Source organism: Acidimicrobiia bacterium, from assembly GCA_040880805.1.
Lineage (GTDB): Bacteria > Actinomycetota > Acidimicrobiia > IMCC26256 > DASPTH01 > DASPTH01.
The window spans coordinates 24,649-81,950 of sequence record JBBDHW010000048.1; the positions used below are offsets into that span (position 1 = coordinate 24,649).

57 protein-coding genes (1 of these 57 running past the window's edge) are annotated in these 57,302 nt (G+C 67.9%); 30 read left to right on the plus strand and 27 right to left on the minus strand.

The annotated features are described in order from the left end of the window. Positions 1-1,416: MFS transporter (locus tag WD271_12995; protein MEX1008746.1), on the minus strand; the 1,416-nt coding region annotated here is incomplete at its 3' end. 147 nt (positions 1,417-1,563) lie between these two features. Between WD271_12995 and WD271_13000 the strand changes: the two genes are divergently transcribed. Next, positions 1,564-2,988 (plus strand): hypothetical protein, encoded by a 1,425-nt coding sequence (locus tag WD271_13000; GenBank protein MEX1008747.1) that lies wholly within the window; start codon positions 1,564-1,566, stop codon positions 2,986-2,988. 12 nt (positions 2,989-3,000) lie between these two features. On the opposite strand, the gene WD271_13005 is transcribed toward WD271_13000, so the two are convergent. The 5 genes from WD271_13005 to WD271_13025 form a co-directional block, all read right to left on the minus strand. Further along, complete coding sequence (locus WD271_13005; protein ID MEX1008748.1) at positions 3,001-3,897, minus strand: patatin-like phospholipase family protein; 897 nt, start codon at positions 3,895-3,897, stop codon at positions 3,001-3,003. 29 nt (positions 3,898-3,926) lie between these two features. Continuing rightward, entirely contained in the window at positions 3,927-5,498 is a 1,572-nt protein-coding gene (locus tag WD271_13010) for an MFS transporter (protein ID MEX1008749.1), read from the minus strand. A 79-nt stretch (positions 5,499-5,577) separates the two neighbouring features. Next, entirely contained in the window at positions 5,578-5,988 is a 411-nt protein-coding gene (locus WD271_13015; protein ID MEX1008750.1) for a PLDc N-terminal domain-containing protein, read from the minus strand. A gap of 31 nt (positions 5,989-6,019) precedes the next feature. Further along, positions 6,020-6,304: an SHOCT domain-containing protein gene (locus WD271_13020; GenBank protein MEX1008751.1), complete on the minus strand. Its 285-nt coding sequence runs from the start codon at positions 6,302-6,304 to the stop codon at positions 6,020-6,022. 32 nt (positions 6,305-6,336) lie between these two features. Beyond that, positions 6,337-6,768 (minus strand): DUF6325 family protein, encoded by a 432-nt coding sequence (locus WD271_13025; protein MEX1008752.1) that lies wholly within the window; start codon positions 6,766-6,768, stop codon positions 6,337-6,339. A gap of 269 nt (positions 6,769-7,037) precedes the next feature. Here WD271_13025 and WD271_13030 point away from each other — a divergent pair, with 269 nt between their 5' ends. Further along, positions 7,038-7,973 (plus strand): TIGR03564 family F420-dependent LLM class oxidoreductase, encoded by a 936-nt coding sequence (locus WD271_13030; GenBank protein MEX1008753.1) that lies wholly within the window; start codon positions 7,038-7,040, stop codon positions 7,971-7,973. A gap of 15 nt (positions 7,974-7,988) precedes the next feature. Here the strand turns inward: WD271_13030 and WD271_13035 are convergent, their stop codons facing one another. Beyond that, positions 7,989-8,795: a TauD/TfdA family dioxygenase gene (locus WD271_13035; GenBank protein MEX1008754.1), complete on the minus strand. Its 807-nt coding sequence runs from the start codon at positions 8,793-8,795 to the stop codon at positions 7,989-7,991. A 49-nt stretch (positions 8,796-8,844) separates the two neighbouring features. On the opposite strand from WD271_13035, the gene WD271_13040 reads away from it, so the two are divergent. Genes WD271_13040 through WD271_13050 form a run of 3 tightly spaced genes read left to right on the plus strand, consistent with a single transcriptional unit; the run spans position 8,845 to position 11,482 of the window. After that, positions 8,845-9,585 carry an NIPSNAP family containing protein gene (locus WD271_13040; GenBank protein MEX1008755.1) on the plus strand — a complete coding sequence of 247 codons (741 nt, stop codon included), beginning with the start codon at positions 8,845-8,847 and terminating at the stop codon, positions 9,583-9,585. Next, the gene (locus tag WD271_13045) at positions 9,582-10,685 is read left to right on the plus strand and encodes an Ldh family oxidoreductase (GenBank protein MEX1008756.1); all 1,104 of its coding nucleotides are present in this window, start codon (positions 9,582-9,584) and stop codon (positions 10,683-10,685) included. Before WD271_13040 ends, WD271_13045 begins: the two co-directional genes overlap by 4 nt. After that, on the plus strand, positions 10,682-11,482 hold the full coding sequence (locus WD271_13050; GenBank protein MEX1008757.1) for an enoyl-CoA hydratase-related protein: 801 nt from the start codon (positions 10,682-10,684) through the stop codon (positions 11,480-11,482). The genes WD271_13045 and WD271_13050 overlap by 4 nt, the downstream gene beginning before the upstream one ends. Before the next feature lie 40 nt (positions 11,483-11,522). Here the strand turns inward: WD271_13050 and WD271_13055 are convergent, their stop codons facing one another. Beyond that, entirely contained in the window at positions 11,523-12,686 is a 1,164-nt protein-coding gene (locus WD271_13055; GenBank protein ID MEX1008758.1) for an acyl-CoA dehydrogenase family protein, read from the minus strand. Then, positions 12,686-13,714, minus strand: coding sequence for an acyl-CoA dehydrogenase (locus WD271_13060; GenBank protein MEX1008759.1), 1,029 nt, complete (start codon positions 13,712-13,714; stop codon positions 12,686-12,688). Before WD271_13060 ends, WD271_13055 begins: the two co-directional genes overlap by 1 nt. A 24-nt stretch (positions 13,715-13,738) precedes the next feature. On the opposite strand from WD271_13060, the gene WD271_13065 reads away from it, so the two are divergent. Further along, positions 13,739-15,277 carry an AMP-binding protein gene (locus WD271_13065; protein MEX1008760.1) on the plus strand — a complete coding sequence of 513 codons (1,539 nt, stop codon included), beginning with the start codon at positions 13,739-13,741 and terminating at the stop codon, positions 15,275-15,277. A 3-nt stretch (positions 15,278-15,280) separates the two neighbouring features. Here the strand turns inward: WD271_13065 and WD271_13070 are convergent, their stop codons facing one another. After that, a complete protein-coding gene (locus WD271_13070) occupies positions 15,281-15,709 on the minus strand; it encodes a nitroreductase family deazaflavin-dependent oxidoreductase (protein MEX1008761.1) in 429 nt (142 codons plus the stop codon). A 19-nt stretch (positions 15,710-15,728) separates the two neighbouring features. On the opposite strand from WD271_13070, the gene WD271_13075 reads away from it, so the two are divergent. Next, positions 15,729-17,330, plus strand: coding sequence for a thiamine pyrophosphate-dependent enzyme (locus tag WD271_13075; GenBank protein MEX1008762.1), 1,602 nt, complete (start codon positions 15,729-15,731; stop codon positions 17,328-17,330). 1 nt (position 17,331) lies between these two features. Here the strand turns inward: WD271_13075 and WD271_13080 are convergent, their stop codons facing one another. Further along, on the minus strand, positions 17,332-18,492 hold the full coding sequence (locus tag WD271_13080) for an acyl-CoA dehydrogenase family protein (GenBank protein ID MEX1008763.1): 1,161 nt from the start codon (positions 18,490-18,492) through the stop codon (positions 17,332-17,334). A 132-nt stretch (positions 18,493-18,624) separates the two neighbouring features. Here WD271_13080 and WD271_13085 point away from each other — a divergent pair, with 132 nt between their 5' ends. Genes WD271_13085 through WD271_13095 form a run of 3 tightly spaced genes read left to right on the plus strand, consistent with a single transcriptional unit; the run spans position 18,625 to position 22,393 of the window. Beyond that, complete coding sequence (locus WD271_13085) at positions 18,625-19,851, plus strand: amidohydrolase family protein (GenBank protein ID MEX1008764.1); 1,227 nt, start codon at positions 18,625-18,627, stop codon at positions 19,849-19,851. Beyond that, positions 19,845-21,119: an amidohydrolase family protein gene (locus tag WD271_13090; protein MEX1008765.1), complete on the plus strand. Its 1,275-nt coding sequence runs from the start codon at positions 19,845-19,847 to the stop codon at positions 21,117-21,119. Before WD271_13085 ends, WD271_13090 begins: the two co-directional genes overlap by 7 nt. Continuing rightward, complete coding sequence (locus WD271_13095) at positions 21,116-22,393, plus strand: cytochrome P450 (GenBank protein ID MEX1008766.1); 1,278 nt, start codon at positions 21,116-21,118, stop codon at positions 22,391-22,393. The genes WD271_13090 and WD271_13095 overlap by 4 nt, the downstream gene beginning before the upstream one ends. On the opposite strand, the gene WD271_13100 is transcribed toward WD271_13095, so the two are convergent. Beyond that, on the minus strand, positions 22,390-23,319 hold the full coding sequence (locus tag WD271_13100) for a helix-turn-helix domain-containing protein (protein ID MEX1008767.1): 930 nt from the start codon (positions 23,317-23,319) through the stop codon (positions 22,390-22,392). The two genes, WD271_13095 and WD271_13100, sit on opposite strands and share 4 nt — an antisense overlap. A 79-nt stretch (positions 23,320-23,398) precedes the next feature. Here WD271_13100 and WD271_13105 point away from each other — a divergent pair, with 79 nt between their 5' ends. The 15 genes from WD271_13105 to WD271_13175 all read left to right on the plus strand — a co-directional run bounded on the left by WD271_13105 (position 23,399) and on the right by WD271_13175 (position 39,516). Then, on the plus strand, positions 23,399-23,608 hold the full coding sequence (locus WD271_13105; protein ID MEX1008768.1) for a hypothetical protein: 210 nt from the start codon (positions 23,399-23,401) through the stop codon (positions 23,606-23,608). A 49-nt stretch (positions 23,609-23,657) separates the two neighbouring features. After that, positions 23,658-25,007 carry a hypothetical protein gene (locus WD271_13110; GenBank protein MEX1008769.1) on the plus strand — a complete coding sequence of 450 codons (1,350 nt, stop codon included), beginning with the start codon at positions 23,658-23,660 and terminating at the stop codon, positions 25,005-25,007. A gap of 4 nt (positions 25,008-25,011) precedes the next feature. Continuing rightward, on the plus strand, positions 25,012-27,237 hold the full coding sequence (locus WD271_13115) for an ATP-binding protein (protein ID MEX1008770.1): 2,226 nt from the start codon (positions 25,012-25,014) through the stop codon (positions 27,235-27,237). Next, complete coding sequence (locus WD271_13120; GenBank protein ID MEX1008771.1) at positions 27,234-30,065, plus strand: ATP-binding cassette domain-containing protein; 2,832 nt, start codon at positions 27,234-27,236, stop codon at positions 30,063-30,065. The genes WD271_13115 and WD271_13120 overlap by 4 nt, the downstream gene beginning before the upstream one ends. A gap of 102 nt (positions 30,066-30,167) precedes the next feature. Beyond that, complete coding sequence (locus WD271_13125) at positions 30,168-30,860, plus strand: response regulator transcription factor (protein MEX1008772.1); 693 nt, start codon at positions 30,168-30,170, stop codon at positions 30,858-30,860. Next, positions 30,857-32,281, plus strand: a complete 1,425-nt coding sequence (locus tag WD271_13130; protein ID MEX1008773.1) for a HAMP domain-containing sensor histidine kinase — start codon at positions 30,857-30,859, stop codon at positions 32,279-32,281. Before WD271_13125 ends, WD271_13130 begins: the two co-directional genes overlap by 4 nt. A 32-nt stretch (positions 32,282-32,313) precedes the next feature. Further along, the gene (locus WD271_13135) at positions 32,314-33,099 is read left to right on the plus strand and encodes a pyridoxamine 5'-phosphate oxidase family protein (protein ID MEX1008774.1); all 786 of its coding nucleotides are present in this window, start codon (positions 32,314-32,316) and stop codon (positions 33,097-33,099) included. Positions 33,100-33,122: 23 nt separating this feature from the next. Further along, positions 33,123-33,524 (plus strand): VOC family protein, encoded by a 402-nt coding sequence (locus WD271_13140; GenBank protein MEX1008775.1) that lies wholly within the window; start codon positions 33,123-33,125, stop codon positions 33,522-33,524. 25 nt (positions 33,525-33,549) lie between these two features. After that, the gene (locus tag WD271_13145; protein MEX1008776.1) at positions 33,550-34,662 is read left to right on the plus strand and encodes an FAD-dependent oxidoreductase; all 1,113 of its coding nucleotides are present in this window, start codon (positions 33,550-33,552) and stop codon (positions 34,660-34,662) included. Positions 34,663-34,768: 106 nt separating this feature from the next. After that, a complete protein-coding gene (locus WD271_13150; GenBank protein ID MEX1008777.1) occupies positions 34,769-36,055 on the plus strand; it encodes an aromatic ring-hydroxylating dioxygenase subunit alpha in 1,287 nt (428 codons plus the stop codon). 5 nt (positions 36,056-36,060) lie between these two features. Next, positions 36,061-36,690 carry a hypothetical protein gene (locus tag WD271_13155; GenBank protein ID MEX1008778.1) on the plus strand — a complete coding sequence of 210 codons (630 nt, stop codon included), beginning with the start codon at positions 36,061-36,063 and terminating at the stop codon, positions 36,688-36,690. A 49-nt stretch (positions 36,691-36,739) separates the two neighbouring features. After that, positions 36,740-37,522 carry a phytanoyl-CoA dioxygenase family protein gene (locus tag WD271_13160; protein MEX1008779.1) on the plus strand — a complete coding sequence of 261 codons (783 nt, stop codon included), beginning with the start codon at positions 36,740-36,742 and terminating at the stop codon, positions 37,520-37,522. Next, positions 37,519-37,944: an HIT family protein gene (locus WD271_13165; protein ID MEX1008780.1), complete on the plus strand. Its 426-nt coding sequence runs from the start codon at positions 37,519-37,521 to the stop codon at positions 37,942-37,944. Before WD271_13160 ends, WD271_13165 begins: the two co-directional genes overlap by 4 nt. Continuing rightward, positions 37,941-38,516: a hypothetical protein gene (locus WD271_13170; GenBank protein ID MEX1008781.1), complete on the plus strand. Its 576-nt coding sequence runs from the start codon at positions 37,941-37,943 to the stop codon at positions 38,514-38,516. The genes WD271_13165 and WD271_13170 overlap by 4 nt, the downstream gene beginning before the upstream one ends. A gap of 43 nt (positions 38,517-38,559) precedes the next feature. Next, complete coding sequence (locus tag WD271_13175) at positions 38,560-39,516, plus strand: GNAT family N-acetyltransferase (GenBank protein ID MEX1008782.1); 957 nt, start codon at positions 38,560-38,562, stop codon at positions 39,514-39,516. A 156-nt stretch (positions 39,517-39,672) separates the two neighbouring features. On the opposite strand, the gene WD271_13180 is transcribed toward WD271_13175, so the two are convergent. The 4 genes from WD271_13180 to WD271_13195 form a co-directional block, all read right to left on the minus strand. Next, positions 39,673-40,839: a thiolase domain-containing protein gene (locus WD271_13180; GenBank protein MEX1008783.1), complete on the minus strand. Its 1,167-nt coding sequence runs from the start codon at positions 40,837-40,839 to the stop codon at positions 39,673-39,675. Further along, entirely contained in the window at positions 40,836-41,900 is a 1,065-nt protein-coding gene (locus WD271_13185; GenBank protein MEX1008784.1) for a lipid-transfer protein, read from the minus strand. Before WD271_13185 ends, WD271_13180 begins: the two co-directional genes overlap by 4 nt. Next, a complete protein-coding gene (locus tag WD271_13190) occupies positions 41,900-42,883 on the minus strand; it encodes a hypothetical protein (GenBank protein ID MEX1008785.1) in 984 nt (327 codons plus the stop codon). Before WD271_13190 ends, WD271_13185 begins: the two co-directional genes overlap by 1 nt. A 108-nt stretch (positions 42,884-42,991) precedes the next feature. Beyond that, positions 42,992-43,360: an alpha/beta fold hydrolase gene (locus WD271_13195; GenBank protein ID MEX1008786.1), complete on the minus strand. Its 369-nt coding sequence runs from the start codon at positions 43,358-43,360 to the stop codon at positions 42,992-42,994. 34 nt (positions 43,361-43,394) lie between these two features. On the opposite strand from WD271_13195, the gene WD271_13200 reads away from it, so the two are divergent. After that, on the plus strand, positions 43,395-44,144 hold the full coding sequence (locus WD271_13200; protein ID MEX1008787.1) for an SDR family oxidoreductase: 750 nt from the start codon (positions 43,395-43,397) through the stop codon (positions 44,142-44,144). A gap of 28 nt (positions 44,145-44,172) precedes the next feature. On the opposite strand, the gene WD271_13205 is transcribed toward WD271_13200, so the two are convergent. Further along, positions 44,173-45,876, minus strand: coding sequence for a hypothetical protein (locus WD271_13205; protein ID MEX1008788.1), 1,704 nt, complete (start codon positions 45,874-45,876; stop codon positions 44,173-44,175). Positions 45,877-45,945: 69 nt separating this feature from the next. Next, positions 45,946-46,407 carry a nuclear transport factor 2 family protein gene (locus tag WD271_13210; protein MEX1008789.1) on the minus strand — a complete coding sequence of 154 codons (462 nt, stop codon included), beginning with the start codon at positions 46,405-46,407 and terminating at the stop codon, positions 45,946-45,948. A gap of 40 nt (positions 46,408-46,447) precedes the next feature. On the opposite strand from WD271_13210, the gene WD271_13215 reads away from it, so the two are divergent. Then, positions 46,448-47,221: an SDR family oxidoreductase gene (locus tag WD271_13215; protein MEX1008790.1), complete on the plus strand. Its 774-nt coding sequence runs from the start codon at positions 46,448-46,450 to the stop codon at positions 47,219-47,221. Here the strand turns inward: WD271_13215 and WD271_13220 are convergent. Together WD271_13220 and WD271_13225 are read right to left on the minus strand one after the other, a co-directional pair. Then, positions 47,218-48,432: a cytochrome P450 gene (locus tag WD271_13220; GenBank protein ID MEX1008791.1), complete on the minus strand. Its 1,215-nt coding sequence runs from the start codon at positions 48,430-48,432 to the stop codon at positions 47,218-47,220. The genes WD271_13215 and WD271_13220 overlap by 4 nt on opposite strands. A gap of 39 nt (positions 48,433-48,471) precedes the next feature. After that, positions 48,472-49,743 (minus strand): amidohydrolase family protein, encoded by a 1,272-nt coding sequence (locus tag WD271_13225; GenBank protein MEX1008792.1) that lies wholly within the window; start codon positions 49,741-49,743, stop codon positions 48,472-48,474. Between the two features lie 148 nt (positions 49,744-49,891). Between WD271_13225 and WD271_13230 the strand changes: the two genes are divergently transcribed. Together WD271_13230 and WD271_13235 are read left to right on the plus strand one after the other, a co-directional pair. Beyond that, positions 49,892-50,905 (plus strand): Rieske 2Fe-2S domain-containing protein, encoded by a 1,014-nt coding sequence (locus WD271_13230; GenBank protein ID MEX1008793.1) that lies wholly within the window; start codon positions 49,892-49,894, stop codon positions 50,903-50,905. A 10-nt stretch (positions 50,906-50,915) separates the two neighbouring features. After that, positions 50,916-51,884 carry an LLM class flavin-dependent oxidoreductase gene (locus tag WD271_13235; protein ID MEX1008794.1) on the plus strand — a complete coding sequence of 323 codons (969 nt, stop codon included), beginning with the start codon at positions 50,916-50,918 and terminating at the stop codon, positions 51,882-51,884. A gap of 3 nt (positions 51,885-51,887) precedes the next feature. On the opposite strand, the gene WD271_13240 is transcribed toward WD271_13235, so the two are convergent. The 6 genes from WD271_13240 to WD271_13265 all read right to left on the minus strand — a co-directional run bounded on the left by WD271_13240 (position 51,888) and on the right by WD271_13265 (position 56,122). Next, positions 51,888-52,328 (minus strand): nuclear transport factor 2 family protein, encoded by a 441-nt coding sequence (locus tag WD271_13240; GenBank protein MEX1008795.1) that lies wholly within the window; start codon positions 52,326-52,328, stop codon positions 51,888-51,890. 68 nt (positions 52,329-52,396) lie between these two features. Then, on the minus strand, positions 52,397-52,843 hold the full coding sequence (locus tag WD271_13245; GenBank protein ID MEX1008796.1) for a hypothetical protein: 447 nt from the start codon (positions 52,841-52,843) through the stop codon (positions 52,397-52,399). A 7-nt stretch (positions 52,844-52,850) separates the two neighbouring features. Then, entirely contained in the window at positions 52,851-53,294 is a 444-nt protein-coding gene (locus WD271_13250) for a hypothetical protein (GenBank protein ID MEX1008797.1), read from the minus strand. A 129-nt stretch (positions 53,295-53,423) separates the two neighbouring features. Next, a complete protein-coding gene (locus WD271_13255; GenBank protein ID MEX1008798.1) occupies positions 53,424-54,014 on the minus strand; it encodes a carboxymuconolactone decarboxylase family protein in 591 nt (196 codons plus the stop codon). 9 nt (positions 54,015-54,023) lie between these two features. Then, entirely contained in the window at positions 54,024-55,337 is a 1,314-nt protein-coding gene (locus tag WD271_13260) for a GNAT family N-acetyltransferase (protein ID MEX1008799.1), read from the minus strand. Beyond that, the gene (locus WD271_13265) at positions 55,334-56,122 is read right to left on the minus strand and encodes a class I SAM-dependent methyltransferase (GenBank protein ID MEX1008800.1); all 789 of its coding nucleotides are present in this window, start codon (positions 56,120-56,122) and stop codon (positions 55,334-55,336) included. Before WD271_13265 ends, WD271_13260 begins: the two co-directional genes overlap by 4 nt. Positions 56,123-56,248: 126 nt before the next feature. Between WD271_13265 and WD271_13270 the strand changes: the two genes are divergently transcribed. Further along, a complete protein-coding gene (locus tag WD271_13270) occupies positions 56,249-57,238 on the plus strand; it encodes an NADPH:quinone oxidoreductase family protein (protein ID MEX1008801.1) in 990 nt (329 codons plus the stop codon). A 30-nt stretch (positions 57,239-57,268) separates the two neighbouring features. On the opposite strand, the gene WD271_13275 is transcribed toward WD271_13270, so the two are convergent. Beyond that, positions 57,269-57,302: the end of an SDR family oxidoreductase gene (locus WD271_13275; GenBank protein MEX1008802.1), read on the minus strand. 797 nt of this gene lie beyond the right edge of the window; 34 of the gene's 831 nt are visible here — the last part of the coding sequence; its start codon lies off the right edge, out of view; the stop codon is at positions 57,269-57,271.

Genomic DNA, 57,302 nt, shown 5'->3' on the forward strand with positions numbered 1-57,302 from the left:
CTCGACGACGAGTGAGATGTCGCGCTTCATGAAGCGGCTCCCCGACATCACGAGCGCGCCACCGATCAGAGCCGCCGGCGGCACGACGACCAAGAGCGCGGTCCGTTCGCCGTAGTCGCTGGCGATCGCGGCGACCGCGAGCCCGCCGAAGAAGCCGCCGAGCAAGAAGATGTAGAAGCCGATGAGCGCAAACGCCTGCGAGCGCATGCGGTACGGGACGACGGCCGAGATGGTCGGCCCTACCTGCGTGAACGCTGCGAGCTGGCATGCGTTCGCGATCGCGACGAGCAGGATGAGCGGCTCGACGGCGCTGAGCTGTGATCCGATGGTGAGGAACACGCCGTACGCGATGACGAGGACGCCAAAGATTCGCACCGCGTTGCGCGGGTCGCGGCGGAACAGCCGGTCGCCCATCCGTCCCGCGAGCGGGATCACGAAGAGGGCCGGGAGATAGGTGAGGGAGAGCACCCAGCCCCGCTTGTACGCGTCGAAGTGGTACGTCTCGTCGAAGAGGAAGCTGAGCCGCACCGGCACGCTGACGAGCGCGAAGCCGAGCACGCCGATCCCGAGGATGAGGTACCGGAAGCTCTTGACCTTGCGCAGGCGCGCGGCCGCGGCGCTGAGGCGTACGGGCGGGTCCTGCGAGCTGTCGAGGAGACGGCCGAGGATCGCTTCCTGCTCGTTGCGACCCCGCTCGGGTTCGCGCGTGAACACCAGCACGATCGCGACGAACAGAGCGGGAATCGCGACCGCGACCATCGCCCAGCGCCAGCCCTCGACACCGCCCGCCCACCCGGCGACCGCGCCGACGAAGAACGGCCCGACCACCAGCCCTGCCGGACGTCCGAGGTTCTCCATCGCGAACATGCGCGTCCGCACACCGATGGGGTACTGGTCGGCGATGAGCGCCGGCGAGATCGGGATCCGCGCCGAGCCGCCGAAACCGGCGCCCGCGCGCGCGACGGCCATCTGCAAGCCGTTCGTGACCGCCCCCGTGAGCGCCATGAACGCGGCCCACACGAACGTTGCCGCAGCCAGGATGCGCGTGCGCACATAGCGGTCGGCGAGCCACGCGAACGGGAGCGTGGCGACGACGAGCACCACGCCGCCGAGCGAGATGAGTCCTTGCAGCGTGGTCTTGTCGACGCCGAGCGTTCGCTGGATGTCGGGGGCCAGCACCTGCAGCGCGACCTGATCGAGGGTCTCGATCATGCTCACGAGCAGGAGGGCGAGGATCATCACGATCCCACCCGTCTCGAGCCCGGCACGGAGCGGCATGACTTCGCCGCCCACGCCCGGCAGGAGATCGTCGGGGAGGACTTCGCCGGCCTCGGCAGTGGCCTGCGCGTCCCGGCGCGCCTCCTCCTCCCGAAGGACGACGGCTGTGAGCGCGGCGGCGTCGTTCGGGTCGGACATCGAGAAGTTCTTCCCCCAAACCGACGCTCGGCCAAATGGGACGGCCGCGCTCGCGCCGTCCCTTCGTGGGGGTTAACTTACCAACGGATATCGGTACTGTTATTGCCGGGCGGGGTGCGAAGCCCCGCAGAGTTGGGGGGAAAACCGATGCTCCGGACGCCGTATCGCTTCGTCGTGCTCGCCTGCACGGCTGCGCTGTGCATGACTCTGCTGGCAGGGCCGGGCGCCGCGTCCGTGCCCCGCGTACAACAGGGAATCAACAAGGACTCGGTCGACGTCGTCGTGCTCGTTGCCGACCTCGACGGCCTGCGAGCGCAAGGCTTCAATCTGCCGGCCAAGCTCACGACCGGGAACCTCGAAAAGCGGTGGGAGGGCTACTTCGACTCGTACGGCAAGATCAACGGCCGTTCGATCAACGTGACCCCGGTTACCTGGAACCCGGTCGACCCGAAGAGCTTCGAGCCGGCGTGCGTCAAGGCCACCCAGGACAACCACCCGTTCGCGGTTCTCAACGCGAACGGGTACCGGGCGTCGAGTGTCGGCTGCATCACGGTCGACAACGGCACGTTCATGTTCTACGGCGAGGCCGTGTACAAGGGCCTGCAGCAGGCGTCCGGGAAGAAGCTCGTGAGCCTCGGCGTGCCTGCGGAGGAAGCAGCGAAAACCGGCATCTCCATCGCGAACAAGCAGAAGTTCTTCCCGAAGACCGCCAAGATCGGCTTGCTGTCGGGGAACGAGCCCGCGATCAAGGCCGCCGGCGACACCGCGGAGAGCGAGCTGAAGAAGGCGGGTTACACGATCGCGCCGGGCGGGAAGGTCGAGATCAACATCGTCGGCCAGGACTCAGCGGCCCAAGCGCGTGACGCGAGCGCGGCAGTGGCCACCATGCAGGCTGCCGGTGTCGACACCGTGATCGTCGTCGTGCCGTTCACAGTGAACTCGTCGTTCTTCGACGAGGCGAACAAGTCGGGTGCGGGCTTCAAGTACATGCTCGTCGACGCGTCGAGCTCGCTGTGCACCCAGTTCGGTGCGAGCCGGGTGCCGGGCCCCGTTGCGGCGGGCAACGTGCCGTGCGTGACCACGTGGGACACGCGAGCCGTAGCTGCGAAGAACGCGGTGAAGAAGGACAACGCCTTCGAGGCGAAGTGCCGCAAGGTCATGGACGCGACGTTCAACGAGACCACCCAGCCGGGCGTGCCCGCGGGTGACACCACCGATGCCAACGGCCAGACGCTCACTGAAGACCTTGCGCCGAACGAATGCGTCATGGCTGACCTCTTCGTGCAGGCTCTGAAGAAGGCCGGGAAGAATCCGACCACCAACAAGCTCTACGACGCGTTCCTCACTCTCAAGAGCAACCCGGCCGCGTACATGTCGAACGGCACGGGCGGCTTCTCGAAGACCAAGCCGTACTTCGCGAACCAGGTGCACCTGGAGATCCTCAACCTGGCGAACACCCAGACACCGAAGGACGCCAACGGGCTCTACGCAGGATGTCCGGCTCCGGTGACCTGCTGGGTGCCGCAGCTCATCGATGGGTCCGAGTGGTTCCGCGTGCAGGCCTCTACGTAATTACCTGCGTACTCACGTCTCGGACCAGAAGGCGCCGAGGCGGTCGGCGTTTTGGCGACCCTGGCGGATACCGGTCTCCGCGGCCGCGAGGGAACGCGTGCTGTCCATGAGGTTCAGCCCGAGCATCGCTGCCGCCTCGTCGTCGGGCACGAGCATCTCGACGGTGGCGCCGGCGTCCGTGAGCACGCCGAGTTCGTCCTCCATGCGCCGCCGGTAGCGCTCCATGCGCGGATCCGGCGTGGTCGCGAGCCGCGACGCGCCCATGAGAGAAACGATCAACACGCGGTCGTGTCCCTCGGCAAGATCGGCGTTGGTCCCGGAACGCATCCCGCCGTCGATGTAGCGATGGCCATCGATCGTGATCGGTGGGAACACGCCCGGGACCGCGCAGCTCGACGCGACCGCGCGCGGCAGCTCCGCCTGGTTCCCGCCGTCCCACACGATGAACGCACCGGTCTCCGCGTCGACCGCGGTGCATGCGTACCGGCGCGGCCATCCGTCGCCATCGAGGTGGCGGAAGTTGTCGACGAACCGCTGTTCGGGGACGGTCTCGGCCTCGAGCGCGAACTTGCCGATGCGGGCGCGTGTCCTCTCGGGATCGGCAGAGTCGGTCATGGCGCTGGCCATGATCGACATCAGCTGTTGCATCTGCGCACCGGGAGCCGCCGCGGCGGCGGCAGTCGCGGTTGTTGATACACGACGCGCATCGGCCTGGCGGTAGCGCTCGACCTGCTCGTTGAGGTTACGCCCGAGCGCGATCTGGGCGCCGACGACCGACCCAGCCGACGTGCCAACAATGAAGTCGGCGCCGGCGAGGTGCACATCTTCTTCCGCGAGTCCGACGGTGAGTCCTGATTGCCATGCGATGCCGACCGGTCCACCACCGCTCAACACGAGAGCGCGTGTCATAGGGGACAGTCTTAGCGCATGTCAGATGATCACGCGGACGCGGGCGCCGAGGCCGGTTCAGTGGGTAACCGTCGGCTGAAGAAGAGCGCGACGAGCGCGAAGCCCGCGAGCAGCGCCAGCGACGACCGCAACCCGGCCAACCGCGCGGTTGCGTTCTCGTCGACGATCGCGGTCGCCGTCTTGGGAGGCACGCCCGCATCGTCGAGCGCGGCCTCGAGATCGGCGTCCGAGATGAACGGGACGCCGCTGGTCAGCTCGGTCTGCGCCTTCGACGTGAGGTCGGCCGGCACCGCCGGGTTTCCCTCGATCCCGGTGAAGAACGAGCTCGTGAGGCTCGCGATGAGCACCGCACCTGCGAGTGCGGTCCCGATTGACGCGCCGAGGTTCGTCATCGTGTTCTGCACGCCCCCGACCTGGCCCGTCTGCTCGTCGGGTACGGACGACACGGTCACACCGCCGAGTTGCGACGCCAGGGCACCGATGCCCAGCCCGGCGAGCAACATCGGCAAGGTCACGATCTCGGGCCCTGCGCCTTCTTCGAGCGCGGCGATCAGCACTGCGAGACCGACGAAGAGCGCGAGGAATCCGAGTTGGACAACTCGACGCGGCGACGCGTTCGGGAAGACCTTCGGGATCCCGGCGGCGGCCAGGAGCAACGTGATCGACAGGGGCATGATCCGTACCCCCGTCTCGATGGCGGAGAGGCCGAGCGCGACCGACAGGTACAGCGGCACGACGAAGAACAACCCCATCATCACGAGGTACTGGAAGAAGAAGGCGGTGAGGCCGCTCCGGAGGCGCGCGATCCGGAGCAAGGCAGGGTCGACGAGCGGCACGCCGCCGCGGTCGATCAGTCGTTGCTCCCAGCTGAGGAAGCACCACAGCACGAGCGCGCCGCCGAAGATCAGCCAGATGGCGGGTGACAGCCCCAACCACTCGGGCGCGTCGGGCTTGGGTTGCACCAGCCCCCACACGCCGGCCCGCAGGATCCCGAACACGACGAGCCCCAGACCCGAGGCCGACAGCACCGCGCCGACGACGTCGAGACGTTCGTGACCCTCGGGTGGTACGTCGGCCATCTTGCGCGAGAGGGCCAGGATGCCGAGCACGACGAGCACCTCGCCGGCGAACACCAGTCGCCACGACAGATACGTGGTGAACAAGCCGCCGATGATCGGCCCCGCGGCGACTGCGATCGCGCCCGCCGAAGCCACCAGCCCGTACGCGCGGGGCCGGCCCTCGCGTGGGAAGTTCGCCGCGACGAGCGCGACGATCGCGGGCATGATCAGTGCGGCGCCGATCCCTTCGAGGAACGACCAGCCGAAGATCAGGACCGTGAGATTCGGCGCGAGCGCAGTGGTGAACGAGCCCGCGCCGTAGATCACGCAGCCGATCGAGAACGCGCGCCGGCGGCCGATCAGCTCACCGATCTTGCCGCCGGTAATCATGAACGACGCCATGACCAGCGTGTAGAGCGTGATGGCGGTCTGGATGCCGGTGACCGTGGTGCCGACGTCCTTGGCGACGGTCGCGATCGACACGTTCATCACCGAACTGTCGAGAGCCATGAGGAACTGGCCCGCGCAGAGCGTCAGCAGCACGACACGGGTCGCGCTGCCCGACGGTGCCCTACCCGGTGATGATGGCGCGCTCACGTCGAGGTGACGAGACGCTCAGTTCTCAGGCGAGCGCCTTCGCCTTGAGCTGCTCGAACTCCGCGTCGCTGATGACGCCCTGGCTCTTGAGGTCGGCGAGGCGCGAGAGCTCGTCGGCGGTGCTGCCGCTCGACGCGGTCGACTGCACGTACTGCTTGAACTGCTCGTCGGCCTTCTGCTGCTGCGCCGCCGCGCGCTCGGCCATCGAGCCGCCGCGGGCGATCAGGTACACGAACACTCCGAGGTACGGAACGACGATCACGAAGATGATCCATGCCGCCTTGCCGAGGCCACCCATGGTGTGGTCGCGGAAGATGTCGGCGAACACCATGATCAGCAACCAGATCCAGATGAAGAAGAGGAAGAACCAGAGCATGGAGAGGAACACCTCTCCGACGTGCCAGCTGTTACCGAGGATCATCGAGATAACTCCCATCTAGGTTTGCGCGGCCATTCGGAGCCGTCGGTCAAATGCCGAGGATCTGTGCCTTCTTCGCCGAGAACTCCTCATCAGTGAGGATGCCTTGTTCGTGCAGCTGCGCGAGTTGCGTGAGCTCGGCATTCATGTCGGGCTCCGCTGCCGCGGGAGCAGGTGGCGGTGCAGCCGCCGCGGCCGCGGCCTGCTGCTGGTCGTACTGCGCTTGGTCCTGCGCGGCGTACTTCTCTTGTTGGTGATGCCGCACGCTTCCGGAAACGACGGTCGCCGTGCCCACCACCGCTGCGGTGCGCAGGAGGGGGCGTCCTCTTCTCATGAGTGGCATTGAAATCTCCTCTTGTCGATGGTTCAGTTTGCCGCGTCGCGGTCGGCCAGGATCTCGTCGAGCGCCGCCGGCGGGATCGGGATCCGCGCGAGCAGTTGCCCTCCGGAGTGCACGACCGCGTCACGGAATCTGGTGGCCCACACGTTCTCGAAGAGGAGGATGGCGGCAGAGGAATTCGGCTCGAGTCCCTCGGCCAGGTCTTCGACGTCCTCGTCGGAGATCAGCCCTGCGAGCTCTTCGACGAGCGGATCGAACGCGCCGCGAGCATCCGGGTGGAGATCCTCGAGCTCGATTCCGGCAGCGTTGCCGTCGGCGTCCTTCGCCACGAAGACGAGGTCGATCACGCGGATCGTCCCCGACTCGACGAGCTCCTGGAGCGCGGGAGCGATCTCGCCGCTGAACTGGTTCCCGGGGAACTCCACGAGCACGACCTCTACCGGCCCGAGTTCGGCCATCGTTCCGCTCCTTCCGGCGCCGCGCCTGGCGGGCACTCGACGGTTGTCGGGCGACAGCATGGCGTAGATCGGAGGTACGGCGCCATCCTGACCATTTCGTTGTCGCCTCGGTCACAAATGGCCCGCATGAGCGACGCGTACGGCGCCGAGGAATCGCCCTTCCAGCACCGTGCGCCGCGTCCGGCGTGGAGGCGCTGGGGAACAGGAGATCGCAAGGACTTTCGCGCGCATCAAGACCGCGTGCGCGGGATCGTGAAAGGCTGCCGATCGTGCGGATCGGAGTGTTCATCGGCGACGTGAGTGGTCGTCGTACCGACGTGGACGAGTTGCTCGACGCGGCGCGGGACGCCGAGGCGCGCGGGTTCACCACGGGGTGGGTGCCCCACATCCCCTGGAGCCTCGACGGCCTCACCGCGCTCGCACTGGCCGGCCAGGTGACGAACACGATCGAGCTCGGCACCGCGGTGATGCCCACGTATCCCCGTCACCCGTTGGCGATGGCGCAACAGGCGATGTCGACGCAGGCAGCGACCGAGGGTCGACTCGCGCTGGGCATCGGGCCGTCGCACCCGGTGGTCATCGAAGGGATGCACGGGCTCGCGTACGCGGCGCCTGCCCGTCACACGCGGGAGTACGTGGAGGTGCTGCGCGCCGCGTTCGCCTGCACGGGAAACGTGGAGCATCACGGGGAGTTCTTCGACTTCGCGTCGATGCTCGAGGTACCCGGCGCGTCGCCCGCTCCCATTCTGGTTGCTGCGCTCGCCCCGCAGATGTTGAAGCTGGCCGGCGAGGTTGCCGACGGCACCATTACCTACTGGGCGAACGAGCGAGCGCTGACGGAGCACATCGTGCCGCGCATCACTCGCGCGGCGGAGGCGGCGGGCAACCCGGCGCCCCGCGTCGTCGTCGGTCTTCCGGTCGCGGTCTGCGCGGATCCCGACGCCGGACGCGAGCGCGCGGCTCGACTCTTCGGGGCATACAACGCGATCCCTACCTACCGGCGCATCATGGCGCGGGGCGGTGACGCGGCGCCCGAGGCAGTCGCGATCATCGGCACCGAATCAGAGGTGCACGCGCGTCTGCGCGCGTACGCCGACACAGGTGCAACCGACCTGTGCGCTGCACCCTTGGGCCTCGACACCGACTCCGACGCGTCCCGCGCCCGCACCGTGGACCTGCTCGCGTCGTTGACCCCCGACTTCTGACCCCTCCAACGCGCGTCAGACGGGGATGTCACCGGCGATCGTGACGCGGTGGAGTACCCGCTCGCCGTTCGCGACGTCGGCAACTACCGCGTGCTGGGTGCAGCGGTTGTCCCAGATGATGAGATCGCCCACCTGCCAGTGGTGTCGCCACGTGTACTCCGGCCGACACCCTTGCGCGTAGAGGTAGTCGAGGAGCGGCTTGCTCTCGGCTTCGGTCCAGCCCTCGAAGTGGCTGGTGTAGTTGCCGTTCACGAACAGCGAGCGCTTGCCGGTTTCGGGATGCGTGCGCACGACCGGATGCACCGCGGTGACCGCCTCGCGGTCGAGCCCAGCTTCCTTGGCAAGCTCGGTGCCCTTGTGTACGGCGCGCAGGCTGTGGACCGTGGCGCGCAGCCCGGGCGAGAGACCCTCGTACGCGAGGTACTGGTTGGCGAACATCGTGTCGCCGCCGTACGGCGGGATCTGGCGCCCGAGCAGCAGCGTGAGCGCAGGAGGCGCGGCGAGGTGCGTGGTGTCGGCGTGCCACGTGGTGGTGACCGGAGTGGGGTCGGACACTCGCATCACGCCGGGATACCCGTCGATCGACGGCACGTAAGGATGGATCGAGATCTCGCCCCACTGCTTCGCGAACTCGAGCTCATCCTCCGGACGAATGTGCTCCTGGCCGCGGATGCAGATGACGAGGTGCTCGCAGAACGCGTCGTGAATGACCTCGAAGATCGCGTCGTCGACGGGTTGTGCGAGATCGACGCCGGTGACGATTGCACCGAGCGCACCTGCTTCGCGACTGACGGAGATGCCGGACCTGACCGTGCTCGTCACCAGATCACCTTGGCCTTTGGCCGAAACCTGCTCCGATACGCTACCGAACGTGAACGAAAAGGTGTACATCCACGAGTTCATCGACATTCTCGGCCACAACCGTGTCAACTACATGCATCACATGACGGCGAACTGGAGCCCGATCGCACAGGAGGAGCGGCGCCAGCTCTGCTTCGGGGTCTGGGCAGTGATCGGCACCACCCGCGGGTGGCCGCAGGTCGTGAACATGTGGGAGGAAGACGGCTTCAACGGGTTGAGCCGATCGCTCGACCGCGAGTGCAACAACCCGTCGGTGCAGGACCCGAAGCTGGCGAAGTGGTGGGCGGAGGCGGCCAACTACCGCCGCCGGGGCGAGGACCGCGTGCTGGTTCCGGCCCAGTGGACCCGCACGATCGAGGAGCTCTGCGCCGACGGCGTGCGCGGCGACGTCTACGCGCACGAGCAGTTCCAGCTCCCGCAGGGAACGTCGGCGTCGTTCCTCGAGGCGGTGCGCGACGAAGCCGTCGAGGCGTTCGCGAAGTTCGGTTGGGAGCTCGCCGGAGCGTGGGAGACGGCAATGGTGAACGAGTCGGAGTGCTTTCTGCTCTGGTCGATCCCCACGTTCGGCCAGTGGGGTGCAGTCGAAGCCGCGCAACGCAGCGATGCAGGCCTGGCGCGCTGGCGCCAACGTACGTACGACCTTTCCACGCACCAACACCGATTCCTGCTCGTCGACGCGCCGCTCTCGCCGATGCGCGCCGGCCGCCAGCCCACGCGTGACGACCGGCATGCGGGCTGGGAAGACCTGTGACCGAAAACCGTGTCATTGGCAACCGCGTGGTCGGCGCGGGCGCGCTGCGCGCGTTCTCCGCTGACGTGCTCCGCGCACTCGGCGCCGACACGAGCACCGCGGCGCTCGTCGCCGAGTCGCTGGTCGACGCCGACCTACGCGGGATCGACTCGCACGGCATCCACCTCCTCGACCTCTACTGCACGCGCATCGGCAAGGGGCAGCTCGACCCTCGCGCCGTGATCCGCGTCGTCGACGACCGTGGTTCGGTGGTGCATCTCGACGGCGGCTTGGGCTTCGGGCAGCCGTGCGGTGTGCGTGCGATCGATCTCGGGATCGAGCGCGCTCGTGAGTACGGAATCGCGTCGGCGCTCGCGCGCGAGACCACGCATCTCGGCGCGCTCGGCTACTACACACGCCGCGCAGCGGAAGCCGGTTGCGTCGCGCTCGCGTTCCAGAACGGGCCCACGATCGTCCCGCCGTTCGGGTCTACCACTCCGTTGTTCTCCACGAACCCGTTCTCCTACGCCTTCCCGGCCGCCGAAGAGCCGCCGATCGTGTTCGACATCGCGACCACGGCCGTTGCCGGCAACAAGCTGCTGCTCGCGAAGAAGCGCGGCGACCCCACGATCCCCGAGGGCTGGGCCAACGACGACGAGGGCAGGCCCACCACCAACACGGAGCGCGCGTCGGTCCACCATCTCCAATGGTTCGGCGGCCACAAAGGCTTCGGCATCGGATTCCTTGTGGAGCTGATGGCGGGCGTCGCTGCGGGCAGCAGCTTCGGACGTACCGAGGACACCGCGTCGCCCGCCCGCGGGGGCGACCGCGTGGCGAAGGGCTTCCAGTTCGTCGTGATCGACGCCGAGCGATTCATGCCCGCGGCCGAGCTCCGGGCGCGCGTCGACACACTGATCCGGGACGTGCACGCGAGCGCGGCAGCTGACGGTGTCGATCACGTGTACGTTCCCGGCGAGATCGAGCACGACACACGGGAGCAACGCCTTGCGGAGGGGATCCCGCTCGCCGACGGCGTGGTCGATGTGTTGAACGCGATCGCCTCCGATGTCGGGGTGCCACGGCTCTTCGACGACACCCGAATGGCAAAGGACCGCGCATGACCGACTACTACGGCTACTCGACGATCGCGACGTCACTCGACGACGGGATCCTCCGCGTCACGCTCAACCGGCCCGACCGGCTCAACGCGCTCGACCGACCGATGCACAAGGAGCTCCGGACGCTGTTCGAGCGCATTGCGCACGACGCCGACGTGAAGGTGGTCGTCGTCACCGGTGCGGGGCGGGCGTTCTGCGTCGGTGCCGATTTCCAGCAGATGCGGGACAACCTCGCCGCCGCCGACTACCCCGACGGCCGGCCCGACATGCTGGCCGACGGCGCCGACATCGCGCGGGGCATCCTGCGTGTCCGGCAACCGATGGTCGCGATGGTCAACGGGCACGCGCTCGGCATCGGTGCGACGCTCGCGTTGTTCTGCGACGTCGTGTACATGTCGTCGGCGGCGAAGATCGGCGACCCGCATGTGCAAGCCGGCATCGTCGCCGGCGACGGCGGCTGTGTGCTCTGGCCGATGCTCCTCGGCATCAACCGCGCCAAGGAATACCTGATGACCGGCGACCTGCTCTCCGCTGAGGACGCCGACCGCATGGGTCTCGTGAACCACGTGGTCGCGCCCGAGGCGTTGGAGGACGCAGGCATGGCGATGGCACGACGCCTCGCCGCCGGGCCGACGCACGCGATCCAGTTCAACAAGCGCGTCGTCAACAAGATGCTCGAGGATCAGGTCTCGCGCCTCTACGATCTCTCGCTCGCGCTCGAGTGCGTCACGTTCGAGACCGCCGACCACCACGAGGCCGTCGAGGCGTTCCTCGAGAAGCGCGAGCCCACGTTCGGTTGACTCGGCACAAGCCGTCGAGGTCGACTACGAGCATCAACGGTCATCGTGGAAGCCCGAGCCCTCTCTGTGCGATGAGGTTTCGCTGGATCTCGCTGGTACCGCCCGCGAGCGTCGTGCCGGGCGCGAACCGGTAGCAGTACTCGAAGAAGCCGTCGATCTGTCCGGCGCGGTCGATGCTGCGCACGAGCCCCTCGGACCCGGCGAGGTCGATGGCCCAGCCCGCGGCGCGCGTGAACGAGTCGCTCGCGAACAACCGCACCGCCGCGCCGTCGGTGCCCGGGAGACGGCCTGATGCCGCGACCCACGCGGCGCGTCCGGCAAGCAGGTCCGACACCTCGTTGTCGATCGCGAGCCGCACCAGGCGCTCGCGCACGACGGGATCGTCGATCAGGGCCGAGCTTCCGTCGTCGGGAACGCGTTGCGCGAACTCCTCGACGACGCGGAGCAGCCGTTCACCGTCGCGCACACCCCCCGCGAGCCCGCGCTCGAACGACAGCGCAACGAGCATCACTTGCCACCCGCCGTCGATCTCGCCGACGCGCCACTCGTCGCTCACGTGCACACCGTCGAGGAACGTGATGTTGACGCGTTTGCCCGGAAGTGTGCGGACTTCCTGCAAGGTGATGCCGGGAGTGTCCATCGGCACGAGGAAGAAGGTGAGCCCGGCATGCTTCGGGCCTTCGGTGTTCGTGCGGGTGAGCAGGAAGATCCAGTCGGCCTCCTCGGCGACGCTGGTGAACATCTTCTGGCCGTCGATCTGCCAGCCGTCGGCATCTCTCACAGCACGGGTGCGCGCGGCTGCGACGTCGGAGCCGGAGTCGGGCTCCGTGTAACCGAGGCAGACCATCGTGTCGCCCGACAGCAGCCGCGGGAGCACGTCGTGGCGGATCATCTCGTTCCCGACGCGCGCGAGCACCGACGACACCATCACCACGTTGCTCAGACCGTCGTACGGCGCGCCGGCTCGCTCGAGCTCGGCGAAGAGCGCCGCAAGCTCCTCGGGATCGCGGCCGCCACCACCCTGGGCCTCGGGGAGCGCCTGCGCGATCCACCCGCGCTCGCCGATTGCCCGGTGCAGCGGCCAGCTGTGGATCGTGCCGGTCTCGTGGACCTGGTCGCGCACCTCATCGGTGAAGTTGGCGGCGATCAGTTGTCGCACCTCTTCCCGGAATCGTTCTGTTGCCTCCGACGCCATGAAGTCCATCAGCGCGCCCCAGTGGGTGATCCGTAGCGGTGCGCGGCGAGTCGTCGGTATTCGCGGACAGGCGCGTCGAGCACGAGCGGCCAGCCCTTGGCGCGCCGGTAATAGAGCTGGATGTCGTATTCCTGCATGTACCCGTAACCGCCATGGAAGTGCAGCGCGCGCTCGGACGCGCGCTGCGCTTGCTCGGAGGCGAACAGGAACGCCATCGCCGCGAGGTCCGGCGCGTCGGCGTGGTCGGAATCGAACGCCCACGCCGCCTTACGGGCGAGCAGCTGCGCACCGTCGAGCGCGACGGTGACGTCGGCGAGCGTGTGCTGGATGGCCTGGAAGGATCCGATCGGCTTGCCGAACTGCTGCCGCTCGGTGACGTACGTGCGTGCCAGCTCCAAGGCACCGCGGCCGAGACCGGCGAGCGCGGCCGCGGTGAGCGCGCGCCACTCCGCCAGCCCGGTCTCGTACAGCTCGTGCGCGACGGCACCCGACGCGACGACGGTGCCTCCCGCGATCGCCCGATGCGCGAGCGGTGCCGACGCGAGGTTCGGCACCGCGACGCCGGGAGGATCGGTGGTGACGAGGAGGAGATCGTCACCCTCGAGCGCGAGCAGGAGGTGCGCGACCGCGCCGGCGGGCACGAGGCGCGCCATGCCGTCGACGGCGGGACGGAGTGCGATGGTCGCGATGGTCGTGCCGTCGACGACGCCGTGAGGGACAACGCCGTCGGGGAGGTCACCCGACACGCGCGCGAGCAGCCGTGCGGCAACGACGTGCTCGACGAGCGGCACCGGCGCGAGGTACTGCCCGAACACCGTCACCGCGAGCGCGAGCTCGAGCAGCCCGGCACCACCACCCCCGTTCGCTTCCGGAATGGCAATTCCCGGCCCGCCGGCGGCAACCACCTGGGACCAGAGCATGGGAGCGAACCCGAGGGTCTCGTGCAGCCGGACAGTCTCCGGTGCGCAGTTGCGTTCGGCGATCGAGGTGAAGAGGTCGACGAGCGCGGTCTGCTCGTCGCTCAGTTCGAGGTCCACGAGGCTCTATATAACATCCCTCTCGTGCTTGATCGAGTCTGCCTGGCTCCGCACGCGGTCGCGCGGTGGGCCGACGAGACTCCCGATGCGATCGCGCTCGAACACGTCGACGGCGAGCGCGTCACCTACACGGAGCTGAATACGCAGAGCCGCGCGTGGGCGTCGGCACTCGAAGCTCTCGGAGTGAGCGCCGGAGACCATGTCGCGACGATGCTCCCGAACACGTTCGATTCGCACCGCGCGGTGATCGGCCTCGGGTGGCTGCGCGCCGTCGAAGTGCCGCTCAACACGGCGTACGTCGGTCGCATGCTCGCCTACGCCCTCGACCACGCCGATGCCACCACTCTCGTGCTGACGTCCGAGTACTCCGATCAGGTGGCGGCGATCCGGAATGAAGTTCCGAAGTTGGAGAGGGTGGTGGTCGTCGACGACGACGAATTCCGCCACGCCGCGGGTGCCGGGCGAGACCGCGAGTGGCCGGGGCCGGAGTATCGCGACATCCATTCGCTCATGTACACGTCGGGAACCACCGGGCCGTCGAAGGCGGTGATCACTCCGTGGGCGGTGATGTACCAGTTCTGGTCGTGGGTGCCCGACGACGCGCTCGGCGCGGGCGAGGGTCTGTATTGCACGATGCCGATGTTCCACAACTCCGGTCGGTCGGCGTTCAACTACGCGATGGTGCGCGGCGCGCGTTTCGTTGTGCGCGATCGGTTCAGCGCTAACAGCTTCTGGGACGATGTGCGTGCCACTGACTGTCGCACCGCCGCGCTCATCGGCCCGATGACCGCGTTGCTCTACTCGGCACCGCCGTCGCCCGACGACGCCGACAACCCGCTGCGCGACGTGATCCTCGGCCCGATGATCCCCGAGATCGACGACTTCGAGCGGCGGTTCGCGGTGCGCACGGCCACCTGTTACGGGCAGACCGAGGTGGGTATCCCGATCTCCACCGGCTGGGATCATGGCCCATGGGCAAACTGTGGTCGCACGCGCACCGACTACCCGTGGCCCGACGCGGTGGTCGTCAACGAGTACGACGAGCCGCTTCCGCCCGGTGAAGTGGGCGAGCTGGTCGTCCGCAGCGCCGAGCCGTGGGCGCTCAACGTCGGGTACTACAAGATGCCCGAGCAGACCGTGGAGGCATGGCGGAACGGGTGGTTCCACACCGGCGACGCGTTCCGCGTCGACGAAGACGGCTGGTACTACTTCGTCGACCGCCTGCGCGATGCGATCCGTCGGCGCGGGGAGAACATCTCGTCGTTCGAGGTAGAGACGAACGTCTGTGAGTACGACGACGTGCTCGAGTGTGCGGCCATCGGCGTGCCCGCAGTGCACGGTGAGGACGACGTGCTCGTCGCCGTGATCGTGCGCGACCCGTCGAGTTTCGATCCCGCCGCGCTCTGCGAGTTCCTGGAGCCGCGGATGCCGCGCTTCATGCTGCCGCGCTACGTGGAGGTGGTCGACGATCTCCCGCGCACCGAGGCGTCGATGCGGGTGCGCAAGCACGAGATCCGTGCCCGCGGCGTCACCGGCCGCACCTACGACCGCGAGAAGAAATAAGAACTAACGCCGCTCGAGTATGACGACGGGGATCTCGCGTTCCGTTCTGGACTGGTAGGTGTCGTAGCTCGGCCAGACCTCGGTCATGGTGGCCCACAGGCGCGCTTTCTCCTCGGGCGTGGCCGTGCGTGCGGTCGCCGGGAACCGGTCGCCGAGCACCTGTACGTGCACCTCGGGGTTGGCCGACAGGTTGCGGTACCACTGCGGGTGCCTCGGCGCACCGCCCACCGACCCCACGATCAGGTACGTGTCACCGTCCTGGCCGTAGATCAACGCGTGCTTGCGCGTCTCACCGGACTTGCTCGCCTTCGTGGTGAGCACGAGGCACGGCGCGCCGTTCCAGATGTGACCCTCGGCGCCGTCGGTCTCTTCGTAGCGGGCCACGTGGGCGTCGCCGAACAGGCTGAGATCGAGCGGTTGTCGTTGGGTCATGCCGCATACGGTATGCGCCGTGCCGGAGACGAGGACGGCCGAATCGATGACAGGTGGAGCCGCGCTCGCGCGCCAACTGCGCGCGCAGGGCGTGGAGGTGATCTTCGGCCTCCCGGGAGATCAGCTCATGGCCGCGCTCGACGCGCTCGTCGACGTGCCCGAGATCCGCTACATCGTCACGCGCCACGAGCAGGCCACCACCTATATGGCCGACGGGTACGCGCGTGCGGGAGGCAAGCCCGGCGTCGCCATGGTGGTGCCGGGTGTCGGCGTGTACAACGCGGCGGCGGGTCTCGCTACCGCGTACGCGTGCTCCTCTCCGGTGTGCCTGATCGCCGGGCAGGTCAACCGCGACGGCATCGGACGCGATCTCGGCCTGCTCCACGACGTCCACGACCAACTCGACCTCGTCCGCCCGATCACCAAGTGGGCCCGCCGGGTACTTGACCCCGCGGAGATCCCTGGCGCAATACGAGACGGGTTCCACGCGATGACGAGCGGTCGCAAGCGGCCCGTCGAGATCGAGATCCCGCCCGAGACGCTCGCCGAGAAGACCGACGTCGAGCTGCTCGAGCCATTGCCGGCGGACGTCCCGGCGTTCGACGCCGACGCCGTCGAACGGGCGGCATCACTCCTGGCGGGCGCGTCCTTCCCGCTCATCGTGGCGGGTGGGGGAGTGGTCCTCGGTGACGCGACCGACCAGCTCCTGGTGGTGGCAGAGCTCCTCCAGGCCCCGGTGATCACGACACGTGAAGGCAAGGGCGCGATCGACGACCGCCACGCGCTGTCCGTCGGCACGATGTGGGTGAACCCGCGCATGCGGCCGGTGATCGACGCCGCCGATGTCGTGCTCGCCGTGGGCACCCGGTTCCAGGGCTTGAACCTTGCGCCGCACCAGCAGTTGGTGCACGTCGACGTCGATCCCGACCAGATCGGGCGCAACCGGGCCGCCGACGTCGCAGTGGCGGGAGACGCGCGCACTGCGCTCGCGGCGCTGGCCGAGCTGCTGGCGCCGTGTCCGTCGCGCGTCAACGAGATCCGAGCGATGCGCGCGACCTCGGACGCGCAGTTGCGGGAGGTCGGTCCGCAGGCGGCGATGGTCGAGGCGTTGCGCGCGGGCGTGCCCGACGACGGCATCCTCGTGTGCGATACCACCACAGTCGCCTACATGTGCCACATGTACTACCCCGTGTACGAACCGCGTACCTACCTCTCCACGTCGTACATGGGCACGCTGGGCTTCGGCTATCCAGCTGCGCTCGGCGCCAAGGTCGCCCGTCCCGAGCGGGCGGTGGTCACCGTCGTCGGCGACGGCGGGTTCCTCTTCGCGTCGAACGAGCTCGCGACCGCGGTGCAGCACGGTATCCACACCGTCACCGTGGTGTTCGACGACGGCGCGTACGGCAACTCGAACCGCGACCAGCGCGAGAAGTACGGCGGTCGTGAGCTCGGCACCCTGTTGCAGAACCCCGACTGGGTGATGCTGGCGCACGCGTTCGGCGCCGAGGGCGTCGTCGTCGACGATGTCGAGAAGCTCCCCGCGGCGATCCGCGACGCGACCGAAGTTGATGCTTCCACCGTCATCGCGGTCCCCATGGACCGCCTCCCCTCGCCCTTCTGACTCAGGGGTTGGGTTCTCTCGGTAATCCCAGACCCAACTGGCCGATAGTGGTCCGTTGGATCTCGTTGGCGCCGACGCTGAGCGTGGGGTGGAGGCGCTCGACGGCCTCGTAGGCGAACCAGCTCGCCAATGGTTCGTCGCCGAACCAGCCCGGCTCGAGCACGGAGCCCGGGCCGAGCAGCGCGTTGCCGACACGCGCGATGCGCTGCAGGAGCTCGGTGGCCCACACCTTGCTCATGGCGGCTTCCACCGCCGGCGCCCGACCGGCGTCCTGCAACGTGAGTACCCGCTCCGCGAACCGCAGTCCGATGAACAGCCGCGTGGCAAGGTCGGCGAGCGCATCACGAGCGAGCCGGTCGGAAGTCCCCCGGAACGCATCGACCAGCGCGTACACGTTCCGGCTCGCCCAACCGAGCCAGGCCATGCCCGACCGCTCGCTGAGGAGCGCCGCGCCCAACTGTCGCCATCCGTTGTCGCGCGCACCCAGGAGCGCGTCGCCCCCGACGCGTGCGCCGTCGAAGCGAATCGTGCCGAGCGTCCAGCCGTTCGCAGTGGGGACGCGCTCGACCGTCACGCCCGGCGTGCTCATGTCGACGAGGAACATCGACAAGCCGCGCGATCCTTCTGACGACGGGTCGGTACGCGCAATCGTGCAGCACCAATCGGCCTTGTGCGCGGCGGTCACGAGTACCTTCTCGCCGTCGAGCACGAACCCGCCCCTGTCGTCGTCGGTCGCGGTCGTGGCGATGTTCGCGAGATCGGACCCGGCACCAGCCTCGGTGTACGCGATGCACGCGATGCACGTCCCCGCGGTTGCCGCGGGCAGGAACCGATCGCGCTGAGCCTCGGAACCGAACGCGAGCACCGTCGGAGCCACGAGCACGGCGACGGTGTCGATCAGTGGGGCGTCGTGGTAGGCGGCCTCGAAGCTCACCACCGCCTGCCAGCTGCGGGGCCGGCCGCCGCCGCCGTACTCGTGAGGCAGGCTCACACCGACGAGGCCGGCCGCGCCCGCGCGTGCGAGCAACGATCGTTCGAAGGATTCGTCCCAACCGGTGAGGTCGAACCGGTCGCGACGACCGGCGATCTGATCCGCACGCATCTCGGCGCGCAGGAACGTGCGAACCTCCTCGCGGAACGTCGCGAGGTCGTCGGGAAGCAACAGATCGGGAAGCGTGCGCGCATGTTACGGACGCCGCGTCCTTGCTCGCGCTGATGCTCGGGCCTACGATCCAAACGCTGTTCCATCGGCGGCGCTGAAATGTCGTCGCCTCGAGAATCGAGGGAAGCTCCGATGACGAAGCTCGCGGGCGATCGCTACATCGTGATCTCGTCGGACGGCCACGCCGGCGCGCAGATGGAGGAGTACCGCGACTACCTCGAGAAGGAGTGGCTCGACGAGTTCGACGACTGGGCGAAGTCGTACGTGAACCCGTTCACCGACCTGCGCGGCGTGACCGCGTACCGCAACTGGGATTCGGCGAAGCGGCTCGAGGAGCTCGAGGACGACGGGGTGGTCGGGGAGGTGCTCTTCCCGAACACCATCCCGCCGTTCTTCCCGTCGGCCAGCCTGGTCACGCGCCAACCCAAGACGCGCGACGACTACGAACGCCGCTGGGCCGGGCTCAAGGCGCACAACCGCTGGCTCGCCGACTTCTCCGCCCGCACCCCAGGTCGCCGCGCGGGCATGGCGCAGATCTTCCTGAACGACATCGACGACGCGGTCGCGGAGATCCGCGCCGCGCGCGAGAACGGGCTCTTCGGCGGCATCCTGTTGCCGGGCGTTCCCCCCGACTCCGGCCTCGCACCGCTCATCGCACCCGACTACGAACCGATCTGGGCCGTGTGCGAGGAGCTCGACATGCCGGTCAACAACCACACCGGCCAGGCCGGGCCCGACTTCGGCGACTACGAGGCGTCGATGGCGCTGTTCATGATCGAGCTCGGGTGGTTCTCGCACCGCGTGTTCTGGCACATGGTCTTCGGTGGTGTCTTCGCCCGGCACCCCCGCCTGAAGCTGGTGCTCACGGAGCAGTCGGCGGGATGGGTACCAAGCGTGCTCGCGATGCTCGACCACCAGTACGAGCGGTTCAAGACGCCGGGTGCGGCCGAAGCGCACTTCGGCGGCGAGCTCGCGAGGAAGATGGACCTGTCGCCCAGCGAGTACTGGGCGCGCAACTGCTATTCGGGCGCGAGCTTCTTCCGCCCGAACGAGGCGGAGCTGCGCTACGAGATCGGCGTCGACAAGATCATGTGGGGCCAGGACTACCCGCACGTCGAAGGCACCTACCCGTACACCACCGAAGCGCTGCGCAACACCTTCGCCGGCATCGACACCGACGAGGTCGCGGCGATGGTCGGCGGCAACGCGGCCGAGGTGTACGACTTCGACCTCGACGCGCTCGCGACGGTCGCGGCACGAGTGGGTCCCACCGTCGAGGAGGTCGCGGTCCCGCTCGACCACATTCCCGAGGACAGCGTGTCGATCGCGTTCGCCGGTGAGGCGGTGAAGCCGTGGTAGATCGCTATCTCGTCATCTCGTCCGACACGCACGCCGGCCTCCCCGATGCGGAGTACGAGCACTACCTCGATCCCGAGTACCGCGACGCGTTCCGCGACGACATGAACCAACGCCATGACATGCGTGCCCGCATGAACGCGATGCGCGAGAGCGAGAACGAGTTCGTGAAGGACTGGTACGAGCAGAACGACGAAGGCCTGCAGGGCGGATGGGACGCGGCGCGCCGCGACAAGGAGCTCGACGCCGACGGTGTCGTCGGCGAGATCATCTTTCCCGACGCCGACGCGGTGCGCGGCGGCGCGTCGGCTCCGTTCGGCGCGGGCTTGGGGTCGAGCGGCGAGTTCGACGGCGACCTGCTGATGGCCGGGGCGCGGGCGCACAACCGCTGGCTCGCGGAGTTGTGCAGCGACAGTCCCGACCGGCGCTGTGGGCTGGCGATCGTGCCGATCCTGCACGACATCGACCATGCCGTCGCAGAGATCCGCCGCGCGCGTGACTCCGGTCTCCGAGGCATTCTGATCCCCGCGATGTGGCGGCCGTTCGAGCCCTACAACCACCCGCGGTACGAGCCGATCTGGGCCGTGTGCGAGGAGCTCGACATGGTCGTGCACACGCACACCGGTCCTGCGCCACGCGACGAGATCGGCGCCGACCTCGGGATCTACACGAACGAGACGATCTTCTGGACGATGCGCCCGATGTGGTTCCTGCTCTGGTCGGGCGTGTTCGAGCGGTATCCGCGGTTGAAGTTCGCGGTGACCGAGGGCGGATGCTGGTGGGCGGCCGATCTCCTCTGGAAGTCCGACACGAGCTATCTCCGGGAGCACGCCACCAAGAAGCTCGGCAACATCGCGCCGAAGCTCACGATGCTGCCGAGCGAGTACTTCGATCGCAACTGCTTCATCGGATCATCGAACACGCGGCGGCGCGAGATCGCGCGGCGTTTCGAGATCGGTGTGGGCAACATCATGTGGGGGAACGACTTCCCGCACCCCGAAGGCACGTGGCCGCACACTCGCACGTGGTTGCGGGAGACCTTCTGGGACTGCCCGGTCGACGACACGCGGCGGATCCTCGGGCTCAACGCGGCCGGGGTCTACAGCTTCGACGTCGAGAAACTCGCGCCGCTCGCCGATCGCGTCGGTCCCACGCCGGACGACCTCGGCCAGACCGCCGACGTCGACCTCAGCAAGTGGGACGATCTCGAGGCCGCCGGGCGCCCGTGGCTCACGGGCAAGGAAGCGCTCCCGGCAACCGACCGCGCGTGAGCCAGGCACCGGAGGTGAAGGTGGGCGCGTCGGAGGCCGACGCGATCCGCAACCGCATGTTCGGCGCCGGGCTCGTCGACGATCCGTATCCCACGTATCACCGCCTCATCACCGAAGGCCCCGTGCTTCCCGGTGGCATCAACGACCAGTTCGCGGAGATGGGCGAGTTCCGTATGCCGGGAGCGCAGGGTACGGCGATCTCGGTGCACAGCCACGAGGCGTGCGTGCACGCGCTGCGACGGGCGGACGTCTACTCGTCGTCCTCGTACGACCAAGGGCTGCGCTTCGTCATCGGCCACAGCATCATCGGCATGGACGAGCCCGAGCATCGGCGCATGCGCTTGCTGCTGCAGCCCGCGTTCACGAAGAGCGAGATGGAGCGCTGGAAGACGGAGATCATCCTGCCGATCGTCGACGAGCACCTCGACCGGATCGTCGGACGCGGACGCGCCGACCTCTACGAGGAGATCGCGCCCGCGGTGCCGATCCACACGATCTCGGCTGCCCTCGGTCTGCCTACCGCGGACCGGCGCCAGTTCTTCGAATGGGCGGTCGGCATGACGTCGATGGGAGCCGGCCCCGAGGCGCGGCTCGACGCGTCGAAGGCCGTCGGCGAATACGTGGCGCCGCTGATCGCGGCGCGGCGCGAGCAGCCCGGCGATGACTTGATCACGATCCTCGTCGAGGCGACGGTCCCGCCTGACGAGGACCTGGGCGACCTCGAGCCGCGCCCGCTCGACGACGACGAGATCACGACGTTCGTGCGCCTCCTCATCATCGCCGGCGCCGGCACCACCTACCGCGCCTACGGCAACCTCATGTTCTTCCTGCTCACCCACCCCGAGCAGTTCGCCGCGGTGCGCGACGACCGGGCATTGGTGCCCGCGGCGATCGAGGAGTCGTTGCGGATCGAGCAGCCGCTCGCGCAGATCCTGCGCGTCGCGACCGAGGAGTCGGATCTGCGCGGCGTGCCGATCCCCGCCGGCTGCTCGGTGCAACTCAACGTGGGCGCGGCCAACCACGACGCCGCCCAGTGGCAGAACCCCGAGGAGTTCGACATCTTCCGCGAGCGGCCCGACCGCCACCTCAGCTTCGGGTTCGGGATCCACCGCTGCCTCGGCATCCACCTCGCGCGCGCCGAGCTCGACGTGCTGCTCAACCGGACCATCGACCGCCTCCCGAACCTCCGCCTCGATCCGCAGGGCGCGGGCGACGTGCACATGACCGGCCTCGGCTTCCGCATGGTCACCGCGCTGCCGGTGCTCTTCGACTAGATCCCGGGAGTGCCTCCGAGACGTGCGCTGATCCGGTGCGAGGCCGCGAGCAGCGGCGCGATGTACGTGTTCGCTTCGTCGAGCGCGAGATCGTGCGCGAAGCCCGTTAGCCCGATGACGAGCGCGACGCTGCCATCGTTGTCGAAGACCGGGACGGTGACCTGTTCGATTCGGTGCGGACCGAGCGCGTCTGCCTCGGGGAGCATGTACTCCTGTTGCAGGAGCTGATTGACGCGGTGGTGCTCCTCGAGGCTTGACCCGGTGGCACGCTCGGACCGCAACGCGGCGAAGGCCTCGCCGAACCGAATCGGATCCTTGATCTCGAGCGTCACCGAATACCCGCGCCGCCGGACGGCGTCCAGCGCCGCGAGGTAATGCTTGCGCTGGTCGTCGGCCAGCGGACCCGCGCGGCTCAGCCATGCGTCGATGGTGGCGTCGTCGGCCCACGCGACGAACGCGGTCGCGAACGGCGGACACAACGGGTACGTGTACCCCACGCGGATCACGCCCCCGAAGCGGTCGGGTGGCCCGGCATTGGCCACGATCACCATCTCGTCGCCGGCGGCCACCGCGGCGACACATTCGACGCCCATCGTCGCGGCGAGGCGCTCCACTTCGGGACGGGCTTCGTCGACGACCTTCATGCTCGACCGCGCGGCCTCACCTACGGCGATCAGCGCCGACCCGAGTGAATATCCCTTGGTGCGATCGTCGCGCCGCACGTAACGGCTCTCTTCCAGAGCCATCAACACGGAGTGACAGGTGGCGCGGTTGAGCGCGAGTGCCCGTGCGATCTCCGAGACCGTGAACGCATGATGCGGGCGGCGAGCGAGGAACGCGAGGATTTGCGTTGCCCGGCGCGCGGACGGCGACGGTCTGATGCCACTCTCGCGTTCAGGCATCACACCGTCGAAGATGCCGGCCATGTTGTTGAGGTCTCCACAGATGCGGGATAGGGTGCGGCCTGTTCTAGCACCCGCGCTGGTATGTCGTCAGGGGCCCGTGATGCTCGACTGGCTGATCGGTCGTCCCCGCGAGTTCCGCGACGCAGCGCCGCGCATCGTCCGCGACGAGCGCGGCGAGGCGTGGCTGTTCGAGGGCGAGTCCACATGGCCGGATTCCATGATCCTGCGCGGCAGCGCGGAGCGTGTGTACCGATTCACACCGGCTCCGCGCCCGAACGGCGAGGGTGCGGGGGTCGACGTCGTCGCGTGACAGGAACATGCTAAAACCGACCGACCGAACCACAACAGGGGGAACGACCATGGTCCATCGACTCCGCGGCCGGCGGGTTCTCGCCGCGCTCCTCGTACTCGCACTCTCGGCAACGCTTGCCGCGACCGTCTCCGGTGGAGCCGCGTTGGCGAGGGTCAAGCAGGCTACGGGGGTCGACACTGCCACGAACACGGTGAAGATTGCCGTGCTCGGCCTCAACCTGCAGGCGCTCGTCGACGCCGGTCTGGTGCCCGACCTCGGGAAGCCCGCCGACCAGTTCATGCAGCTGCAGAACGAGATCAACGCCGGTAGCAAGGCGGGCAAGTACAAGCTCGAGGTCGCCACCAAGCTGCTGCCGTCGCAGCCGAAGCCCGAGGACTACCAGGCGGCGTGCTTGTGGGCCACCGAGGAGCAGAAGGCGTTCGCGGTGGTGCTCGCGTCGGTGAGTGCCGAAAGCCTCGCGCGCTGTATCGCGATCGACCACAAGACGCCCCTGATCGGCAACGTCGGATTCACTGCCCAGCTCTACAAGGACGCCAAGGGGTTCGTCCTGACCGACGGGAACACCGGCATGTCGATCGACCGCCAGATGCGCGCGTGGGCGGAGGTGAGCGCGGCGCGTGGGCTGCTCAAGAAGCAGAAGATCGGCATCGTCGCGGGCGACGGCAACGCGGAGGCGTTGAAGACGATCAACGGCACGCTCGTGCCGACCCTGAAGAAGCTCGGCTACAAGGTCACCGACAACATCGTGCTCCCGTGCGCGACCAGCCCCACGACCTGCTCGCAGCAGGACGTCGCCGTCCAGCGCTTGAAGAACGACGGCGTGACGTTCGTGTTCAACGGCGCCGATGTTCTGGCGGGTGCGACGCTCGTATCCGAGGCGGAGAAGATCGGGTACGCGCCGACGTGGGCGGCCAATCGCAACAACACGACGGACACGGTGGCGAAGTTCTTCAAGTCGGTTGCCGACGCGTGGGAGGGCGCGAACGGCGTGAGCGTCACGTGGCCCGACAGCGACTTCTCGCAGGAGACGAAGGACTGCAACGCCAACGCGACGAAGGGCGGGATCTTCAGCTACCAGCCGGCGCAGAATGCGTACGCCGCGTACGGCCAGTACTGCATCATGATGAACCTGATCGCGCAGGGCATCACGGGTGTCTCCGGCGACCTCACCCAGGCACGGTTCCTCAAGTCGCTGCTCGCGATCGGCACCATCCCGAGCAACTCGGGACCGGCCGGAACCTGGTCCGCGGGCAAGTACGACGCCGGTAACCACGTCTACGCCTCGAAGTACTCGAAGAGCGGGAACGACGGCGATGGGGGATTCCTGCCGGTCGGCGGCGCTGCCAAGTCGGTGAAGGTCGCGGTGGCGACTTCGAAGTCCAGCAGTACAAAGTAAGGGGATGACCGAGGACCTCTCGGACACGCAAGAGAGCGCAGCTCCTGAACCCGCGGATTCGGCGGCTGCGCTCTCGGCGCGCTTGCTCGAAGAAGAGGCGCTCCGCGAGCAGCGGACTGCGGCGATGGTCGCAGAGCTTGCCGACGAGGAGATGCCGGGGGTCGGCCTCGACGCGATGAGCCTGCGCCGGGGGCTCGAGATCGGCGGCCTCTCGATGGTCGTCGTGCTCGGTCTCGGGCAGTTCATGGAGTTCGTCGACCGGTCGGGGTTCAGCGTCCTCGCGCCCGACATCCAGAAGACGCTCGGTGTGAGCGACGCCGTGATCGCGGCGATCGGCGGCGCCTTCGGCATCCTGTTCCTCGCCGGCTCGATCCCGCTGAGCTCGATCGCCGACCGTCGCTCGCGGACGAAGCTGGCCGCGATCTCGCTCGGCGCGTGGTCGATCGTGGTGGCGCTCACCGCGTTCGTCCAGAACGCGTTTCAACTCTTCATCGCGCGGCTCGCGAGTGGTCTCGGCCAGTCGTACCAGCTGCCGACGCACAGCCCGTTGCTCATCGACACGTACCCGATCGAGGCGCGCGGGCGGGTCTTCGCCCTGAGCAACATCATCCAGAACTGCGGGAACGGGCTCGCGCCGATGATCGCCGGTGCGATCGCCGCGATCGCCGGCGGCGACGAAGGCTGGCGGTGGGTGTTCATCGTCACCGCGATCGCCACGATCCCGATCGTCCTCGCCACGCTGCGGCTCGAGGAGCCCCGGCGCGGACGTCACGAGATGCGGGCGGTGCTGGGCGAGGAGGTCGAAGCCGACGCCGACGAGCTGCCGATCTCGCTGAGCGTCGCGTTCGAGCGGCTCAACAAGATCAAGACGTTCCACTTCTTCCTCCTGGGGATGGCGTCGCTCGGCTTCGCGCTGTTCACCGTTCCGCTGTTCCTCAACCTGATCTTCGAGCATCGTTTCGGGCTCGGTGGCTTCGAACGCGGGCTTGCCACGTCGGCGACGATCGTGCCGGGGCTCATCGCGGTGGCGTTCGTCGGGAAGCGCAGCGACTCGCTGTTCCGCCGTAGCCCGCCGAGGTGCTTGGTGTTCATCGGCGCGCTGATCGCGTCGTTCGGCATCTTCATCGCGGTCGGCGTCTTCATGCCGAGCCTCGTGCTACTCCTGATCCTCGTCGGGATCGGCGACGCGATGGCGCAATCGGCGTTCGCGATCGTGATCGCGCCGATCTCGGCGATCATCCCCTACCGATTGCGTTCCCGCGGCGTCGCCATGATCGGCCTCTACGTGTTCCTGTTCGGTGCGTTCTTCGGCGCGGTGATCACCGGCGTCCTGGCCGACGCGATCGGCCGACGCGGCGCCGTCGCGGTGGTCGTGGTCCCGGCGGCGTTGATCGGTGGCGCGCTGATCGCGTACGGCGCGCGCTACGTCCGCCAGGACATGGCACTCGTCGTGGAGGAGCTCGAGGAGGAACGTGACGAGCAGGCTCGTCTGCGAGAGCACGGCGCCGACTCGCCGGTCATTCAGGTGCGGAACCTCGATTTCTCGTACGGCAAGGTGCAGGTGCTGTTCGACGTGTCGCTCGACGTGTACAAGGGCGAGACGCTCGCGCTCCTCGGCACCAACGGCGCGGGAAAGTCCACGCTGCTGCGCGTCGTCAGCGGGTTGGGCGTGCCGCAACGCGGTGTCGTCCGGTTCAACGGGCGCACGGTCACCTACGCGGACGCCGAGCTCCGGGTGAAGATCGGCATCGTCCAGCTCATCGGCGGCACCGCGATCTTCCCGCCGCTCACCGTTGAGGAGAACCTCCGGATGGGCGGGTTCCTGTACTCGGGCAAGGATCTCGAGCAGCGCGTCGACCGAGTGTGCGAGCTCCTCCCGGTGGTCCGGGAGCGGATGCGCTCGACCGCGGGCGACCTGTCGGGTGGCGAGCAACAGATGGTCGCGCTCGCGATGACGCTGCTCCACGAGCCCGAGGTGTTGATCATCGACGAGCTCTCGCTCGGGCTCGCGCCACTCGTGGTGCAGCGGCTCCTCGAAGTGGTCCGCGAGCTTCAAGCTCGCGGCATGACGATGATCATCGTCGAGCAATCGCTCAACGTCGCCCTCTCGATCGCCGACCGCGCCGTCTTCATGGAGAAGGGTGAGGTGAAATTCGAGGGCGCGGCGAGCGAGCTGCTCGAACGCGACGACCTCGTGCGGGCCGTGTTCCTCTCGAAGGGCGAGGCATGATCTCTTCCGTCGTCACGTTGGCGGTCGACTTCCCACGTCAGTCGATCTTCTCCGGGGTGATGCAGGGCCTCACCTACGGTGTGATCGCCATCGGGTTGATCCTGATCTACCGGTCCACGCGGGTCATCAACTTCGCGATCGTCGAGATGGGCGCCTTCGCCGCCGCGTTGCTCGCGCGGCTCGTCATCAACTGGGGCGTGGACTACTGGGTCGCGGTCCCTGCGTGCGTCATCGTCGGCGGACTCCTGGGTGCCGGGATCGAGCTCGTCGTCGTCCGCCGGCTCTTCCGCTCACCGCGCGTGGTGCTGTTCGTCGCCACGATCGGCGTTGCCCAGCTCCTGCTCTTCTTCCAGTTCGTGTTGCCCAAGTTCGACACCTACGCCTCGTTCCCCACCGCGTTCTCCTCTTCGTGGGAGTTCGAGGGTCTCTTCATCCGGAGCGAGCACGTGCTCGTGCTCGTGATCGTGCCAGTCCTCGCGATCGTGTTGACCGTGTTCCTGAACCACACGAAGTACGGGACGGCGATCCGCGCGTCGGCAGCCAACCCGGACGCGGCGCGCCTCTCCTCGATCAGTCCCAAGAAGATGTCGACGCTCGTGTGGACGATAGCGGGGTTGCTCGCGGCGCTCGGCATGATCCTGACGATCCCGCTGACGAGCTCGACGGCCACGGAGACGATCACGTTGGGTCCCGGCGTGTTGCTGCGCGCGATCGTCGCCGCGCTGATCGGCGGTATGCGGTCGATGCCGCGTGCGGTGGTCGGTGGCGTCGCCATCGGCATCACCGAGGCGCTGCTCTTCTACAACTACCCGAGCCAGGTCGGCCTGCTCGACGGGGTGCTGTTCATCGCGGTGCTTGTAATCCTGCTGGTGATGGGGGGGCGCGATCGCGATACCGACCACGTGGACACCTGGTCGTTCTCGCCTCGTGTCCGCCCGGTGCCGGCGAACCTCCAGGGCGTCTGGCTCGTGCGGAACGTTCCCCGACTCGGCACCGCGCTCGCGTTCTTCGCGGCGGTGGTCTTCCCGTTCATCGTGACGCGACCGTCGCAACAGCTGCTGTTCAGCCGGGTGTTGATCTACGCGCTCGTCACGTTGTCGCTCACGGTGCTCACGGGATGGGCGGGTCAGCTCTCGCTCGGCCAGTTCGCGCTCGCGGGTATCGGGGCGTTCGGCACCGCCGCGCTCGTTCGCGAAGGTCTGAGCTTCGGCGTCTCCGTCCTGCTCGTCACCGTCATCGGCATGGTCGTCGCGCTTGTGATCGGAGCGCCCGCGTTGCGGCTCCGAGGCTTGTTCCTCGCCGTCGCCACACTGGCGTTCGCCGTCGCGACGTCGTCATGGCTGTTCCGGCGCCCGTTCTTGTTACCCGACGGTCTGGCGGTCCAAGTGCATCGGGGCGACATCCTGGGCCTCGACCTCACCCCGCAACGCACCTACTACTTCCTCTGCCTACTGGTCTTGGCTGTCGGCGTGTTCTTCGTCGTCCAGATCCGCCGGAGCGGGGTCGGGCGCTCGTTCATCGCAGTGCGCGACAACGAGCAGTCTTCCGCTGCAGTCGCGCTCTCGCCGGTGCGGACGAAGCTCACCGCGTTCGTGATCGCCGGCGGTCTCGCCGCGCTCGCGGGCGGCCTCCTCGCCGGCCTGCTCGTGGACTTCGCCCCGCAACGCTTCCTTGCTGCGGAGTCGTTATCGGTCGTGGCCATGGCGGTGATCGGCGGTCTCTCCTCGATCCCGGGCGCCGTGCTCGGCGCGCTCTGGGTGGTGGGCATCCCGTCGCTCTTCCCCGACAGTCCCGAGGTCGCGCTCTTCACCAGCGGCGCCGGCCTGCTCATCCTGCTGTTGTACTTCCCGGCCGGTCTCGTGCAGATCCTCTACAGCACCCGCGACCTGCTCTTCGGATGGTTGGGGCGAAAGCTGCCGCCGGCCGAGGAAGCGCCGCGCGTGGCGGTCACGACAGGAAAGCGCCTCACTCCGCGGCGCGTCGCCTCCGCCGACACCCCCGTCGCACTCGAAGTGCGGCAGCTCAGCGTGAAGTTCGGCAAGCGAGTGGTCGTGGATCACGTCGGCCTGCAGGTGCGCGCGCAGGAGACCGTCGGCCTCATCGGCGCCAACGGCGCGGGGAAGACGACCCTGATGAACGCGGTGGGAGGGTTCCTGCCGAGCGAGGGCACCGTTGTGCTCGAGGGCCGCGACGTGTCGCGCTCGAGCCCACCGCGGCGCGCCGCGCTCGGACTCGGGCGTTCTTTCCAGCACGCCCGGCTGTTCGCCGACCTCACCGTGCGGGAGACCATCGAGGTCGCGCTCGAGTCCGGCGCGCACGCCGGACCGATCGCCGTGGGGCTCGCGCTGCCGCGGGCGCGCAGGTTCGAACGGGCGAAACGATCGCAGGCCGAGGAGATCATCGCGTTCCTCGGCCTCGGTGGATACGCCGACCGATTCATCAATGAGCTGTCGACCGGGACGCGCCGCATCGTGGAACTCGCGTGTCTGGTGGCAGTGGAGCCGCGTGTGCTCTGCCTCGACGAGCCGACCGCGGGCATCGCCCAGCGCGAGACCGAGGCATTCGCACCGCTGATCATGCGCGTGCGCGAGGAGCTCAACGCGAGCCTGTTGGTCATCGAGCACGACATGCCGCTCGTGATGGGTATCAGCGATCGCATCTACTGCCTCGAAGCCGGTCGCGTGATCAGCGAGGGAACTCCCGAATGGGTGCGCCGGGATCAATTGGTGATCGCGTCGTACCTCGGCACCGACGAACAGGCGATCGCGCGCAGCGGTGTGGCAGCACCGACCTCCGCTAGCGAACTTGCGTCAACAGACGGCGTATAGCGCCCACAGCTGACGCAAGTTGGGGGTCGGGGTCAGCCCTGGGCGGCGTACGGACCGAGTTTCTTACGTGTCCCTTGCACGCACTGCGTACTGTCTCGGGCTATGAGCGAGGACGGCGCTCCACGCGTGCTGGTTGCCGAAGACGACCGCAGCGTCCGCGAGTCGCTGCTCCGCGCGCTCCGCCTCGAAGGGTACGACGTGACCGCGGTCACCGACGGCGAGCAGGCGCTCGCGGCCGTCGAGTCCGACCCGCCTGATCTGCTCGTGCTCGACATCATGATGCCCAACCTCGACGGTCTCACCGTCTGTCGCCGCCTGCGCGCTCGCCAGGTCGCGATGCCGATCCTGATGCTCACCGCGCGGCACGAGGTGTCGGATCGCGTGACCGGGCTCGATGCCGGCGCCGACGACTACCTGGTGAAGCCCTTCGCCCTCGACGAGCTCTCGGCGCGCATGCGCGCGCTGCTCCGTCGCACGAGCGTCTCGGGCAGCGACGACGTGGTACGGGTCGGTGACCTCGTGCTCGATCCGCTCGGCAGAACCGCCGAACGCGCCGGACGCTCGCTCGATCTCACCAAGACCGAGTTCGACGTGCTCGAGCTGCTGATGGTAAATGTCGGCATCGTCCTGACGCGCGAGACGATCTACGAGCGCATCTGGGGCTACGATTTCGAGACGAGCTCGCGCTCGCTCGACGTGTACATCGGGTATCTGCGAACCAAGACGGAGGCCGACGGAGAGCCTCGCCTCGTGCACACGGTACGCGGGGTCGGCTATCTGATCCGGAAGCCATGAGCCTGCGTTGGCGGATCGCGGCCGCGCTCGGCGTCGTCGCCGCGCTGGTGTGCGCGTTCGGCGCGATCGCCGCGTACGTGTCCACGTTGCAACAGCTCGAGAACAGCGTCGACGAATCGCTCCTCGCCCGAGCCACCGACCTCTCGCGCCTCCGCGTACCAGAGGACCGCGGTGGCGAGCCCACGACCACTTCGTCAGGCGACGACGGCGACGACGCGGGGTTCCATCACCCGACCGGTTGTCCGTCGCCGTCTGAGTTCGCGCCTGCCACCTCCGCGCAGTACGTCGACGTCGACGGCCAACGCAATTCGTGTATCGAGGGAAGTCCGAAGCTCCCGGTCGACGCGACCGATCGCGCCATCGCCCAGGGTACGGGCGGTGCATCCCGCCTCCACACTGTGAGTGTGAACGGCGAGCGCTACCGAGTCCTGACGGTCGCACGAATCGACGGCGGCGCGTTCGAGATGGGGCGCAGCCTCGATGAAGTCGACAGCGTGCTGTCCTCGCTGCAGCTCCGCCTCGGCGCGATCGGTGTGGTCGGCGTCGCCGCCGCGGTGCTCGCGGGCTGGCTGATCGCCGGCCGGATCGTGAAGCCCATCGGCCGGTTGCGCGTGACGGCTGAGGACATCGCCCGTACCCAAGACCTCACGACGCCCGTTCCGATCACGGGCGCGGCCGAGATCGGCAGCCTCGGGCGCAGCTTTACCACGATGGTCGACGCGCTCGCGACCTCGCGGCGTGAACAGCAGCGCCTCGTTGGGAATGCGAGTCACGAACTGCGCACGCCGCTGACGAGCCTCCGCACGAACGCGGAGCTGCTCGCGCGAGCCGACGAGCTCGGCCCCGGGGAGTACGACGACGTGGTGGAAGGCGTGCAACTCGAGGTGCAGGAGCTCTCGGACCTCGTGTCGGAGCTCGTCGAGCTTGCGGGCGACAGTTCCGGAAGCGACGAGGCTCCCCAAACGGTGGACCTCGTCGATCTCGCACGCGACGTCGCCACGCGTGCCCGCCGCCGGAGCGGGCGCGAGATCGAGGTCTCCTCCTCCGGTACCACCACCGTGCTCGTGCGGCCCCAGATGATCGAGCGCGCCATCGGCAACATGGTGGACAACGCATTGAAGTACAGCCCGGACGGAGCTGCGGTCGACGTCGCGATCGACGGCACGCGGCTCGAGGTGCGTGACCGCGGCACCGGGTTCGCCGACGTCGATCTTCCGCACGTGTTCGACCGCTTCTACCGTTCGGTCGAGGCTCGCACCGAGTCGGGCTCAGGTCTCGGGCTCGCGATCGTGCAGCAGGCCGTCGAACGGCACGGCGGCACAGTGTGGGCGGCGAACCGTCCCGACGGTGGCGCGATCGTGGGGTTCGAGCTCCCGAAGCCCGCGCCGACACCCGCGGTCACCCCCACGCCGTCGTCCTGACCCGCGTTTCATACCTGCTTTAGTCTGCCGATATGGTCGAGAGGGAAAGGGCAGTGCGTCGCTACCTCGAGGCTTCCAGCACCGGGACCGATAATGCTTTTGCCGCGCTGAGTGCAGTACTCGCCGACGCCGTCGCGCTCACGAGCCCGCTCGGGAACGGTACCGGGCGCGACGTGTTACTCGACGGGCTGCGCATGTTGCAACCGATGCTCGCGCCGGCAACCTGGTCGGATCCAGCGGTGGATGGCGACGTGGTGACGGTGTCGGCAACGCTGCCACCGGGGTCGGTGCTCGGTACCGCCGTGCTCACGTTCCGCTTCGACGGCGACGGGAAGATCGCCGAGTTGCAGCAAGCTCTCACTCCGGGTGCGCCGCCGCCGGCAACCGAGGCGGCGCTCGGCGACGAGATCTCGCAAGCGATCAATGGCGCGCTCGACAACGGCACTCCGGTGATCGCGGCGTACGTCGACCGCGACGGGCAGCCTCAGCTGTCGTTACGCGGCACCACGCAGGTGTACAGCGCCGATCAGCTCGCGCTCTGGATCCGCAATCCCGAAGGCGGGCTGATCGCCGCGCTCCCTGACAACCCGCGACTCACGTTCTTCTACCGCGACCCGGCCACGGGCGCGAACTACCAGATCCAGGGACGCGGGCGCGTGGTAGCCGATCCGCGGGTGCGCGACGTCGTCTTCGACAACAGCCCCGAACGCGAGCAGGCAATCGACCCCGAGCGACGGGGAGTGGCCGTGGTCCTCGACGTCGACCGCGTCACCGGCCGCGGCCCGAGCGGCTCCGTGAACATGCAACGCGGGGCTTGACCCGATCGCGTTACTGTCCCGGGATGACTGCGAAGCAGGGAGTTCAGCGTTTTGGTCCCGTGCTCGTCTATGACGACGCGGACAAGGCGATCCGATTCCTCACACAGGCCTTCGGCTTCACCGAGCAGGCGGTGCATCGGACACCAGACGGCGCCATCGCCCATGCCGAACTTGGCTACGGCGGAAGCTATGTAGGCCTGTCGGACCGGGCCAAAGGCGAGGAGTCGATCTTCGACCTGGGTCCCTGTGCCATTTACGTCGTGGTGGACGATCCGGACGCGCACCACGCTCAGGCCGTTGCGGCGGGCGCCGACGTGGTGTATCCCCTCACCGACCAGGACTACGGATCTCGCGACTACGCGGTCCGCGATTCCGAGGGCTTCGTGTGGTGCTTCGGTACCTACGTGCTCGGCTCGAGCGAGTAAGCGGGTTCGTCGCAGCGAACGACGCATGAGCGACTCGGCCGATGTCGTGGTCGTCGGTGGTGGCCTGGTTGGAGCGGCTTGCGCGTACGAACTCGCACGCGACGGCCACGACGTCACGCTGGTCGACCGCCACGACGTGGGTCGCGCCACCGATGCAGGTGCCGGGATCCTCTCCCCGGAGACACTTGGTGGGACGGCGCCGTCGTTCGTCGATCTCGCCGACCTCGCCGGCGAGCACTACCGCGAGCTCGTCGGCGTCCTTGCCGAGCTCGGAGCCCCTGATCCGCGCTACGACGTGTGCGGTGCACTCCGCGTCGCATTCCGAGAGGGCGACGACGAGTCCTTCGCCGCGAATGCGAAGGCCAGCCTCACCCGCCACCCCAACGTGCTCGAACGCGTCACCGTTGACGAAGCGCGCAGCATGTTCCCGCCATTGGGTCCAATCCGTGATGCACTGTTCAATACCCGCGGTGCACGCGTCGACGGACGCTCCCTGGTTGTCGCGCTCGAGTTCGCCGCCCGCGCCCTCGGGGTGGACTGGCGAGCCGGCGTAGCGGGTCAGCTCGTCGTGGGCCGCGGCCACGTCCGTGCCGTCGAGACTCCAACCGCGACCATCAACTGCGGCGCAGTCGTGATTGCGGGCGGAGCTTGGACGACCGAGCTCGCGAGCTCGTTCGGAATGCGTACCGGCGTGCGTCCAGTGCGCGGTCAGATCGTCCACCTCCACCTCGACGCCGACACCGGTTCGTGGCCCGTGCTTCAGCCAATCCAGAGTCACTACGTGGTGCCATTCCGCGACGGCCGCCTCGCGCTCGGTGCGACCGTCGAGGACGTCGGCTTCGATGCGCGGCCTACCGCGAGCGGCCTCCGCCAGTTGTTCTCGGAAGGACTCCGACTCAGTCCGGGCCTCGCCGACGCGACGTTCCTCGAGGTACGCGTGGGACTGCGTCCAGTCAGCGACGACGATCTGCCGATCATCGGCGCACTCCCCGGGGCGGAGAACGCATACGTGGCGAGCGGCCATGGTGCGAACGGGCTGTTACTCGGGCCGGTCACTGGGCGCGTGGTGGCTGACGTGGTGAACGGACGGGCGCCGTCCATCGATCTGACTTCCTTCTCGCCCGCTCGGTTCGAGTGAAGGGTTGAGCCTGGTATCGAACGTATGCTCGTCATGTCAACCCAGTCATCGTTTGGCGGTAGTTTCGTCGGCTCATCGAAAGGTGCTGCGAGCAGGTGACGACGGCATGGACGCGCTGATCCCCAAGGAGCGGTACCTGTCGCGCGAGTTCCTCGACCTCGAGTACGAGCGGATGTGGTCGCGTGTCTGGCAAGTCGCCTGCCGCGAAGAGGAGATCCCCGACGTCGGCGATTACGTCGAGTACACGATCGGCGACGAATCCGTGATCGTCGTGCGGAGCGAGCTTGACACCATCACTGCTCTCCCGAATGCGTGCCTCCACCGCGGCACTCGCCTCGCCCAGGGTGAAGGCCACGTAGCCGACGGGTCGTTCCGGTGCCCGTTCCACGGCTGGCGGTACACGCTCGACGGTCGGGTCGTTGAAGTCGTCGACGCAGATGATTTCGACGCGATCCCGGATGAGCTCGCGCTGTGCCCGGTCCGGGCCGAGCGTTGGGGCGGTTTCGTCTTCGTCAACCTCGACCCTGACGCCGAGCCGCTGCTCGACTTCTTGGACCCCGTTCCCAAACTCCTCGGCCCGTATCACTTCGACCAGATGAAGTTTCGCTCGTACCTCACCACGGTGATACCGGCGAACTGGAAGGCGGTCGTCGACGCGTTCAACGAGGCGTACCACGTGCAGACCGGACACGAGCAGGTGCTGCCGTGGACCGACGACGTGAGCATCGTCTACGAGTCTCTCGGGAACCACGCGCACTACGGCCGGCTACCGGGCGCGCGCCGCACGCTGCAGCCGAGCCCGCGCCTCGGCCTCACCGAGGACCAGTTCGACGAGGGCGAGATTCTCGAGGGGATGGTCGCCAACCTCGGTGGCGCGTTCCTGCGCGACGAAACCGCGATCGTGGCCGAGCTCCGCGCCGCCGATCTCCCGCCCGGCGCGTTGCTCGGGGTCTTCCAGGGGCGGCGGATGGAGTTGTTGGCGTCGCGCGGCTTCGACGTCTCCGGTCTCGAGCCCGACCAGATGACGAGCGCCGACGACATCTACTTGTTCCCCAACATCGTCGGACCCGTCTACCCGGGGAGCGCGATCCTGTTCCGGGTACGACCCGACGGGCACGACCCCGACCGGGCGATCATGGACACGTGGGTCCTCGCGTGGCCCGACCCCGAGCGTGAGTGGACGATGCCGACGCGGCACTGGTACGCCGACTGGCACGAACGCGACTGGGGCACGATCACTACGCAGGACTACGAGAACCTCGGCCGCGTGCAGCGCGGGATGAAGTCGCGCGGGTTCGAGGGCCTCCGGCTCAACCCGCGCCAAGAGGCCAACCTGTTGCACATGCACCGTGTGCTCGATCGGTACCTCTCCACACCTCTGTTTCACGGGTGACCGCCGTGGGACCCGAACCCGGGCTGCTGGTGCGGTTGGTCTCGGACGTGTTCGGCGAGCCCGTCGCCGTTCGCCAGGTCGATCGCCTCGCGCCGTGGTTCGTCGCGCGAGTCCACTTGGCCGCGTCGGCCGCGGACGTCCTGCCCTTCTCGAACGGCGATGCCGGCGCCAACAACTTCTTCGTCGACGGGAGCGACGGTCGCATCATCGATTGGGAATGCGGCGGGTATCGGCACGCGCTCATCGATGCCGCGTCCTTCTACGTGCCGGGGCCGATGTGGATGACCGTTGCGAACCCGACAGCGAGCGGCGCCGATGACGCTTACCGCACCGCGCTCGCGAGCAGTGTCGGAGCAGCCACGGACGACAACGTCTTCGCACAGGGCATGGCCGGCGCCTGCATCGTCATGGCAATCGAGCGGCTCCAGCGCCTTCCGAAGCTCGACGCGCGCCCCGCAGGGCACGAGAGCAGGGCGCAGATGGTGTCGACCCTCGATGCCGCCGCTCGTGCAGCCGAGCAGTTCCGCTCCTTCCCACATCTCGCCGGCTGGGCCCGCGCCACCGCCGTGACCCTGCGCCGCCGCTGGCCGGATTCCGACCACGACTTTCCCGACGCGTACACGACCCGGGAGTGAGCCGGAATTTGCGCGCTCGCGGGACGACGATTCTGCAAGTCTTGATCCGATGCAGACTGCCGAAGCGCAACGCACGTTCGAGCGGACGGGAATCCTGCGACTACCGGACGCCTTCACTCGCGATCAGGCCGCGGCGATGGTCGACACCGTGTGGCGGTTCATCGAACGCAAGACGGAGTTTCGGAGGAACGATCCGGCCACATGGAGCGAACGGCTGGGGCTCAGCTTCAAGTCCCTCAAGCGGAACCCGGTCTTTGCGCCTCTCGTCGACAACGCGGCGGTACTCCATGCGCTGGATGTGGTGTTCGGCCCAGGGGGCGCGGAGGCTCCCAAGCCGGGTGCGCAGGTGTTGTTGACGTTCCCGAGCCCACCGCCATGGCAGCTGCCGCATCGCTCGTGGCACATGGATTGCGGGTTCGACCGGCCGACGTGGCCGACCTTCGCGGTCAAGCTGTTCGCGTGCATTGGCGAGGTGAGGCCCGAGGGCGGGGCAACACTCGCGCTCGCTGGTTCGCACCGCCTGGTCGAGCGGTACGCCTCCACGCTTGCTCCGACGGAACATGGCGGTAACCAGGTTGCCTGGGGTCGCTTCATGAAGCAGGACCCTTGGCTCCACGAGATCAACAAGCCCGGACCCGAACCCGAGCGCACTCGCCGGCTCCTGGGCACAACGCACGAGGTCGACGGGGTCCCGATCCAGGTCGTCGAGATGGCCGGTCAACCGGGCGACGTGTACATCACCCACATGCACGTGTTTCATTCCGGGGCCCCGAACGTCAACGATCAGCCTCGCCTCATGGTCGGCAAGGGGATCGGAGCCGGTGGCGAGTGACCGATTGTGTGTTCTGTGACTTGGTTGCGGGCGCGGCGCGCGCGAGTGTCGCCTACGAGGACGGTGCGACGTTGGCAGTGCTCGACCCGCGCCAACCACGTGTCGGGCACATGCTCGTGATCCCCAAGAAGCACGTCGAGAACGTCTTCGACCTCGACACGGAAACCGGGGCCGCGATCATGCACACCACGACCGTTGTGGCCCGCGCAGTCCGTCGAGCGTTTGCTCCTGACGGTGTGAGCTTGTGGCAGTCCAACGGCACCGGCGCGGGTCAGGAGGTCCCGCACTTCCACATGCATGTCATGCCCCGCTGGTATGGCGACGCCCTGCTGCGGATCTACCCCGACCGACTGGCACCGGTCGATCGCGCGGAGCTCGATCATCAAGCGGCGAAGATCCGCGAAGCCATCGAGGCGCGATGAGCCCCGGGACGCGGCTGCGCGCGACGTTCCCGAAGACGACGGATGGCCCGAACGTCGCGGAGTACGCATGGTCGGATGGGCTCACCGCGACGTCGCCGTCGAACGGACGGCCGGGACGGCTGCCCCATGACCTCGGCCACTACATCATCGAGTCGCAGGTCGATGTCCCGTACGGGTTCTGGGCACTCACGGCTCGGCAAGCGCCGTTCAAAAGCTTGACCCTGGTGCGCGGTCGATGGCCTCGCCGGAAAGTCGAGTGGTTCGAGCGGGTGAAGCGCAAACACCAGGGCGAGATGCTGCAAGCCGAAGCGATCGGGATCGTGGGCCGGCTTTCACGCGGCGAGCTCGACATCCACCGCGACTGGAAGTCCATCAGGCGCCAACTCACGCGCGCGTATGCGTACGAGTCTGACGGTCCCTTCGCTGCGCTGACCCAACGGGACCTCGCTGCAATGGTGCCGTTCCACGACGAGCTGCATCGGACTTGGGAGGCCGTGCCCGTCGGCGGCGCGCTGCAAGTGTCATGGCCAAAGATGAACGGCCCGCTGGTCTTGGCGTCGTACCCGCGCTGACTGCTCGGTGAAGGCAACGGATGTAGATGCGTACGCTTGCGCGGTGGCGGTTGGCGTCTCGGGAAAAAGGCTCGACCGAGCCGACGATCTTCGGAGGATGCAGCGGCTGTCCGCGAGCGTGTGGCGACGCGATCCGTCCCGACTGAACTTCGAGACCTCGTTTGGCACGTTGGCGTGGGATCGAGGCAGCGAGAGACCTACACGGTTGTTCGAGCGCGGTGACGACCTCTGCGGCTGGGCCCGACTCGTGCCCGGTTACCGACGAATCCGGCGGATGGGCGAGTTCGACGATGCACCGCCCTCACTCGTCTGGCAGGTCGATCTCGATGATCCGGGTCACGACGACGTGCTCGGTTCCATCATCTCCTGGGCTGAGTCGCGGACCGATCAGCCGCTGATCACCTCGCACACCGAAGCCGATCGCGAAGCCGCGACGCTGCTCGCTGATCGTGGATACGTGCCAGACGCGACCGAGCCGTTCAGCCTCTACCTGCAACAGCCGCTCATTGATCACGAGGAACCGACGCTCGAGGGTTACTCGTTCGTGACGATGGCGGACCTCGACGATGTTGACGCTCGCGCTGAGGTCCACCGGCGTGCGTGGGACGGCTCGACGTTTGGCAGCGACGACATGAGGACCGTCATGTCCACCTGGCCGTATCGCCCGGCGCTCGACTTCATCGCAGTGGCTGCTGACGGAACGCTCGCGGCCTCGGCGATCGCGTGGTTCGATCCCGCCTTCGGCTACGGCGAGTTCGAGCCAGTCGGAACCCTGCCCGAACATCGCGGACGCGGCGTCGGGAGTGCGCTCCTCAGGTTCGCGCTCGCTCGTCTCGAGACCGAAGGCGCGTCCCACGCAGTTGTCGGGGCGCGCGGCGACGACGACTACCCGCTCGCACGGCGCCTGTACCAGTCGGTCGGGTTCGAGGTCGTTGCTCGGCAAATGATCGTCGGCCAGCCAGCCGCCATCGCTCCTTCGGTACCGTCTTCTGATGGCTGATCGGCCCGACATCACCCGCAGCACCGACCTGTTGGTTGCGCTGCTCGGGCGACGCACTGGGCGAGGAACGTGTGAATGCGTGTGTTTGGGTGCGGAAACCGCTACCAAACGCGCGCGTTTGGCCGGAGTGCTGTTCGCAGTCGACCGACGCGTGACCTACCCGAAGGGGTCGAGGGAGTTCGCGACGATCCACATGGCGAAGTACTGCATGTTCGCGCCGTAGGCCTGTCCGAGTGCGACGTTCGCCCCGTCCACCTGGTGCTCGCCGGCCATGCCACGCACCTGGAGCGCGGCCTCGGCGAAGCGCAGCAGGCCCGACGCGCCGATCGGGTTGCTCGAGAGCACGCCACCCGAACAGTTCACCGGGAACGCGCCGCCGATCTCGGTCTCGCCGCTGTCGACCATCTTCCAACCCTCGCCGACTTCGGCGATGTCGTGACCTTCCAGCCAGATCGGCTCGAACCAGCTGAACGGAACGTAGAGCTCGGCCATGTCGATCTGTTCACGCGGGTTGGTGATGCCGACCTGGCCGTAGAGGTCCCACGCGCAGTCGATCGCGCCCTGCGGTCGGACCGCGTCCCGTCCGGGGAAGCTCCCGGGCTCGCTGCGCACCGCGGTGCCGAGCACCCACGCGGGCTGACGGCCGTCGCTCGCTGCCGCGTTACCTCCGTCTTCGTCGGTGAAGATCACCGCGCACGCGCCGTCGGACGATGGACACGACTCGAGGTAGCGAATCGGCTCCCACATCATCGGGGACTCGCGCACCTTCTCGATGGAGATGTCCGCGATCTTCAGGTGCGCGTACTCGTTCTTCAGCGCGTTCTGCCGGTCCTTCACCGCGACCTGCCACCCGATGTGCTCGGGCGCGCCACTGCGGTTGATGTACGAGCGGATGAACGGTGCGAACGCTCCACCCGCACCGAGGCTCGCGCCGCGGCCGCTACCGAGCGCGAACTGCGCGTTTCCCTCCGACTGCTTCTCGAACGCGACGGCCATCACGCGCGTGTGCACTCCGGCCTGCACGTGGTGCGAAGCCACGATGCCGGTGGTACCGCCGACACTGCCCGCGGTGTGGACGCGGAACATCGGCTTGCCAGTGGCGCCGAGCGCGTCCGACATGTAGAGCTCGGGCTTCATCACGCCCTCGAACAGGTCGGGCGCCTTGCCGAGGACGACCGCGTCGATGTCGCTCCACGTCATCTGCGCGTCGTCGAGCGCGCGGACGGCAGCTTCCCGGATCAGGCCGGGGAACGACACGTCGCGCCGGCGCGGCGTGTGGTGCGTCTGCCCGATGCCGACGATGGCGGTTGGTTGGAAGCTCACGAGTCGCCCTCCAGGATGCAGACGAGATTCTGTTGCAGGCACGGACCCGATGTGGAGTGGGCGAGGGTGCGCTGCTTGTCGCCTTCGACGATGTGGCGCGCGGCCTCGGAGATGCGCACGAGGCCGGTGGCCATGATGGGGTTGGCTGCGAGCGCGCCACCCGACTGGTTCACCGGGACCGAATCGTCGAGGCCGAGGACCTCGCGCAGGAGGAGCTCCTCGTGGGTGAACGCAGCCTGCAGCTCCGCCAGGTCGATGGGGCCGTCGCCGATGCCGGCGGCCTCCGCGGCGATGCGCGTGGACGGGGAGTCGGTGAGCTCGCGCAGCGCCGGATTGTGGCACTCGGTGCGGTGTTCGAGGCCGGTGATCCACGCGGGACGCTCGCGAAGCTGCTCGGCGCGACGCGCGGTCGCGAGCACCACCGCGCACGCACCATCGGTGATGGGTGGCAGGTCGTGGCGACGGAGTGGTGCGCGCACGTAGTCCTCTTCGAGCAGCTTGTCGACATCGAAGTTCCCGGTGACCTGTGCGTGGGGGTTCGACTTGGCGTCACGACGGCTGCGCACCGCGACCTCCGCCATGTCGCGCTCGGTGATCTTGCCGGCGTCGATCAACGCGCGCGCTTGGAGTGCCGCGAAGGTCAACGGGTCGACGCCGAGCGGCGCGAGGTAGTACGGGTCCATCTCCATCGGGTAGATCAGCGCCGGGTTCGCGGTGGACGAACGGCCCGAACCGGTGACAACTGCGATCTCGATGTCACCGTGGTGCAGGCGGAGCCAGGCCTCGTACATCGCCCACGCGCCGTCCATCTCCACGTGTGAGTCGCGCTTGGGCGGCCACGCGCCGATGGCGTCGAGGTTGCCGACGAACGAGAACGTCGCGCCCGAGATGTAGTCGCAGCTCCCCGCACACGTGAAGTCGACGTCGGCGCGGGTGAGCCCGACCGGCTCGAGCGCGTCGGTGATCGCGTGGAGCAGCAGCTGCGTCTCGGTGTTCCCGGTCTGACGGACCATGGGCGTCGTCGCCCAGGACACGATGGCGATGTCGGTGTCGTTGCGCATCAGAGCACCTTGTTCAGGAGGTCGGGGCTGGTGTCGTCGGGCTCACCGGTGGGGATCCAGCCGACGAGGCCGCTGATCATGCTGCGCCCGCCGTCGTCCTCCCGCTCCGCTTCCGACGCCCACATCGCCGCGACGCGAATGCCGGGGTGGATCTCGGCGACCGGCACGTCGATGAGTCCCTGGTAACCGAGGACGACGTCGACGCCGTCGAGCCGGATCATCACCCGAGCGAACGCTTCGGTCTCGGTCTGGCCCGGGTACTGCACCGGCGTGACGATCGTATAGTTGCTGACGACGCCGCGCTGGGGGAGGTCGACGTCGTGCTCCGGCGTGAGCTCCACCGCGTCGATGGGGCAGTAGCCACGCCCACCGGCGTAGATACGCGCGCAGACCGGGCATTGCTGCCCGAGCAGCCGTTTCTCCTTGCCGGCCGCGCCGGCGCGCTCGGCGTTCTCCGAGACCGGGTTCCGGTAGGTGATGGAGGCGAAGTACTCCATCATGGTCACCGGCTCCTCGGGTGCTTCCCCGGTGTCGCCCTCGGGGATCTCGGGGTCCTCGCCCGGCACGAAGCATTCGATGTCGTTGATCTTGCCGATGCGCTCGGCTCTCCAGCGCGGTGCGACGCGCATGCCGGCGGACATCGCGTCCATCGTCCCCGCGTCGACCGCGTGGATCATCGAGTTGTGGGCGCCGTCGAGCTGGATGCACGCGAACGCGAACGACCGGTCGAGGGGGTGTTGCTCGGTGGGCTCGGGCACCCACGTCCAGTTGGTGACCGTGCCTGCGGGACCCACCTCCACGAAGTCGGGCGCGAGCTCCTCGCCCGTCTGCGGATCCCACTCGAGCGGGGGCGCGAGGACCTTGTTGCCGTTCCGGATGCCCAGGATCTTGCGTTCGACCAGCGCGGTCATGAACGCACCGAACACGGGTCCGAGCGAGCGTTTGTACGGGAACTGGATGCGGTGTTCGACGAGCCGCGGCACGTTCCACCCCCCAATCTGTCGACCTCACCACCGGGCTACCCGGCGGCAGGCGCAAATCTAGAGGCGCGGCCCCGGCTCGGTCACTTCGGCCCAGTCAATTCTCTTGGGTCAGCCCCGAGCCACGCGATGCAGGATCGCGGCCATCTCTTCGGGGTGGGTGACGGCCGGGATGTGGCCGGTGTCGAGCTCCACGACCGTCACGAGCTCGGGGCTCGGCAGGCGGCCGATCATCTCGTCCTGGAGCTCGAGCGGCGTGACCGGATTATGCGCTTGTTCACTGCGGGCCGGGATACCCGGCCCGCAGTCGACGGTGAGCGTCATCGGATCGGCGGGCTTGCCGCCGCGTCCGGGAAGGTCGATCGCGAACACAGGGGAGTCGAGGTACGGAACCAGGCGATCCCAGAACGAGGACGACGACACCCCGCCGTGGATCAGTACGAAGGTGACGTCGGCGTCCGGCTTGTCAGGCGTCGCCATCCTCGGAGTTCACCACAGTTCCTATAGTCCCGGTATGACGGGTCCGCTTGCTCGCAAGGTCGCGCTCGTGACCGGCGCGGGGCAGGGCGCGGGGCGGGGCGTGGCGGACGCCCTTGCGGAGGACGGCGCGAAGGTCGCGGTCGTCGGGCGCACGTTGTCGAAGCTCGAGGCCGTCGCGAAGGAGATCGAAGGGCGCGGGGGTTGTGCAGTCCCGCTGCGCTGCGACGTGGAATCGGCCGACGACATCTCCGCGACCGTCGACGCGGTCGTCGAGCAGCTCGGCACCGTCGACGTGCTGGTGAACGCGGCGCATCACAACACGCGCGACGGGCGTTTGCTCGATGTCGACGAGCGCGACGTCGAACTGCTCTGGCGCACCGGACCGCTCGCGACGTTGCGGTTCATGCGCGCCTGTCATCCGCACCTGAGCGGCGGCGGCAGCATCGTGAACTTCGGCTCGGGCGCGCAGTACGCGCCCGAGGGCTATGGCGTCTACGCGGCAACGAAGGACGCGATCCAGGCGATCACGCGCGCGGCCGCGGTGGAGTGGGGACGCGACGGCATCCGCGCCAACGTCATCGTTCCGCACGTCACCTCGCCGTCGATGGAAGCGGCGCTCGAGAATCCCGAGCGCCGGGCGCGATCACTCGCGAGCATCCCGCTCGGCCGGTTTGGGCAGCCCGCCGACATCGGACGCGTGGCCGCGTTCCTCGCCGGCCCCGACGCGTCCTTCGTGACCGGCCAGGCGATCCTCGTGGACGGCGGCATGAAATATCACCGCTAGGTCGACACGCGGCCACGACCGCGGCGATCTAGAGATTCAGGTCTTGGCTCGCGGCGGGCACGATGTCGCTGGTACCGCTGCTGGGACAGCCGGTGCACACGTATTGCGGGAATTTCGGCTCCGACGCCGGGACCGTGTCGAAGCTCTGGACCGACTTCGACGCGTTGAACCACGCCTGCTTGCCCTTCGGGAAGTGACCGGCGACGTAGCGCTGTCCGTTGTTGAGGTACATGTAGTCGCCCTTGCCAACGCCTCCGATGTTGAAGTTGGCCTGACCGGTGATGTCGGGGTTCCACCACCCGAGCGCGGAGCCTCGTGGTGTGATCTGGCCCTCGGGCACCGTGACCGCTTCGAACGTGGACATGCTCTTGCTGTAGTAGCCGCCGACCGCACTTCCCTGCGGCAGCGGCTTCTCGATTGCCGCCTTGTTCAGCTTCGGGCCTGCATAGTGGATGCGCGTGTAGAGCCCGCCGAGATCGGCGGCGGCGCCCTGCCAGCGCGTGCCCTGGTCGGTGCCCCAGAACCACTGGAAGGCCTGGCTCAGGACGTCGGGCTGTCCCTTCACGTAGGGGAGGAACCATACGAGTCCGAACGCGTGCGACCACACTTCCTGATCGAAGCTGCGCGCGAGGATGTCGAGGTCGTCGTACGGATATGACGTGACGACGACCTCGGGGAACCAGTCCTGGTTGTTCATCGCCTTCGACGCCGTACCGGTCGCGGTGTTGTTCGAGAACATGACGAGCGTGGTGACGCCGGCGTCTTTCAACTTGGTGATCAGCGTGGGGAGCTGCTCGGCGACGTCACCTGCTGATCCTGCGTTCGCCACGCTCTCGTTCACCGGCACCGTGTACTCGGCCTTCGACGCGAGCTTCAGCCCGAACTTCTTGAGCTGCTGCTCGAAGAAGGCGATGTTGAAGTTGCTGGCGTAGAGCGCTCCGTACACGCGCGGCTTGCCCTTCAGATCACCGCCGGCGAACTCCGCCTTGCCGCCCTTCAGGTACCTGCCCATGATCTCGGCCGTGTTCAACCCGAACACCCGGGTGGCCTGCTTCGGGTCGGACGCGGGCTGCGGCGACACGTAGGGCACACCACCGTTGAGGACGGCCTGCTCGAACACGGGTCCGCCGCCCACTGCAGGCGTGCCGATGCGTGAGGCAGCGTCGATCACCGCGAAGGGCTTCATCGCGTTGACGGCGACCGCGTCCGCCCGCTGCGCAGTCTCGTCGGTACCGGTCGACTTCACGAACTTGAATTCGACCTCGCGTCCCCACGTCTCGAAGACGTGCTTGTACATCTCGTTCTGGTCGATGAGCGCGTCGACCGCACCGTCGAGGTCGTTCTGACCCGTGGCCTGGTTCGTGTAAAGGCCCGAGCGGCTGCCTGCCTGTTCGGGGTTGAGCAGGTTCCACAGCACGACCAAGAGGATCTTGTCCTTGGTGACGCCCTGCGCAGTGGCCCCGCCGTTGTTGGCCCCGTCCTTCCACGCCTTGACGCAGAGCGGGGCGGAGTAAGTCTGGAATCGAACTCGCTTGACCGTCGGATCGCACTGGGGATTCTTCAGCGCCTGGGCGCTGCCGACGCCGGGGTCGTTCTTGGCGAGCGAGCTCCCTGCTGCCGCGGTCCCCGTACCGAGGCCTGCCAGCGTCGCGCCAACCAGCGCGCACAACACTGTCCCGATCGCGGGCCGAACCCGCGTGCCCTTCCGGCGACCCATTTTCCCCCCTGTCACAGATTTCGATGCTCGCTCGGCATTGTGACCCATTGGGTGGGCCAAAGGCAACGCGCCCCCGGCTCGCCTTCAGGGCCGGTTCGCGGTGCGCGTCTCGGTCCAGTCGGTGATCAAGCGCCGCTCGTCGATCCCCCAGCTCCCGTTACGGCGGCTATACGTGTCCTGGTAACGGATCATCATCACGTGGTCGGTGCCGCCGTGCCGGCTGGGCGAGAGGTGATGGGCCAGGCAATAGACCTCGCCTGTCGCACGGTCCCCGTCGAGCTCGTACCGCGTGTTGCCGACGAGGTGGAACGTCTTCTCGTAGCGGGCGATCAGCTCGGTGACGTCGGCGAGCTCCGCATGCCCCTCCCGCGTCGCGGTGACGATGCTCGGGTCGGCGTGGTCGAGCAGCACGAGTACGCCATCGGGATGGAACACGGCGAGGAACGCATCGCGGTCGCGCCGGTCGACGGCCCACGCGTATTGCTCGCCGAGCCCGCGGAGCGCGAGCCGGTCGGCGATGTCGCGAGCGTCGGTCTCGTCGACCATGGGCACCCCACTTCTCCGCGAGTGCGCGAACCTATGCGCGATGACTGAAGACTTCACTGCCCGGACCGGAGCGGCCGTGGTCACAGGGGGAAGCGGCGGGCTCGGTTCGGTGGTCGCACGGATGCTCGCGGCGCGGGGGAGCGACGTTGCACTTACGTACCGCTCGAACGGCGACGCCGCGGCGGCTGTCGTCGCGGATGTGAAAGGCGAGGGCCGTCGAGCACGCGCGTGGCAGCTCGACCTCGTCGACGCCGAAGCAACTCGCGACACCCTCGCGCAGATCGCCGAACAGTTCGGTGGGATCCACGCGTTGGTGCACGCCGCAGGCCCGCACGTACCGCAGATCCACCTCAGTCGCGTCGACCCGGCCCAGTTTCGCCAACACGTGGAAGAAGAGGTCGTTGCCTTCTTCAACCTCGTGCACCCCGCCCTCACGTTCTTGCGCGACACGCAAGGCTCCATCGTCGCGGTGACCACCGCCGCGACGCGTCGCTACCCGGTGCGCGACGGTCTCTCGGCCGGTCCGAAGGGCGCGATCGAAACCCTCGTCCGCGCGTTCGCGGCGGAAGAGGGTCGCTACGGCGTGCGCGCCAACTGTGTCGGCCCAGGAATGCTCACCGACGGCATGGCCGCGCGTCTCATCGCGTCCGGCGACCTCGACGACGCCGCGCTCGAGGTGACGATCCGCAACATCGCATTGCGCCGGTTCGGCGAAGCGTCCGACGTCGCCGAAGCGGTGTGCTTCCTCGCGTCCGACCGTGCCCGCTTCATCACCGGCCAGCTCCTCGCCGTCGACGGTGGCTACGGCATCTAGGGAGCGAGCTTCTCGGTGGGTGTGAAGCGCACGGGCATGGATTCGGGGCCGACGATGAAGTTCGACGCGCGGAACTCGAGCGGCTCATCGGTTGCGAGCTCGATGTCGGGCAGACGCTTGCTCAGCTCGTCGAACATCACGTTCAGCTCGAGCCGGGCGAGCGACGCGCCGAGGCAGAAGTGCGTACCGAAGCCGAAGGCGAGGTGCGGGTTCGGGTCGCGACGCACGTCGAAGCGGTACGGATCCTCGAAAACAGCCTCGTCGCGATTGGCCGACGGGTAGAGCAGGATGAGCTGGTCGTCCTCGTGGAGGGTCTGGCCACCCACCTCCACCTCGCGCGTCACCGTGCGCGACATGTTCTTGATCGGCGTGACCCACCGCAGCAGCTCTTCGACGGCGGTGACGCGCCCCTCGGCGTTTGCGTTGGCGAGGATGGCGCGCTGGTCGGGGTTGTCGATGAGGGCAAGCATGCCGGTGCTGATCACGTGGCGAGTGGTCTCGTCACCGCCGATCAGGATCAGCAGCGTCTCCTGCACCAGCGACTCGTCGTCGAGTTGCTCGCCGTCGATCTCGGCGTGGCACAGGATGCTCACGAGGTCGTCTTGCGGAGGCTTGGCACGCCGGTCGGCGATCACTCCGAGCTGGAACTCGCGGAAGCCCATCGCGGCGTCGCCCGACTTTCGCATCGTTTCCTCGTTGGGAGTGCCGGTGGTGCCGCGGATGAGGTCGTCGGACCAGCGCAGCAGGTCGTCGTAGGCCTCTTCCGGGAAGCCGAGCATGTCGGCGATCAGCAGCAACGGCAGCGGCGCCGCGATGTCCCACACGAAGTCGCACTCCCCACGCTCGCACACGTTGTCGATGATCTGCGTGCAGATGCGGCGGATGGTCGGTTCCTTGTCGCGCACGCGCTTCGGAGTGAAGCCGTGGTACACGAGCCGGCGGCGGCGCGTGTGCATCGGGTCGTCCATCGAGATCATCATCGGAAGCCCGCCGCCGTGTGGGCGCGGGCTCCGTTTGCTCGAGAACGTCTTGGCGTCTTTTTCGATCGCGAGGACATCGGCGTGGCGGGTGATGCCCCACACGTCACGTTGCTCGTCGTAGTAAACGGGAGCGTTGTGGCGCATCCACTCCCAGAGGTCGTGCGGCTCGTGCGAGTACCAGCGCCCGTCGAGCAGGTCGATGTCGTCGCGGACGGGATGCGTCGCGGTCACTGCGACCCCCTTGAGAATCGGCTCGGTTGCCGGCCGACTCTACGCCAACGAGTCGGCGACCGACGTTGGCTCGTTGGTGCCGTCGGGGTTCGGCGGTATCGGCGCCTCGTGAACGTCGTACGGAGTCGGACCGATCCGCGCCGCGATCTCGCGCATCTTCTTCTTGTCGAGCTGCGGGTAGCAGCGCAGCGCGTTCGTGCCGAGGAGCTTGCGCGTCTCGCGCTCCGGCACGTCGTGGAACCGGATCGCGACCCAATCGCGTGTGTCGGGCCACGTGCCCTCGGGGTGCGGGAAGTCGTTCCCCCACATCAGGTTGTTGATCCCGATGCGGTCGCGCCGGTTGATCTCCTCCGGCGTTGGCGTCGACGCGCCGATGAACACGTTGCGTTGGTAGTACTCGCTCGGCTTCATCTTCAGGACCTCGCGGTAGAGGTTCGCGCCGAACTTCTTCACGTTGTGATTGGCTCCGGTGTACTTGTCGTCGGCGCGCCAGATCAGGTCGGGTACCCACCACGCGCCGTCTTCGGTGACCGCGAACCGGAGTGTGGGATGGCGTTCGAAGACGCCGCCCCACAGCATCACGGTGAGACAGTGCGCCGGACCGTGCCACGCCTCGGTGGTCATGATGGCCGACGCGCCGGGTCCGGGGCCGACGTCTTGGGGCCCGCCTCCACCGGAGTGGACGTGAACGGCCATGTCGTGGTCGACACACGCAGCCCACACCCTGTCGTAGCAGGGGTCGTGGTACCCGGCGTACGGTGCCCACGACACGGGGATGAGCACGCCGCGGAGCCCGTGCTCCGCGGCCCAGTGGATCTCGGAGATCGCGGCGTCGTGGTCGTGGAGGATGGGCACGCACGCGAGGCCGATGCGACGGTCGGGGCTGTCGGCGCAGAGCTCGGCGAGCCAGCGGTTGTGCGCGCGGGCGCCCGCCATGACCTGTGCACCGTCGGAGCGGCCGGAGCTTCCGAGACCGGAGCCGAACGGGGAGGCGTCGACGCCGCCCAGCCCGGCGCCGTCGGCGTTCGGGAAGACCACCTCGGCGGCGACGCCGTCGTCGTCGAGCGCCCGGTCGCGCAGCTTGGCATCGCCCGCAGCGGTGAATCCGAAGTCGCCGGTCTTTTCTGCCCACTCCTCGACCCAAAGCTTTCGGTCCTCGGTGTCGCGGACGAAACTGCTGCGCATCGCCCGCATCTGCTCGTTGAACGCGTCGTAGGCGTCGCGGAACTCCGGGTCGATGTAGTCGCGGTAACGGCCCTCGGGTGGCCCGGCGTGGGAGTCGGACGAGATCAGCAGGTAGTTCTCACTCATGGTCACCATCCCTCTCGGTACCCTTCGCGAACGTACTACGGAAACTCCGATCCCCACTGGCCTCTGCCGGAGCAACCGGTGAGCGGGCGGCACGCCGCTCTCATGCGTTAGGTTTATGCTCGTTCGAAATCGATGAGGGAGCAGCCACATGTCGACCACCGAGTACGAGACCTTTGTCGGCTTGCCCATGCCGCGCAACCCTGAGTCGTTGCCCGACCGCACCCGCCGCCCCATCGTGCGGACGCAGGCTCCGGGGGAGAAGCGGTTCCCGTTCCCCGTTCCCGACGGTTGGTTCGTCGTGGCCGAGGCGCGCGACCTCGACCCCGGCCAGACGATGACGTTCCACGTGTTCGGGAAGGACGTCGTGCTGTTCCGCACCGAGAGCGGCGAGGCGCGTATGGTCGACGCGTACTGCGCGCACCTCGGCGCGCACCTCGGCGTCGGCGGCAAGGTGGAGGGCGAGTGCATCCGCTGCCCGTTCCACGGCTGGCGCTACGACGGCGAGTCGGGCAAGTGCACCGAGATCCCGTACGGGGACACCGAGCACATCCCGAGCCAGGCGAAGGTGCGTTCCTATCCGACGCTCGAACGAAACCACATGATCTGGGCGTGGCATTCGGGCGTCGAGGCGCCCCCGTTCTACGACGTGCCCGAAGTCGGAGAGTTCTACGACCCCGATTGGCTGCCCTACGAGATCAAGGAGTTCGACGTCGCCACGTGCTGTCAGGAGATGGCCGAGAACAACGTCGACTTCGCGCACTTCATGTACGTACACGGCACTCCGAACATTCCCGACGACGAGTTCGAGATCAAGGGCACCTACAAGAAGACCGTCGGTGCCGGTGGCATGTTCGTCCGTGAGGGCTTCGGACTCGGGCTCGGTGTGCTGCACATGGGCGACCGGATGGTCTTTTTCTCGTCGACCACACCGATCGACGAGGAGAACGTCAAGGTCCGCTGGGTGTTCAGCGCGCCGCGTGAGATGGGTGACGATGCCGCCAAGAATGCCGCGGAGGGTTTCTCGGCCGGTGTGAGCCAGGATCTGCCGATCTGGGAGAACAAGCGTTACGTCGACCGGCCCATCGTCACGAAGTCCGAGAAGAAGCTGCTCGAGCAGCGCGAGTGGGCGCTGCAGTTCTACTCGAACTACACGCCGGAGTAGCTTTCGCCGCATGTTCACCATGCGGTTCGACATGCGAGCGCCGGGTGGGGTCGACACGATGCCCGCGCTCTACGACGCGGCCATCGACATGGCCGCGTGGGCGGAGGATCGCGGCGGTGTGATGTGCCTCATCTCGGAGCACCACGCGTCGCCCGACGGGTACCTTCCCTCGCCCCTGTTGCTCGCGTCGGCGATGGTGGCGCGCACGACCCGCATGGGTTTCGTCATCGGCGCCGCGCTCATGCCGTTCTACGATCCCATCCGTCTCGCCGAGGACATGGCGGTCCTCGACATCATCAGCAAGGGACGCGTCTCGTACGTGATGGCCTTGGGCTACCGGCCCGAGGAGTTCGAGATGTTCGGCGTCGAATGGGACGAGCGCGGTGCTGTCGCCGAGCAGAAGCTCACGGTGTTGCTCGAAGCCGTGACGGGCGAGCCGTTCGTGCACGAAGGTCGCCGCGTGCAGATCACGCCGCCGCCGTTGACGCCGATCCAGATCTCGTGGGGTGGCGGTACCAAGCCCGCGGCGCGCCGTGCCGGCCGCCACGGCCTCGACTTCTTTGCCGAGAGTGGCGGCGACGACCTGCGCGAGGCGTACGAAAACGAGGCGCGCAAGTACGGACACGAGCCCGGCCAAGCGATGCTCGCGACACCCGGGACTCCCACCACGGTCTTCGTGGCCGACGACGTCGACCGGGCGTGGGACGAGATCGGACCCTCCATGCTGCACGACATCGCGATGTACGGGGACTGGAACGTCGGCAAACAGCACATCGCAAGCCTGTCGACGGCGCGCACGGTCGGCGACCTCCGCGAAGAGCACGGCTCGTACCGCATCTACTCGGTCGACGAAGCGGTCGAGATCGTGAAGGGTGGTGGGCTGCTGATGTTGCAACCGCTGTGCGGTGGTCTGCCACCCGACCTCGCGTGGAAGTACCTGAAGATCGTCACCGACGACGTGATGCCCGCGGCGAAGTAGCGATTACTCGGCGTCGACCCGGAGACGCGTGAGCTTGCAGCTCGCGATGCGCCACTGACCGTCGACCTTCTCGTACGTCTCGTGGTAGTGGCCGTAGCCGTGCATCTCACCGATCGGCGAGCCCTCGGGCCACCGGAGCATGTCCTCCATCGACCAGACGCCGGTGGCGGTGGTCGGCGACGTGATCTCGATCTCCGGCATGTGCCCGTGGTGCACCGTCGTGACGGGATCGACGTGACCCTTCACGTACTCCGCGATCGCCGTGTTCCCGCGCACCAGCCCCTCGCCGTCGGGCACACGCGTCTCGCCGCTCACGTCGAGGACCGCGTTGGGCGCGAAGACTCGCTCGTAGCCGTCCCAGTCCTTCGTGTCCATGCACCGGAAGTAGCGGGCCTTGAGCTGCTTGATCGCCTCGATCGCGAGCAGTTGCTCTGCTGCATCCATAGCCGGAACCCTATCGAGCCGCCCGCGCACGTCGCGCCGGGCTGATGCGTCACGAGCCGTCAACGAGCTCACCGCTGGATCACGCGGAACGTGATCTCGTCGGCAACTGCTGCAGCCTGCAGGCCCGGGCCGACATCGTCTGCGGCCACCGCGATCTCCGCGTCGAGGAAGTGGGCGGCGGCGAGTGCCTCGACCATCGCAGTACTCATGAGGTGCCCTTGCCTGCGGTGGCGCTCTTGGAGTTCGGCCATCAGCCACACGATCTCCTGCATCGGCACGACGGTGAGAAGCTCGAAGCTCTCGGCGAGCTCTCGACGAAAGCGGCCGAGCTCGTCGGCGCCGAGCTCCTTGATGGGACCCGAGAGCGCGCCGACCAACCCCTCGCGTGCAAGGGCGGATATCAGGCGAAACAGCCAGAGGTTCGTCGTCGCGAGCTCGTCGCTCGCCGGATCGAGCGTGTGGGAAAGCTCTCCGGCTGCGAAATCTCGCACGAGGTGGTCGTCGAGGAGTATCACGAGATCGTCAGGTTGTCGCGAGGTCGGTGTCCTCGAGTGAGCGCACGTATGCGAGATGCTTCTCCCGGGGGAGCGCGCGGCGCAGGATCTCGGCTGCGGTGGTCTCGCCGGTAGCGCCATCGTCACGCTCCCAGTCCCACGTTCCCTTGACCTTGGCGAGCGCAACCCCGAGCTCCCGGTCGTGGTCGTCCGAGGGCGTGAGCACCGCGTCGATCAGATCGCCGACCGCGGAGCCGGCGCGGAAGACGCGGACTCGATCGCCCGTCGTGGTCTCCGCGATGCTCGGGTAGCAGCGGAGGCCTTGGTCGCTCAAGGCCTGGTCGAGATCGGCCCCCATCGCCGTCTTGACCCGAGTCGTGCTCTCGCCCGAGGCCTGGCGCACCCGCTCGGTGAGTTCCATCCGCGGGATGCTCTTGAATGCCTTGCCCTCACGATCGAGCTCGCGTCGCACCGACCGGGCAACTTGTATGAGGTGATCCTGATTGGGCACTGTGCCTTCCCCATCCCAGAGTTAGTAAACAAATAACAGAGTAACTCACAACACCGTCTGATGCAAGCGGATTCCGACCCAGGCGCCGGCTCACCGGCGATTCGTGAACGTGTACTCGGCGCCGTCGGGGAGCGGGACGCGGAACACGCGCATCTGGAGCGCGAGCAGCGCGTAGTAGCCGACGAGCGTCAAGGCCTCGATCAGCATCTTGTCGCCGAGTGCGTCGCGCGAGCGCGCGTACAGGTCGTCGTCGAGGTCAGCGGTCGTTGCTGCGGCGCGGGCGACGTCGAGCGCGGCCTGCTCCACTGGATCGTCCAGCGCGAGCGGCAGAAAGGAGCGCACGGCAATGATCTCGTCGTCGGTGAGCCCCACCTCGTGGCCGATCCGCACGTGCGCCCACCACTCGAACTCGCTCTCCCACGCCGCTGCCACGGTGAGGATGACGAGCTCTCGCGCGCGGGCGGGGAGTGAGCCTCGGAAGCGCAACCCGCCTCCGAGCTCCTGCAACGGATGCCCGAGCGCGGGGTAGTGGAGCATCGCGTTGAACGGGCCCTGGAGTCGCCCCTGCTCGTCGGCGATTCGCGAGGGGAGAATGGATCCGAGCCGACGGCCGACTATCGCGTCGTAGAGCTCCCGTTGGTCCGGCGTGAGCGTGTCGAGGGTGAGCTGTTCGAGTCGCATGCGAGCCTCCTATTGGAAGAGGTGACGATTCTCCTCGCTCCAGCGGACCCGCGCCGCGAGCTCGTCGAGGTACCCGTTCGCCACCCACGTGGCTTGTGGTTCGAGGCCTTCTCGAGCGAGCGCGCCGACGTCGTCGATGTCCCGTCGTTGCTGGTCGATGACCCGTTCCACCAATCCGTCGATCGTCGTGAGCCCGTACGCGTCGGCGAACACTTCCATGCGGCGCCGGCGATCGGGCGGCTCCGCGTACCGCAGCCAACGGGCGCACTCCGAGTCGTCGCGGAACGGAGCCGTGAATTCGAGGGCGTACGCCACGTCGTGCAGCGGTGACGCGGGCCGGGCGTGGTCGAAGTCGACGAGCGCCACCGGGTTCCCGTCGCGCCACACCACGTTCCAGGGTCCGCAGTCGCCGTGGCACACCAGCTCGTCGGGCCCCGGTGCTCCGGTGAAGCTCGACCAGCTGCTGTCCGCAGGTGGCGCGTAGCCACGTACCGCGTCGTGGTACCGGGACAGGAGGCGCGCGTACGCGCGCAGGCCCTCGTCGGGCACGACCTGCGCCCAGCTGCGCGCGCCGGATTGGCCCGGCATGAAGGAGAGGATCTCGCGATCATCGCCGTCGATGCCGAGCACCCGCGGCGATGCGTCGAATCCCACTGCCTCGAGATGCCGGAGCAGCGCGTGGACAGCAGGCGTCCAGCGCTCGACCGGACGGTGCACGGTGTCTCCGATCCGGACGATGGTCCGCCCGAAGTTCGTTTCGAATGGGACTGTGTCGTCGGGCGTGCGCTTTCGAAGCCACACCATGTCGCGGCCGGATTCGGCCGGCGCCTCGGGCTGGGCGGCGACGACTCGGTCGAGCACGAAGCCCAGCTTGCGCGGGATCGCGGCACTCGCCGCGTTGGTCTCGTCGCAGCGGATCACGACGCGCTCCACTTCGACGAGGCCGAACGCCGCCGTGGTGAGCGCGCGCGACGCGCGTGTCGCGAGACCGCGGTTGCACCAGTCGATGTGTACCCAGTAGCCGATCTCGATCTCGGGGCCGCCCGACGTCCAGTCGAGGCTGACGTTGCCGAGCACGGCGGGACCGTCGCCACGCCGAATGACGAAGCTGAAGTGCTCGGAGCGCCGCCACACGTCCTGCAGCCGGACGAGGCGTTCGCGTTGCTTCGCCTCTGTGGCCTGTTCCGGTGACGGCCAGGGGAGGTAGGGCCGAAGGTGGTCGAGGCTCTCGCCGACGGCTTTGGCCATCTCGGGGGCGTGCTCGGGACGCGCGCGCTCGAGCGCGAACCCGTCGCCGAGGTCGATGGTCTCGGGGAGGCTCATGACACCCGACGCGACACGCGCATGGTGTTCAGGTACCGCTTCACGATCAGCCCGCCGTAGCGCGAGTCGATGAGCGAACCGATGCACGTGAGGAGGCGGTCGCGCGCATCGTCGTCCATTGCGCGATGTCCCGAGTACGTCTGCAGCACGTCGAGGTAGACAGCAGTCGTGTACGTGCGATCGGTCTCGTAGCAGCGGAGTACGGCGGCGCCGAAGCGTCCCTTGGGATCCGCCTCCACGTCGATCCGAGCGGCAACGTCGTCGGCGCGCTCGAGCCGAATCCCCGCCGGGGTGTCCGGATCCCAGCGTTCGTAGCAATCCTGCACGTCGACGAAGAAGGGATCGGTGCCGCCGGCGACGTGCTCGGTCATGACGATCACGAACGCGCCGCCGGGCCGCAGCGTGGCGGCGACCTGGGCCAGGCCCACCTCGGCGTCGACCCAGTGGAACGCCGTGAACGCGACGACGGCGTCGAACGGCTCTGCGGGGAGAGGCCAGTCCTCGAACGCGCTCACGACGATCTGCGCGTTCGGGTACGGCGCGAGGTTCCGCGCCGCGACCGCGGCGAGGCTCGCGCCGAGCTCTACCGCGACAACCGAACAGCCACGCGCGGCGAGGACCACGGTCGCCTGCCCGGTGCCGCATCCGATCTCGAGGACGCGGCTCCCGGGACCAATGCTCGCGAGGTCGAAGAGGTCGTCGAAGAGCGCGTCGGGATAGCCGGGCCGCGCGCGGTCGTAGCGCTCGGCGTCTTCGTCGAAGATCTCCCGCAACGGATCGGGCACGGTGGGTGAGCCTGACAGACCCGGTACCCTCGGCGCCCGAGGTGAGCGCCCGCGGCGCAGGTATCCTGCGTCGCAGCGAACCGTGGCCCAGCGGCCCGGCGCGAAGCGCCGAGAGCGGAGGTTCTGGTGATTGCTCTCGTGTGCCCGGAGCTCGGTGGGGAAGAGGTGCTGCGCGTGGAGGAGCTCCCGTCACCGCCGTGCGGTCCCGATGAGGTGCGGATCGACGTGCGCGCCGCGTCGGTGAACTTTCCCGACACGCTCGTGATTCGCGGCCAGTACCAGTACAAGTACGACCCGCCGTTCGTACCCGGTCACGAGTGCTCGGGCACGCTGCTCGAGGTGGGGGTCGATGTCGACGCCCTCGAGGTCGGCAACCGGGTCCTCGCGATGACCGGGGTCGGCGCGTTCGCGAGCGAAGTGATCGCGAAGCCGCCCCGCCAGGACCAGGTGTTCCGCATTCCCGACGCGATGGGGTGGGACGAGGCCGCGGCGTTCAATCTCACCTACGGCACCGCCATCCACGGCTTGTCGCGCCGCGGCCAGTTGCAGGCGGGGGAGAGTGTGCTCGTGCTCGGTGCCGCCGGGGGCACCGGCTCGGCCGCGATCCAGGTTGCCAAGGCGATCGGGGCCTACGTGATCGCCGCGGCCGGCGGACCGGAGAAGCTCGCGATCGCCGAGCAGTGCGGCGCCGACGCGGTGATCGACTACCACGAGGAAGGGCTGTCAGCGCGCGTGAAGGAGCTCACCGGCGGTATCGGCGTCGACGTGGTCTTCGATCCCGTCGGCGGTGGTGACTTCCGTGAGTACCTGCGCTGCCTCGCGTGGAACGGTCGCTATCTCGTGGTCGGCTTCGCGGCCGGCGATATCCCGAGCGTGGGGCTCAACCTGATCCTCCTCAAGTCGATCTCCGTCGTCGGCGTGGCGTACGGCGCGTCGGCGCGTCTCGACCCGGCAGCCAACGCGCACAACTTCGAACAGCTCTTCCGCTGGTACGACGCCGGACTGCTGCACCCGGTCATCGGACACCACTTCCCGCTCGAACAGGGTGCCGACGCGCTGCGCGTGGTCGGCAACCGCGGCGCCCTCGGCAAGGTGATCGTCGAGATCGGAAATTGAAGCGCGAGCGGCCGTGGGTTCAGAAGCCTGTCAGCGTCCGGGCAACGTACCGCCGTCGACGGTG

Excerpts from the sequence above, each read along its gene's own strand:
- WD271_13000 (MEX1008747.1), top strand. The coding sequence starts at position 1,564 with ATGCTCCGGACGCCGTATCGCTTCGTCGTGCTCGCCTGCACGGCTGCG.
- WD271_13005 (MEX1008748.1), bottom strand. The coding sequence starts at position 3,897 with ATGACACGCGCTCTCGTGTTGAGCGGTGGTGGACCGGTCGGCATCGCA.
- WD271_13015 (MEX1008750.1), bottom strand. The coding sequence starts at position 5,988 with ATGGGAGTTATCTCGATGATCCTCGGTAACAGCTGGCACGTCGGAGAG.
- WD271_13020 (MEX1008751.1), bottom strand. The coding sequence starts at position 6,304 with ATGAGAAGAGGACGCCCCCTCCTGCGCACCGCAGCGGTGGTGGGCACG.
- WD271_13025 (MEX1008752.1), bottom strand. The coding sequence starts at position 6,768 with ATGGCCGAACTCGGGCCGGTAGAGGTCGTGCTCGTGGAGTTCCCCGGG.
- WD271_13050 (MEX1008757.1), top strand. The coding sequence starts at position 10,682 with ATGACCGACTACTACGGCTACTCGACGATCGCGACGTCACTCGACGAC.
- WD271_13055 (MEX1008758.1), bottom strand. The coding sequence starts at position 12,686 with ATGGACTTCATGGCGTCGGAGGCAACAGAACGATTCCGGGAAGAGGTG.
- WD271_13070 (MEX1008761.1), bottom strand. The coding sequence starts at position 15,709 with ATGACCCAACGACAACCGCTCGATCTCAGCCTGTTCGGCGACGCCCAC.
- WD271_13085 (MEX1008764.1), top strand. The coding sequence starts at position 18,625 with ATGACGAAGCTCGCGGGCGATCGCTACATCGTGATCTCGTCGGACGGC.
- WD271_13100 (MEX1008767.1), bottom strand. The coding sequence starts at position 23,319 with ATGGCCGGCATCTTCGACGGTGTGATGCCTGAACGCGAGAGTGGCATC.
- WD271_13105 (MEX1008768.1), top strand. The coding sequence starts at position 23,399 with ATGCTCGACTGGCTGATCGGTCGTCCCCGCGAGTTCCGCGACGCAGCG.
- WD271_13110 (MEX1008769.1), top strand. The coding sequence starts at position 23,658 with ATGGTCCATCGACTCCGCGGCCGGCGGGTTCTCGCCGCGCTCCTCGTA.
- WD271_13115 (MEX1008770.1), top strand. The coding sequence starts at position 25,012 with ATGACCGAGGACCTCTCGGACACGCAAGAGAGCGCAGCTCCTGAACCC.
- WD271_13120 (MEX1008771.1), top strand. The coding sequence starts at position 27,234 with ATGATCTCTTCCGTCGTCACGTTGGCGGTCGACTTCCCACGTCAGTCG.
- WD271_13125 (MEX1008772.1), top strand. The coding sequence starts at position 30,168 with ATGAGCGAGGACGGCGCTCCACGCGTGCTGGTTGCCGAAGACGACCGC.
- WD271_13130 (MEX1008773.1), top strand. The coding sequence starts at position 30,857 with ATGAGCCTGCGTTGGCGGATCGCGGCCGCGCTCGGCGTCGTCGCCGCG.
- WD271_13135 (MEX1008774.1), top strand. The coding sequence starts at position 32,314 with ATGGTCGAGAGGGAAAGGGCAGTGCGTCGCTACCTCGAGGCTTCCAGC.
- WD271_13140 (MEX1008775.1), top strand. The coding sequence starts at position 33,123 with ATGACTGCGAAGCAGGGAGTTCAGCGTTTTGGTCCCGTGCTCGTCTAT.
- WD271_13145 (MEX1008776.1), top strand. The coding sequence starts at position 33,550 with ATGAGCGACTCGGCCGATGTCGTGGTCGTCGGTGGTGGCCTGGTTGGA.
- WD271_13150 (MEX1008777.1), top strand. The coding sequence starts at position 34,769 with ATGGACGCGCTGATCCCCAAGGAGCGGTACCTGTCGCGCGAGTTCCTC.
- WD271_13160 (MEX1008779.1), top strand. The coding sequence starts at position 36,740 with ATGCAGACTGCCGAAGCGCAACGCACGTTCGAGCGGACGGGAATCCTG.
- WD271_13170 (MEX1008781.1), top strand. The coding sequence starts at position 37,941 with ATGAGCCCCGGGACGCGGCTGCGCGCGACGTTCCCGAAGACGACGGAT.
- WD271_13185 (MEX1008784.1), bottom strand. The coding sequence starts at position 41,900 with ATGCGCAACGACACCGACATCGCCATCGTGTCCTGGGCGACGACGCCC.
- WD271_13195 (MEX1008786.1), bottom strand. The coding sequence starts at position 43,360 with ATGGCGACGCCTGACAAGCCGGACGCCGACGTCACCTTCGTACTGATC.
- WD271_13200 (MEX1008787.1), top strand. The coding sequence starts at position 43,395 with ATGACGGGTCCGCTTGCTCGCAAGGTCGCGCTCGTGACCGGCGCGGGG.
- WD271_13210 (MEX1008789.1), bottom strand. The coding sequence starts at position 46,407 with ATGGTCGACGAGACCGACGCTCGCGACATCGCCGACCGGCTCGCGCTC.
- WD271_13215 (MEX1008790.1), top strand. The coding sequence starts at position 46,448 with ATGACTGAAGACTTCACTGCCCGGACCGGAGCGGCCGTGGTCACAGGG.
- WD271_13225 (MEX1008792.1), bottom strand. The coding sequence starts at position 49,743 with ATGAGTGAGAACTACCTGCTGATCTCGTCCGACTCCCACGCCGGGCCA.
- WD271_13230 (MEX1008793.1), top strand. The coding sequence starts at position 49,892 with ATGTCGACCACCGAGTACGAGACCTTTGTCGGCTTGCCCATGCCGCGC.
- WD271_13235 (MEX1008794.1), top strand. The coding sequence starts at position 50,916 with ATGTTCACCATGCGGTTCGACATGCGAGCGCCGGGTGGGGTCGACACG.
- WD271_13240 (MEX1008795.1), bottom strand. The coding sequence starts at position 52,328 with ATGGATGCAGCAGAGCAACTGCTCGCGATCGAGGCGATCAAGCAGCTC.
- WD271_13255 (MEX1008798.1), bottom strand. The coding sequence starts at position 54,014 with ATGCGACTCGAACAGCTCACCCTCGACACGCTCACGCCGGACCAACGG.
- WD271_13260 (MEX1008799.1), bottom strand. The coding sequence starts at position 55,337 with ATGAGCCTCCCCGAGACCATCGACCTCGGCGACGGGTTCGCGCTCGAG.